Annotated in this window: 54 protein-coding genes and 2 tRNA genes (2 of these 56 cut by a window edge); 33 read left to right on the forward strand and 23 right to left on the reverse strand. The window is 64.4% G+C overall.

Translation table 11 applies throughout. The features are described from left to right. The 3 genes from ACF07D_RS11670 to ACF07D_RS11680 all read left to right on the forward strand — a co-directional run. Window positions 1-404: the end of a hypothetical protein gene (locus ACF07D_RS11670; RefSeq protein WP_391505019.1), read on the forward strand. Its footprint begins 931 nt before the window's first position; 404 of the gene's 1335 nt are visible here — the last part of the coding sequence; its start codon lies off the left edge, out of view; its stop codon occupies window positions 402-404. A 127-nt stretch (window positions 405-531) separates the two neighbouring features. After that, entirely contained in the window at window positions 532-1698 is a 1167-nt protein-coding gene (locus ACF07D_RS11675) for an acyl-CoA dehydrogenase family protein (RefSeq protein WP_391505020.1), read from the forward strand. Window positions 1699-1761: 63 nt separating this feature from the next. Then, the gene (locus tag ACF07D_RS11680) at window positions 1762-3477 is read left to right on the forward strand and encodes an amidase (protein WP_391505021.1); all 1716 of its coding nucleotides are present in this window, start codon (window positions 1762-1764) and stop codon (window positions 3475-3477) included. 89 nt (window positions 3478-3566) lie between these two features. Here the strand turns inward: ACF07D_RS11680 and ACF07D_RS11685 are convergent, their stop codons facing one another. Next, on the reverse strand, window positions 3567-4115 hold the full coding sequence (locus tag ACF07D_RS11685) for a MarR family winged helix-turn-helix transcriptional regulator (protein ID WP_119284658.1): 549 nt from the start codon (window positions 4113-4115) through the stop codon (window positions 3567-3569). A 128-nt stretch (window positions 4116-4243) separates the two neighbouring features. Between ACF07D_RS11685 and ACF07D_RS11690 the strand changes: the two genes are divergently transcribed. From ACF07D_RS11690 to ACF07D_RS11720, 7 genes are all read left to right on the forward strand, one after another. Beyond that, window positions 4244-4315 (forward strand) — tRNA-Gln (locus ACF07D_RS11690). A gap of 95 nt (window positions 4316-4410) precedes the next feature. After that, a complete protein-coding gene (gene glmU, locus ACF07D_RS11695) occupies window positions 4411-5880 on the forward strand; it encodes a bifunctional UDP-N-acetylglucosamine diphosphorylase/glucosamine-1-phosphate N-acetyltransferase GlmU (protein ID WP_119284657.1) in 1470 nt (489 codons plus the stop codon). 28 nt (window positions 5881-5908) lie between these two features. Continuing rightward, the gene (locus ACF07D_RS11700; protein ID WP_119284656.1) at window positions 5909-6886 is read left to right on the forward strand and encodes a ribose-phosphate diphosphokinase; all 978 of its coding nucleotides are present in this window, start codon (window positions 5909-5911) and stop codon (window positions 6884-6886) included. A 17-nt stretch (window positions 6887-6903) separates the two neighbouring features. Beyond that, window positions 6904-7905: a homoserine dehydrogenase gene (locus ACF07D_RS11705; RefSeq protein WP_391505022.1), complete on the forward strand. Its 1002-nt coding sequence runs from the start codon at window positions 6904-6906 to the stop codon at window positions 7903-7905. A 225-nt stretch (window positions 7906-8130) separates the two neighbouring features. Next, window positions 8131-8934 carry an ABC transporter substrate-binding protein gene (locus ACF07D_RS11710; RefSeq protein ID WP_119284654.1) on the forward strand — a complete coding sequence of 268 codons (804 nt, stop codon included), beginning with the start codon at window positions 8131-8133 and terminating at the stop codon, window positions 8932-8934. Window positions 8935-8993: 59 nt separating this feature from the next. Continuing rightward, the gene (locus ACF07D_RS11715) at window positions 8994-9647 is read left to right on the forward strand and encodes an amino acid ABC transporter permease (protein WP_119284653.1); all 654 of its coding nucleotides are present in this window, start codon (window positions 8994-8996) and stop codon (window positions 9645-9647) included. 40 nt (window positions 9648-9687) lie between these two features. Next, window positions 9688-10518, forward strand: coding sequence for an amino acid ABC transporter ATP-binding protein (locus ACF07D_RS11720; protein WP_391505061.1), 831 nt, complete (start codon window positions 9688-9690; stop codon window positions 10516-10518). On the opposite strand, the gene ACF07D_RS11725 is transcribed toward ACF07D_RS11720, so the two are convergent. Further along, a complete protein-coding gene (locus tag ACF07D_RS11725; RefSeq protein WP_119284652.1) occupies window positions 10515-11480 on the reverse strand; it encodes a LysR family transcriptional regulator in 966 nt (321 codons plus the stop codon). The two genes, ACF07D_RS11720 and ACF07D_RS11725, sit on opposite strands and share 4 nt — an antisense overlap. 72 nt (window positions 11481-11552) lie before the next feature. On the opposite strand from ACF07D_RS11725, the gene hisD reads away from it, so the two are divergent. Then, window positions 11553-12875: a histidinol dehydrogenase gene (hisD, locus tag ACF07D_RS11730; protein WP_391505023.1), complete on the forward strand. Its 1323-nt coding sequence runs from the start codon at window positions 11553-11555 to the stop codon at window positions 12873-12875. A 78-nt stretch (window positions 12876-12953) separates the two neighbouring features. Here the strand turns inward: hisD and ACF07D_RS11735 are convergent, their stop codons facing one another. Beyond that, the gene (locus ACF07D_RS11735; protein ID WP_391505024.1) at window positions 12954-14876 is read right to left on the reverse strand and encodes a sensor histidine kinase; all 1923 of its coding nucleotides are present in this window, start codon (window positions 14874-14876) and stop codon (window positions 12954-12956) included. 214 nt (window positions 14877-15090) lie between these two features. Between ACF07D_RS11735 and ACF07D_RS11740 the strand changes: the two genes are divergently transcribed. The 8 genes from ACF07D_RS11740 to mfd all read left to right on the forward strand — a co-directional run bounded on the left by ACF07D_RS11740 (window position 15091) and on the right by mfd (window position 23686). Next, window positions 15091-15774: a response regulator gene (locus ACF07D_RS11740; protein WP_391505025.1), complete on the forward strand. Its 684-nt coding sequence runs from the start codon at window positions 15091-15093 to the stop codon at window positions 15772-15774. Window positions 15775-15853: 79 nt separating this feature from the next. After that, window positions 15854-16324: a MarR family winged helix-turn-helix transcriptional regulator gene (locus ACF07D_RS11745; RefSeq protein ID WP_391505026.1), complete on the forward strand. Its 471-nt coding sequence runs from the start codon at window positions 15854-15856 to the stop codon at window positions 16322-16324. 72 nt (window positions 16325-16396) lie between these two features. Continuing rightward, window positions 16397-17191 (forward strand): SDR family oxidoreductase, encoded by a 795-nt coding sequence (locus ACF07D_RS11750; protein WP_391505027.1) that lies wholly within the window; start codon window positions 16397-16399, stop codon window positions 17189-17191. Window positions 17192-17278: 87 nt separating this feature from the next. After that, window positions 17279-17770 (forward strand): aminoacyl-tRNA deacylase, encoded by a 492-nt coding sequence (locus tag ACF07D_RS11755; RefSeq protein ID WP_391505028.1) that lies wholly within the window; start codon window positions 17279-17281, stop codon window positions 17768-17770. A 9-nt stretch (window positions 17771-17779) separates the two neighbouring features. Then, entirely contained in the window at window positions 17780-18451 is a 672-nt protein-coding gene (locus ACF07D_RS11760) for an SDR family oxidoreductase (protein WP_391505029.1), read from the forward strand. Between the two features lie 184 nt (window positions 18452-18635). Further along, window positions 18636-19229, forward strand: coding sequence for a 50S ribosomal protein L25/general stress protein Ctc (locus ACF07D_RS11765; protein WP_391505030.1), 594 nt, complete (start codon window positions 18636-18638; stop codon window positions 19227-19229). A gap of 165 nt (window positions 19230-19394) precedes the next feature. Then, window positions 19395-19982 carry an aminoacyl-tRNA hydrolase gene (pth, locus tag ACF07D_RS11770; RefSeq protein WP_391505031.1) on the forward strand — a complete coding sequence of 196 codons (588 nt, stop codon included), beginning with the start codon at window positions 19395-19397 and terminating at the stop codon, window positions 19980-19982. Next, window positions 19979-23686 (forward strand): transcription-repair coupling factor, encoded by a 3708-nt coding sequence (mfd, locus tag ACF07D_RS11775; RefSeq protein WP_391505032.1) that lies wholly within the window; start codon window positions 19979-19981, stop codon window positions 23684-23686. Before pth ends, mfd begins: the two co-directional genes overlap by 4 nt. Before the next feature lie 9 nt (window positions 23687-23695). Here the strand turns inward: mfd and ACF07D_RS11780 are convergent, their stop codons facing one another. Continuing rightward, the gene (locus ACF07D_RS11780) at window positions 23696-24175 is read right to left on the reverse strand and encodes a hypothetical protein (protein ID WP_391505033.1); all 480 of its coding nucleotides are present in this window, start codon (window positions 24173-24175) and stop codon (window positions 23696-23698) included. Between the two features lie 109 nt (window positions 24176-24284). Between ACF07D_RS11780 and ACF07D_RS11785 the strand changes: the two genes are divergently transcribed. Further along, a complete protein-coding gene (locus ACF07D_RS11785) occupies window positions 24285-25001 on the forward strand; it encodes a MazG nucleotide pyrophosphohydrolase domain-containing protein (RefSeq protein WP_391505034.1) in 717 nt (238 codons plus the stop codon). Between the two features lie 22 nt (window positions 25002-25023). Here the strand turns inward: ACF07D_RS11785 and ACF07D_RS11790 are convergent, their stop codons facing one another. After that, window positions 25024-25860, reverse strand: a complete 837-nt coding sequence (locus ACF07D_RS11790; RefSeq protein WP_391505035.1) for a LuxR C-terminal-related transcriptional regulator — start codon at window positions 25858-25860, stop codon at window positions 25024-25026. A 159-nt stretch (window positions 25861-26019) separates the two neighbouring features. Here ACF07D_RS11790 and ACF07D_RS11795 point away from each other — a divergent pair, with 159 nt between their 5' ends. Both ACF07D_RS11795 and ACF07D_RS11800 read left to right on the forward strand, forming a co-directional pair. Beyond that, a complete protein-coding gene (locus ACF07D_RS11795; protein ID WP_391505036.1) occupies window positions 26020-26388 on the forward strand; it encodes a DUF485 domain-containing protein in 369 nt (122 codons plus the stop codon). Next, window positions 26385-28028, forward strand: a complete 1644-nt coding sequence (locus tag ACF07D_RS11800; RefSeq protein ID WP_391505037.1) for a cation acetate symporter — start codon at window positions 26385-26387, stop codon at window positions 28026-28028. The genes ACF07D_RS11795 and ACF07D_RS11800 overlap by 4 nt, the downstream gene beginning before the upstream one ends. Before the next feature lie 120 nt (window positions 28029-28148). Here ACF07D_RS11800 and ACF07D_RS11805 read toward each other — a convergent pair whose 3' ends face one another. The 4 genes from ACF07D_RS11805 to ACF07D_RS11820 form a co-directional block, all read right to left on the reverse strand. Then, complete coding sequence (locus ACF07D_RS11805; RefSeq protein WP_391505038.1) at window positions 28149-29786, reverse strand: OPT/YSL family transporter; 1638 nt, start codon at window positions 29784-29786, stop codon at window positions 28149-28151. A gap of 69 nt (window positions 29787-29855) precedes the next feature. Next, window positions 29856-30800, reverse strand: coding sequence for a DUF1177 domain-containing protein (locus ACF07D_RS11810; protein ID WP_119284636.1), 945 nt, complete (start codon window positions 30798-30800; stop codon window positions 29856-29858). Beyond that, window positions 30800-31528: a dipeptidase PepE gene (pepE, locus tag ACF07D_RS11815; protein WP_119284635.1), complete on the reverse strand. Its 729-nt coding sequence runs from the start codon at window positions 31526-31528 to the stop codon at window positions 30800-30802. The genes ACF07D_RS11810 and pepE overlap by 1 nt, the downstream gene beginning before the upstream one ends. After that, window positions 31525-32730, reverse strand: coding sequence for an aminotransferase class V-fold PLP-dependent enzyme (locus ACF07D_RS11820; RefSeq protein ID WP_391505039.1), 1206 nt, complete (start codon window positions 32728-32730; stop codon window positions 31525-31527). The genes pepE and ACF07D_RS11820 overlap by 4 nt, the downstream gene beginning before the upstream one ends. A 107-nt stretch (window positions 32731-32837) precedes the next feature. Here ACF07D_RS11820 and ACF07D_RS11825 point away from each other — a divergent pair, with 107 nt between their 5' ends. The 6 genes from ACF07D_RS11825 (at window position 32838) to ACF07D_RS11850 (ending at window position 38851) form a co-directional block, all read left to right on the forward strand. After that, on the forward strand, window positions 32838-33590 hold the full coding sequence (locus ACF07D_RS11825) for an IclR family transcriptional regulator (protein WP_162921333.1): 753 nt from the start codon (window positions 32838-32840) through the stop codon (window positions 33588-33590). Window positions 33591-33661: 71 nt separating this feature from the next. Continuing rightward, a complete protein-coding gene (gene hisS / locus ACF07D_RS11830; protein WP_391505040.1) occupies window positions 33662-34957 on the forward strand; it encodes a histidine--tRNA ligase in 1296 nt (431 codons plus the stop codon). A gap of 95 nt (window positions 34958-35052) precedes the next feature. Next, complete coding sequence (gene eno / locus ACF07D_RS11835) at window positions 35053-36333, forward strand: phosphopyruvate hydratase (RefSeq protein WP_391505041.1); 1281 nt, start codon at window positions 35053-35055, stop codon at window positions 36331-36333. A gap of 27 nt (window positions 36334-36360) precedes the next feature. Continuing rightward, on the forward strand, window positions 36361-36822 hold the full coding sequence (locus ACF07D_RS11840; protein WP_391505042.1) for a septum formation initiator family protein: 462 nt from the start codon (window positions 36361-36363) through the stop codon (window positions 36820-36822). Then, a complete protein-coding gene (locus ACF07D_RS11845) occupies window positions 36819-37301 on the forward strand; it encodes a DUF501 domain-containing protein (protein WP_119284629.1) in 483 nt (160 codons plus the stop codon). The genes ACF07D_RS11840 and ACF07D_RS11845 overlap by 4 nt, the downstream gene beginning before the upstream one ends. A 209-nt stretch (window positions 37302-37510) precedes the next feature. Next, window positions 37511-38851 carry an NAD(P)/FAD-dependent oxidoreductase gene (locus ACF07D_RS11850; protein WP_119284628.1) on the forward strand — a complete coding sequence of 447 codons (1341 nt, stop codon included), beginning with the start codon at window positions 37511-37513 and terminating at the stop codon, window positions 38849-38851. Between the two features lie 138 nt (window positions 38852-38989). Here ACF07D_RS11850 and ACF07D_RS11855 read toward each other — a convergent pair whose 3' ends face one another. Then, entirely contained in the window at window positions 38990-40459 is a 1470-nt protein-coding gene (locus ACF07D_RS11855; protein WP_255808165.1) for an XRE family transcriptional regulator, read from the reverse strand. A 121-nt stretch (window positions 40460-40580) separates the two neighbouring features. Here ACF07D_RS11855 and ACF07D_RS11860 point away from each other — a divergent pair, with 121 nt between their 5' ends. Further along, window positions 40581-42416 (forward strand): phosphoenolpyruvate carboxykinase (GTP), encoded by a 1836-nt coding sequence (locus ACF07D_RS11860; RefSeq protein WP_119284626.1) that lies wholly within the window; start codon window positions 40581-40583, stop codon window positions 42414-42416. A 102-nt stretch (window positions 42417-42518) separates the two neighbouring features. Here ACF07D_RS11860 and ACF07D_RS11865 read toward each other — a convergent pair whose 3' ends face one another. Genes ACF07D_RS11865 through ACF07D_RS11905 form a run of 9 tightly spaced genes read right to left on the reverse strand, consistent with a single transcriptional unit; the run spans window position 42519 to window position 51090 of the window. After that, complete coding sequence (locus ACF07D_RS11865; RefSeq protein WP_391505043.1) at window positions 42519-43427, reverse strand: alpha/beta fold hydrolase; 909 nt, start codon at window positions 43425-43427, stop codon at window positions 42519-42521. Then, window positions 43424-44191, reverse strand: a complete 768-nt coding sequence (locus tag ACF07D_RS11870) for a 3-hydroxybutyrate dehydrogenase (RefSeq protein ID WP_391505044.1) — start codon at window positions 44189-44191, stop codon at window positions 43424-43426. The genes ACF07D_RS11865 and ACF07D_RS11870 overlap by 4 nt, the downstream gene beginning before the upstream one ends. Then, entirely contained in the window at window positions 44188-44898 is a 711-nt protein-coding gene (locus ACF07D_RS11875) for a TetR/AcrR family transcriptional regulator (protein WP_391505045.1), read from the reverse strand. The genes ACF07D_RS11870 and ACF07D_RS11875 overlap by 4 nt, the downstream gene beginning before the upstream one ends. Next, window positions 44895-46442, reverse strand: coding sequence for a class I adenylate-forming enzyme family protein (locus ACF07D_RS11880; RefSeq protein WP_391505046.1), 1548 nt, complete (start codon window positions 46440-46442; stop codon window positions 44895-44897). Before ACF07D_RS11880 ends, ACF07D_RS11875 begins: the two co-directional genes overlap by 4 nt. Then, the gene (locus ACF07D_RS11885) at window positions 46439-47494 is read right to left on the reverse strand and encodes a branched-chain amino acid ABC transporter permease (RefSeq protein WP_391505062.1); all 1056 of its coding nucleotides are present in this window, start codon (window positions 47492-47494) and stop codon (window positions 46439-46441) included. The genes ACF07D_RS11880 and ACF07D_RS11885 overlap by 4 nt, the downstream gene beginning before the upstream one ends. 32 nt (window positions 47495-47526) lie before the next feature. Next, a complete protein-coding gene (locus ACF07D_RS11890; protein ID WP_119284621.1) occupies window positions 47527-48408 on the reverse strand; it encodes a branched-chain amino acid ABC transporter permease in 882 nt (293 codons plus the stop codon). Continuing rightward, entirely contained in the window at window positions 48405-49121 is a 717-nt protein-coding gene (locus ACF07D_RS11895; protein ID WP_391505047.1) for an ABC transporter ATP-binding protein, read from the reverse strand. Before ACF07D_RS11895 ends, ACF07D_RS11890 begins: the two co-directional genes overlap by 4 nt. Continuing rightward, window positions 49118-49882, reverse strand: coding sequence for an ABC transporter ATP-binding protein (locus tag ACF07D_RS11900; protein ID WP_119284619.1), 765 nt, complete (start codon window positions 49880-49882; stop codon window positions 49118-49120). The genes ACF07D_RS11895 and ACF07D_RS11900 overlap by 4 nt, the downstream gene beginning before the upstream one ends. An 8-nt stretch (window positions 49883-49890) precedes the next feature. After that, window positions 49891-51090 carry a substrate-binding domain-containing protein gene (locus tag ACF07D_RS11905; RefSeq protein ID WP_391505048.1) on the reverse strand — a complete coding sequence of 400 codons (1200 nt, stop codon included), beginning with the start codon at window positions 51088-51090 and terminating at the stop codon, window positions 49891-49893. A 205-nt stretch (window positions 51091-51295) separates the two neighbouring features. Between ACF07D_RS11905 and ACF07D_RS11910 the strand changes: the two genes are divergently transcribed. After that, complete coding sequence (locus ACF07D_RS11910; protein ID WP_391505049.1) at window positions 51296-51682, forward strand: hypothetical protein; 387 nt, start codon at window positions 51296-51298, stop codon at window positions 51680-51682. Between the two features lie 66 nt (window positions 51683-51748). Beyond that, entirely contained in the window at window positions 51749-51961 is a 213-nt protein-coding gene (locus ACF07D_RS11915; protein WP_119284616.1) for a DUF378 domain-containing protein, read from the forward strand. An 86-nt stretch (window positions 51962-52047) separates the two neighbouring features. Here the strand turns inward: ACF07D_RS11915 and ACF07D_RS11920 are convergent. Further along, window positions 52048-52121: transfer RNA gene (locus ACF07D_RS11920), tRNA-Leu, on the reverse strand. Between the two features lie 129 nt (window positions 52122-52250). After that, window positions 52251-53024: an IclR family transcriptional regulator gene (locus ACF07D_RS11925; protein ID WP_119284615.1), complete on the reverse strand. Its 774-nt coding sequence runs from the start codon at window positions 53022-53024 to the stop codon at window positions 52251-52253. 145 nt (window positions 53025-53169) lie between these two features. Here ACF07D_RS11925 and ACF07D_RS11930 point away from each other — a divergent pair, with 145 nt between their 5' ends. Both ACF07D_RS11930 and ACF07D_RS11935 read left to right on the forward strand, forming a co-directional pair. Further along, on the forward strand, window positions 53170-53877 hold the full coding sequence (locus tag ACF07D_RS11930; protein WP_119285029.1) for a CoA transferase subunit A: 708 nt from the start codon (window positions 53170-53172) through the stop codon (window positions 53875-53877). A gap of 2 nt (window positions 53878-53879) precedes the next feature. Continuing rightward, entirely contained in the window at window positions 53880-54518 is a 639-nt protein-coding gene (locus tag ACF07D_RS11935; RefSeq protein ID WP_391505050.1) for a CoA transferase subunit B, read from the forward strand. A 401-nt stretch (window positions 54519-54919) separates the two neighbouring features. Here the strand turns inward: ACF07D_RS11935 and ACF07D_RS11940 are convergent, their stop codons facing one another. Beyond that, on the reverse strand, window positions 54920-55915 hold the full coding sequence (locus tag ACF07D_RS11940; protein ID WP_391505051.1) for a MerR family transcriptional regulator: 996 nt from the start codon (window positions 55913-55915) through the stop codon (window positions 54920-54922). Between the two features lies 1 nt (window position 55916). Then, window positions 55917-56335, reverse strand: the 3' portion of a protein-coding gene (locus ACF07D_RS11945; protein WP_391505052.1) for a HEAT repeat domain-containing protein. 277 nt of this gene lie beyond the right edge of the window; only the last 419 of its 696 coding nucleotides appear in the window; its start codon lies beyond the right edge, outside the window; its stop codon occupies window positions 55917-55919.

Here is a 56335-nt window from a genome sequence, read left to right on the forward strand (position 1 = left end):
CGCTGTTTGGGCAAGTGACGTTGAACATTCACGCGATCCTTGTCGCGCTCACAGTTCTCTCGGCGCTCATTGCTGTCGCCGCGTGGCTGTTTGGTTCTTCACGACAGGCGCGTGCGATCAGAAGCGCAGCCAACAGGGGCTTCGACCGTGCGCGGGCTGGCCTCGACAGGCTGCACCTCAACACCGGCGCCGTCGGCAGTTGGATCGATCGGATCCGCCCAATGATTTGGTCCGTCGCCGTAGCGGCGACAGTACTCGTAGTGTTCTTGAACCGCCCGATTTCGCTTGCGAGCGTGCTCGCAGCGCTTGGCTGGTTCCTCGCGACGCTCCTGCTGGTGGAGTTGTTGCGCAGACCACAGGCTGAAGTGATCGAAAAAGCTGGAGCTACGCAACAAATCTCTTGACGTTGCATCGCAAGGTCATTCATGCTGGGTGTACCGAAAGCCGACGCTGAGGGTTCCCATGTGGGTACGCCCAGCAGGCTCCGCCCATCACAACCTGCGAACGCGACGACGCGAAGGGAACACGCACATGGAACGCGAAATTTACGAAGAGATCCACGATGACTTCCGTGAGATGGTCAAGCAATTCATCAAGCGCTACGTCACCACCGAGAAGATGAACGAGTGGGAAGAGGCAGGTGAGGTCGACCGCGCGACGATGCTCGCGGCGGCTGAACACGGCATTGTCGGTCTCTCGGTTCCCGAAGAGTTCGGCGGAGCCGGCATGCTTGAGGACTACCGTTTCAGGTCAATCGTGCTCGAGGAGCTCACGCTCTCGGGCACCGGCGCCGCGCTCGCAGGCGCAGTCGGAATTCAGGACGACCTCGCGGTTCCGTACATTGCACGCTTCGGCACTGACGAGCAGAAGGCCAAGTGGCTCCCGAAGATGGCGACGTGCGAGGTGCTTGGAGCACTCGCAATGACTGAGCCAGGCGCCGGCAGCGACCTGCGCGGCGTCACAACGACTGCGAAGAAGACTGATGGCGGCTACATCGTCAACGGAGCAAAGACGTTCATCTCGAGCGGCAAGACAGCCGACATCATCGTGACTTTCGTGAAGACCGGCGAGGGCAATCGCCCCGACGCCTTCAGCCTCATCATTATCGAAGACGGCATGGACGGCTTCGACCACGGCCGCAAGCTTCACAAGATGGGTTCGCACGGCCACGACACCGCCGAGCTCAGCTTTGTTGACGTGTTCGTTCCAGACGAGAACCTCATCGGGGGTGTCGAGGGGCACGGATTCGTGCAGCTCATGGAGAACCTCCCGCTCGAGCGCCTCTCGATCGGTGTCGCTGCGACGGCAATCGCTGCTGCGGGGTTCCAGTGGACGCTCGACTACACGAAGAGCCGCGAGGCGTTTGGAAAGCCCGTCGCCGACTTCCAGAACTCGCGCTTCAGCCTCGCTGACATGGCAACAACGGTCGACGTTATGTGGGCATACATCGACCGTGCCATGAAGCTGTTCATGGAGGGCAAGCTCACCGCAGACGAGGCTGCCAAGGTCAAGTTCTGGTGCACCGAGCGCGAGTGGGAGATCCTCGACCAGGGCGTCCAGCTCCACGGTGGCTACGGCTACATCACCGAGTACCCGATCGCGCGCGCATTCCTCGATGCGCGCGTCCACCGAATCTACGGCGGCACCAACGAGGTCATGCGTGAGATCGTTGCGCGCGCAGTGACCGGCCGAAAGTAGCGCTGTCGGCACTGCGCCGAAAGAACGCACAAGACTCGCGCATGTCCCCACTAGCATGGGGGCATGCGCGAGTCTTTTCAACTCATCGAAGCGAGCATCGCAGACGTGCTCGGAGCCTACGAAACAGGGTCGGCCACGCCGACGAGCGTGACCGAAAGCTACCTCGCTCGCATCGAAGCGTACGACCTTGGCGATGACGGACTTCACGCTGTCGTTGTGCCCAACCCAGACGCGCTCGCTCAAGCGGCAGAGTCCGACGCCCGCTGGAAAGCTGGCACGCAGCGCGCGCTCGAGGGCGTGCCATTCACCGTCAAAGATTCGTACATGGTGCGTGGCCTCACTGTCGCCTCAGGCTCACCGGCGTTCGAGCACCTCGTCGCGCAGTGGGATGCATTCTCAGTCGAGAAGCTCCGGGAAGCGGGGGCGGTGCTCATCGGCAAGACAAACATGCCGCCCATGGCCGACGGCGGCATGCAGCGTGGCGTCTACGGACGAGCCGAGTCGCCCTACAACCGCGACTACCTTGCAGCAGCCTACGCCTCAGGGTCTTCGAACGGGTCGGCCGTCGCGACGGCAGCAAACCTTGCAGTCTTCGGCATGGGCGAGGAAACAGTCTCAAGCGGCCGCAGCCCGGCCTCAAACAACGGCCTGTGCGCCTACACCCCCTCCTGGGGCGTGCTGTCAATCCGCGGGAACTGGCCGCTGTTCCCGGCGCGCGACGTCGTCGTTCCGCACACGCGGTCAATGCCAGACATGCTCAGGTTGCTCGACGTGCTCGTGCAGGACGACGAGGTCACCCGCGGGGACTTCTGGCGGGCCCAGAACGCCGTCCCTGTGCCCGCGCCGAGCGAGCATCGGCCAGAGTCATACCTTGCCCTCGCGGAAGCGCCAGAACGCGAGGGGGAGTCGAAAGCCGGGCCCGAACTGCATGCCCAGCCGCTTGCGGGCAAACGTTTCGCGGTGCCGAAGATGTACCTCGGCCTCGATCCTGACTTCCCCATTGCGGTTCGCCCGACAGTGCTCGACCTGTGGGCGGACGCGTGCGCCCGTCTCGAAGCGCTTGGCGCCGAGGTCGTCGAAACTGGTTTCCCCCTCATCGAACGCTACGAGGGCGATCGCCCCGGCCAGGAAAACGTCGGCGAGCTCGGGGTGCTGCCCGACGGCTGGATGGACACCGAGTTCAACCACTTCCTCGCGTACGGCTGGGACGACTTCCTTCGCGCAAACGGCGACCCCGCGATCCCCACGCTCGCGGACGTCGACCCCGATACGATCTTCCCGCAGCCCCCAGGCACGCTGCCCGACCGTTACGAAGAAGTCGAAGACTACGCGAACCGTTACCGCGCGGTCGTCGCGTTCGCGAAGGCTGGCATCCCGGACCCGCGGGAGCGCCCCGACTTCGCTGCCGGTCTGCGCGCGCTCGTTCAGTTGCGCGAGGACCTGTTCGAGTCGTGGCTGCAGACCGAAGGGTTCGACGCCGTCGTGTTCCCGGCAAACGCCGACGTGGGGCGCGAATCGGCCGAGCGTGAGAAGGCAGCTGCGGACCACGCGTGGTCGAACGGCGTCTTCTTCTCGAACGGGAACTACGCACTGCGCCACCTCGGAATTCCCACGGTCACCGTCGCGATGGGAGTCATGGCCGATATTGGCATGCCTGTTGGGCTCACGTTCGCCGGCGCCGCGTATTCAGACCCCGAGCTGCTGCGTCTCGGCACACTTTTCGAGGCGGCCGGCGACGGATCGCTCCGTGTCGCTCCTGAGTCGACGCCAGCCCTCTGAGAGCGCCGCGTGCGTGCCGCGCTATGCGCACCGCACGGGCTCCGTGGGGCAGGCCACTCGTGCTCGCGCCCGGCGCGTGGGGCCGGTTCCTAGACCACCGGGTCGTCGGCTGCCTCAGAGACGGGCTCATAACGGTCAACGCTTCGCGCAAGCTTTCGCAGCAGGACGGCAAGGCGCTCGCGTTCCGGCCTGCTCATTGCGCCGAGGAGGCGCTCCTCTGAATCAGTGAGTCGTGTCATCGCCGCATCGACGAGTGTCTGGCCGAGGGGGGTCATTTCGACAAGCACGCCTCTGCCGTCGTTGGGGTCGGTGAGGCGGCGCACGAGCTCGCGTTCGACGAGCCTGTCGATCCTGTTCGTCATGGTGCCGCTTGAGACCATTGTCTGCTGCACAAGCACTTTCGGGCTTTGTCGGTAGGGTGCGCCACCGCGGCGCAGCACAGCGAGTACATCAAACTCCCATGAGGCGAGCCCTGAACGCTCGAACGCGTGGGAGCGCGCCCGGTCGAGATGTTTCGCGATTCGCGAGAGCCGCGAGAACACGGTGAGTGGTGCGAAATCGAGGTCTGGGCGTGCTGCGCTCCACGACGCGATGATCCCGTCAACCTCGTCGGTCGAGTCTGGCGTGCGGTCTTCCATCTGCTCATTATCTCGGGTTGCTGAAGTTTTTTCCCCGTGAACCCGCCGCAGTTTGCCCCGTTCTGCCCGAGACGTGCGAAAGTAGTCGCGAGGTCTGGCAGACTATATCTGTACCGGCTTCGGTGCGATCCGCCTTGGTGTAATGGCAGCACGACAGCCTTTGGAGCTGTTAAGTCTAGGTTCGAATCCTAGGGGCGGAGCGGTGGCGGCTGGGGCGAACCCACCGCCGCGCGTCGGTATCGGCGCAGTTCCGCGCAGTGCTCACGCACTCGCGAACGAGAAAGGGACACCCGACATGACAGAACGTTCTCTCGCTGTCGTCATTCTGGCCGCTGGCCAGGGCACTCGGATGAAGTCGACGCTTCCCAAGGTGCTGCACCGCATCGGCGGACGCTCACTCATCGAGCATGTGCTCGACACTGCGGCGGCTGTCTCGCCGCAGAAAATCGTCGCCGTCGTTCGGCATGAGCGTGAACGGGTTGCCGAGGCGATCCTGAACCACGCCCCCGACACGATCATTGTTGATCAGGACGAGGTGCCCGGCACTGGCCGCGCGGTCGAGCTCGCGCTTGCGGCGCTCCCCGCTGACTTCGACGGCTCGGTCGTCGTGCTGTCGGGCGACGCTCCGCTTGTCGATGGCCCGTCTATTCGCAGCCTGCTCGATGGCCATTTCGCCGAGCACCGCGACATGACACTGCTGTCCGCGCTACTCGATAACCCGACAGGCCTTGGCCGCATCCTTCGCGACGCGGATGGCGGCATGACTGGCATCGTCGAAGAAAAGGACGCGACGGACGAGCAGCGTAGGATCGGTGAGATCAACGGCGGCATCTACGTCTTCACGCACCGCGCTCTGGCGCAGGCGCTCGGTGAGATCGACACGAACAACGCGCAGGGCGAGAAGTACCTGACTGATGCGGCCGCGCGCATCCTCGCGAGAGGCGGCGGGGTTGAGGCTGTCGCGACGAACGATCCGTGGGTCGTCGCGGGCGTGAACGACCGCGCTCAGCTCGCCGATGCTGGCCGTGAGCTGAACGCTCGCATCATCCGCGAGCATCAGCGAAATGGCGTGACAATCATGGACCCGGCGACGACGTGGATCGACGCTGACGTGTCGATCGAGTCGGATGTCGAGATTCTGCCTGGAACGTTCCTGCATGGCGCGACGTCAATTGCGACAGGAGCCATCATCGGCCCCGACACGACCCTGACTGACTGCGAGGTCGGTGAGGGGGCGCGCGTTCGCCGTTCTGAGGCGACGCTTGCGGCGTTCCACGCGGGTGCAGAGGTTGGCCCGTTCGCGTTCATCCGTCCGGGCACCGAGCTTGGCGAGGGCGGCAAGATCGGGGCGTTCGTCGAGGCGAAGAATGCGCAGATCGGTGAGGGCTCGAAGGTGCCACACCTGAGCTACGTCGGTGATGTCACGATCGGTACCGGCTCGAATATCGGTGCGGGCACGATTGTCGCGAACTATGACGGCGTGAACAAGCATCAGACCGTTGTCGGGGATGCGGTGCGAATCGGTTCGAAGAACGTGCTCATCGCACCGGTTACCATTGAAGACGGAACGTACACCGCGGCGGGAACAATCGTGCGTAAGCCCGTGCCCGCTGGTGCGCTCGCGATGACGGTTGCCCCTCAGCGGAATCTGGAGGGCTGGGTCGCTGCGAACCGCCCCGGAACGAGTTCCGCTGCCGCTGCCGAGCGGGCCGCGAGCCCCGAGGCCGCCTCAGACTCACTCAACGACACATCTCATACAAAGTAATCACTGAAGGGCAAGTGGGAAAGCACTGATGAGCAAAATCGAGATGACCGGGCAGAAGAAGCTCGTTCTCATTACCGGCCGAGCGTATCCTGAGCTCGCCGAACAAGTTGCCGCTGAACTCGGCGCTGAACTCGTTCCCACCGATGCCCGAACCTTTGCGAACGGCGAGCTCTACGCTCGGTTCGATGAGAGTGTCCGCGGATCGGACGCGTTTGTCATTCAGTCGCACACTGACCCGATCAATGAGTGGCTCATGGAGCAGCTCATCATGGTCGATGCCCTGAAGCGCGCCTCGGCGAAGCGCATCACAGTTGTGGCGCCGTTCTACCCGTACTCGCGCCAGGACAAGAAGGGCCGCGGCCGCGAGCCCATCTCGGCGCGCCTCATCGCAGACCTGTTTAAGACGGCTGGGGCCAACCGCATCATGTCGGTCGACCTGCACGCACCGCAGATTCAGGGCTTCTTCGACGGCCCACTCGATCACCTGTTTGCGATGCCTGTGCTGCTCGAGCACTTCGAGAAGAACCTGAACCGTGACGACCTGACGGTCGTGTCGCCCGACATGGGGCGCGTTCGCGTCGCGGACGTCTGGAGCGACCGCCTCGGTGCTCCGCTTGCGATCATCCACAAGCGTCGCGACCCGTCTGTCGCGAACCAGGCCTCGGTGCACGGCATCGTCGGCGACGTGAAGGATCGCTGGTGCCTCATGGTCGACGACATGATCGACACCGGCGGCACTATCTCGAAGGCTGCCGAGGCGCTCAAGCAGGCCGGCGCCCGCGGGGTGACGATTGCCGCGACGCATGCTATTTTCTCGGGTAAGGCGATTGAGCACCTGTCGCGTGACTTCATCGATCAGGTCGTCGTCATGGATACCCTGCCGGTTCCCGAAGAGAAGCGCTTTGAGAAGCTCACGGTGCTGCCGATCGCCCCGCTGCTTGCGAAGGCGATTCACGAGGTCTTCGAAGATGGATCGGTGACGTCGATGTTTGAGGGCGCCGCCTAGTCAGGCGCGGCGTAGCCATGCGCGTCGTACGAGTGGCGCTCACCGGGTGCGGCGGGATCGGGTCCCGCGTCGCGGTGGCGCTGCTCGATCGGCGCGCTCGCTTGTCTGCACGCTGGGGTGTCGACGTGCGACTTGTCGCGGTGTGCGGGAGCGCGTCTGGGATCGTGCGTGACAGTGGTCTCACCGCGGCAGACATCGCCGAACGGGACGGGTGGGCGCCGCGGCTTGTCGGCGCGACCTTTCTTGAACAGGCAAACCCCGACGTCGTGATTGACGCCGGGCCGAACGATTACGTGTCGGGTGGGCCGGGGCTCGACCACCTCGACTGGGCGACGCGGCGTGGCATCCACGCGATCATGGTGTCGAAGAGCGCGCTCGCGCTGCACGGGGCGAGGCTTTTCGAGACCGCGCAGGCAAGCGGAAGCCGAGTGCACGCGAGCGGGGCGAGTTCGGCGGCGCTGCCCGCCGTTGATTTTCTGCGACACAATCTCGCGGGTGCAGAAATCACACGCGTCGAGGCGGCGCTCACTGGAACGAGCTCGTTCGTGCTCGACGAGGTTGTGAGATCAGGATCGACGCTCGAGGCCGCAATCGCCGATGCGGTAGCGCGCGGGATCGCGGAGCCCGACCCCGCATTCGACCTTGACGGCCGGGATACGGCTGCCAAGCTTGTCGTCATCGCCGGTATTGCGCTCGGTGTGTGGCTGCCGCTTGAGAGCGTGGAGCGTGAGAGCGTGTTCGAAGTGTCCGACCACCAGGTGCGCGCCTGGCGGCAGACAGGCGCCAAGGCCGCGCTTGTTGGAGTCCTCGAGCGCGTGGGAACTGGCTATGCTGCTCGGGTCGAGCTGCGATCCTACGACCAAACGCACCCCTACTCGGCGGCGAGGGGAAGCACGAAGGCTCTGATGGTGACGGCCGAAGGTTTCGGCGAGTACACGCTCGTCGGTGGCGCATCGACGCCGCAGGCGACTGTTGCCGCAGTGCTCAAGGATTTCGAGCACCTTCTCGCCGAGCTCTAGTATCGGGCGTCAGGCTTCCGACTGCGCGATGCCGCGTGATGCAGTGCGGTGCCGCGTGCTGCGATCGCCCGAGAAACTTGGGCCCCAACGCGAAGCTATAGTGAAGAGCTATGTGGAATATAGATTCCACAGTTCTTGTGCAATACTCCGAGATTCCGAAGACTGTGTAATCGGAGGCAGCAACGCTGCAGTCTCACAAGCCTGGAATAAGGAAGAGTCACACCCATGACTATGAAGAAGAAGTTTTCTCTCATTGCCGCTCTCGCGGTGAGTGCGCTCGCACTGAGTGCCTGCAGCTCGGCGGCTCCTGAAGCAGAGGGCGGCGATGCCGAGCGCACCGTGAAGATCGTGACATCAAACGATGCCCCCTTCTCGTTCGTTGACGAAGCGACGGGTGAACTGACGGGGATCGACGGTGAGATGCTCGGTGCGATGGCAGAAGAGCTCAATTGGAAGATCGAAGTCGTCGTCACCGACTTTGCGACGATGCCGCAGACCGTGCTCTCGAAGAAGGCTGATTTCATTGCCGACGGCCTGTACGTGACCGACTCGCGTAAGGAGACGCTCGCGTTCTCGGACACATGGTACTACCAGGGCGAGGGAATGCTTGTTCCCGCGAACTCGACGTTCGCGTCACGCGATGATGCGCGCGGCAAGACTGTAGGCGTGATGACTGGGACCACGCACCTCGAGATCGCCCAGGAGCTGACCGACGAGGCGAACATCAAGCAGTACGACTCGCAGGCAAACCTCATCCAGGCGATCGCGAACGGTCAGGTTGACGCAGGCTTCACCGACCAGGCAGTGGTGGCGTGGAGTCTGGTGCAGAACCCGAACGACAAGGTGAAGCTCGTTTCGCCCTACGATCCGTACTTCCCGGGAACCATCGCGGCCGCCTTCCGACAGGACGCAGACAGCGACGCAATGCGTGAAGAGCTCAACGGTGCGCTCGCGAACCTCAAGGCTTCGCCGAAGTACCTCGAGATCTTGCAGAAGTACGGCCTCGGCGAAGACAACATCGCGGAGTAACGAACGCGTCGATAGTGGAGCACTGCACGTGCTCCACTATCTCCGTTTGAGGAGAAGTCTTGGAATTCATTGAAAATGTGATCGGTGTGATGCCGAAGCTCATCAAGGGCGTGCCTGTCGTCGCGCAGCTCGCGCTCGGGGCGATGATCCTTGCCCTGGTGCTTGGCCTGCTCATCGCCCTTGCCCGCCTCTCATCGAGCCGCATTCTGCGCGGTATCGCTGTGGTCTATGTCGAAGTGCTCCGCGGCACCCCGCTGCTCGTGCAGCTCGTCTACATTTACTTCGTGCTCCCAGTCGTTGGTGTGCAGCTCGACCCAATCGCAGCCGGCATTATCGGTCTCGGGCTGAACTATGCCGCGTACCTGTCCGAGGTCTACCGGACCTCGATTCTTGCAATCGACAGCGGTCAAACCGAGGCTGCGCTGTCGCTCGGGTACACACCCACGAAGGCGCTCTGGCGTATCGTGATCCCGCAGTCATTCAAGGTTGCGCTTGGTCCGATCGGCAACTACTTCATTGCAATGGTCAAGGACACGGCACTGACTTCCGTCATCGCAGTCTCTGAGATCTTGAAGACCGCAAATACGCTGAATTCCCAGACATTCCAGACAGTCGAGATTTACACCGCAGCAGCGGTCCTGTACCTTGCGTTGTCGCTGCCGCTCTCGCGGCTCGTGATCGTACTTGAGAAGAAGGTGAGAAGCCGTGCCTAACCCAGTCATTCAGATTCAGGATGTGCATAAGAGCTTCCTTATCGGGGAGAAGCCAAGCTTCTGGAAGCGGCTCATCGGAGGCAAGGACACCCGTAGAACCCTTGAGGTTCTCAAGGGCGTTGATCTTGACGTGTTGCCCGGCGAGACCGTCGTGTTGATCGGATCGAGCGGCTCAGGGAAGTCAACACTGCTGCGCTGCATCAACAAGCTTGAGGTGATCGACAGCGGCAAGATTCTCGTGAACGATCACCTGGTGGGGTACCGCGAGAGCGCCGGGGGGCTTGTCGCGGAGTCGGCGAGAGAGACTGCTCGCAAGCGCACGGACATCGGAATGGTGTTCCAGCACTTCAACCTTTTCATGAACAAGACGGCGCTTGAGAACGTCATGGCGCCGCTCATGCACGTGAAGAAGCTGTCACAGCAGCAGGCGCGTGCCCTCGCCGAGCCGGCGCTTGCGAGGGTCGGCCTGGCTGACCGCATGGCGAACTACCCGTCCAGGCTTTCGGGCGGCCAGAAACAGCGCGTTGCGATCGCACGTGCGATGGCCATGGAACCAAACGTCATGCTGTTCGACGAGCCGACCTCGGCGCTCGACCCAGAGCTCGTCGGCGAAGTTCTCGCAGTCATCAAGAACATCGCTGCGTCGGGGACAACAATGGTTATCGTGACCCACGAAATGCAGTTCGCTCGCGAGATCGGCGACCGCATCGTGGTGATGGACGGTGGCCAGATCGTCGAGCAGGGCCCTCCCGAGGACGTCTTTGGGGACCCGCAGCACTCGCGCACGCGGGCGCTGCTTCGCCGCTCGGGAATCTTGGACACGCCTGAGACCGAGGCTGTCACAGTCTTCCCGGAGGTCGACGAAGACTAAGCGCGAGGGTTCTCGCTATTACGGCCGTTCTGCGCTGGATTCGTCCGGCCAGGACGGCCGTTGCCGTACGCGCGCTCCTTGAGGATGTCGTTCACGATGTCAATGAGTTCGCGAATCGCGGGGGAGTACACGCTGTTCCGGCGACGGATCACTGCGATCGTGTCGTAGAGTGGCGTCTCAAACGGGGCCACGTGGATCTCTGGTGGAAAGCTGACGTTCTGAGTCACGGCTCGCGACACCATTGTGTCACCGAGGCCGCGCTTGACGAGTTCGAGTGCGGCCTCCAGGTATTCCACCTCGAAGCGTGGCTGGAGGCGCAGACCGCGCTCCTGCGCGCGCTCGCTGAGCTGTCGCCGCGTGGGGTCATTCCAGCTGTAGCTTGCGTCGTACAGCACGACAGGGTGCGCGACGATCTGATCGATGCTCACTGCCGTCGCCACTCGCTCAGGATGAATTGAGGCCCAGAGGACCTCGTCCTGCACAAGCGGGAACACCTCAAGCTCTTCGTCAGGCACCGGGAGGACCACGATGCCCGCCTCGAGTTGACCGTTTCGAACGCCCTCGACGACTTCGAAGGAGTTCTGGCCGAAGAGGCGAAGGTTGACGTTCGGGCGGCGCCTATGAAACCTCTCGACCATGTCGGGGAGGAAGTAGAAGTTTGCGTTGCGCAGCACCCCGAGCGAGATTGATCCGCGCTGTATTCCCCGAAGCTCGATGAGTGCCTCGTCAGCGAGCTCGGACGTCTCGACAATCTGGCGCGCCCAGCCCAGCAGCTCGTTGCCCGCCGCTGTCAGCGCGAGCCTGCGACCAGTGCGTATGAAGAGCGGCAACTCGTGGTGCTCCTCAAGTTTTCTGATGAGCGCCGAGATCGTCGGCTGCGAAACGCCGAGGCGGCTCGCTGCACTTGTGAAGGAGCCATGCTCGGCGGCGTACACAAATGCCCGAAGCTGAGTGATTGTCATAGCCTAACCCTATGTGATCTCTAGTTCACTGCCCCGTTGTATTGTTGCTCTCGCGTTTTTACGATCAGAGCTATGAAGTTCACCACCCCAATTCTGACAAAGTACGACGGCCGGTTCACCCGGCTGAAGACCCCACTCGACGTTCCCGCGGCGCAGCGCGATCCCCAGGTCGTTGAGACAGTGTCCGCGATGCTCCTCGATATCGAGAAGCGAGGCCTCGACGCTGTTCGCGACTACGCCCGCAAGCTTGACCGCTGGGATGGTAGCGACTTCGAGATCTCTCGGGAGACAATCGCGAGCAGTGGAGATCGCATCGCCCCTGACCTGCGTGCTGCAATCGAGCTCGGAGCTGAGCGGACCCAGGCGTTCGCTCGCCGCCAGCGCGAGGGGCACGTTGACTTCGACGTCGAGCTCGCGCCAGGCCTGCACACCGGAGTGCGCTACATTCCCGTTGGCCGCGTTGGCGCATACATGCCCGCAGGGCGATTCCCGCTCACAGCGAGCGCCTTCATGACTGTCGGCGTTGCCAAAGCAGCCGGCGTGCCCCACGTTGTTGCGTGCACCCCGCCGCAGCCCAACGGGCAAGCAAACGACGCCGTGCTCTACACGGCGCACGTGTCGGGTGCGGACCGGGTCTTCATGCTCGGGGGAGTTCAGGCGCTCGCCGCGATGGCGTTTGGGCTGATCGACGAACTGCCGGCAGACATGCTCGTTGGCGCAGGCAATGCATTTGTCGCCGAGGCGAAGCGTCAACTCTTTGGCAGGGTCGCGATTGACCTGCTTGCTGGCCCATCTGAGGTTGCGGTGATCTCCGATGAGACTGCCGACCCAGAGATCGTGGCAGCCGACCTGCTTGGTCAGGCAGAGCACGGCCCGAACTCCCCGGCCGCCCTTGTTACCACCGATGAGGCTCACGGCCTGGCGGTCATGGAGGCGGTCGAACGCCAGCTGCAGACACTGTCGACAGCCGAGATCTGTGGCCCAGCATGGCGCGACTACGGTTCGGTCACTGTTGCAGAGAGCCGCGAAGTTGCTGCGGCGCTCATGGACGATCTGGCCCCGGAGCACCTTGAGGTCATCACCGGTGACGACGAGTGGTATCACGAGAACCTTCGCAACTACGGTTCGATCTTCGTTGGCGAGTGGAGCACGGTTGCCTATTCCGACAAGGGGATGGCGGGCACGAACCACACGCTGCCGACCGCTGGCGGCGCGAAGCACAGCGCGGGACTCTCGGTGTCGCGCTACCTCAAGCCGCTGACGTACCAGCGCGTCGAGCGGGAGGCAACGCCGACTGTTGCGCCTGCGACGATCACCATCTCGGCGTCTGAGGGGATGACGGCCCATGAGGCCACAGCGCAGATGCGGCTCGACCGCTTCAACGGCGTCGCCTAGGCGGCCTGCCCCCTGCAACACGCGAGTGCCCCGCACCCCCGAGAGTCGGTGGGTGCGGGGCGCTCGCGTTTCGCAGGCTTAGCGTGGCAACGTCGCGTGGACCGCGAATCCTTCGCCCGCGCCGGTTTCGCCTGTTGGGCCAGCAGTGACTGTGCCGCCGAGCGCCGCTACACGCTCGCGCAGACCGGCGAGGCCGAGGCCTGACCCGGGCGCGGGCGGCGCTTCGACGGGCGCGTGACTGTTCTCGACGGCGACAGTGATCTCGTCGTCACCAAGTGTGACTGTCACGTCGATCGCCGCGCCGGGGGCGTGACGCATGGCGTTCGCGAGGCTTTCTTGGACGACCCGATAGACGGTCAGGCCCGTCGCGGAGAGCACGGGTTCGGTGGTGACGCCGCCGCTTTGGGTGAACGTGATCTCCGCGCCCGAGTTGCGGCTGCCTTCGATGAGTGCTGGCAGGTCTGAGAGCGTCGGCTGCGGCGCGAGCGGGGCCGTGCCGTCGCTGTCGCGGAGGGTTGCGAGGAGCCCCCGCATCTCCGAGAGCGCCTGACGTGAGGACTGCGCGATTGCCGCAAACTCTGCCTCTGCCTCGTCGCCGAGCCCGGGAATGCGGTACTTTGCCGTGTTTGCTTGGATACTCACGACAGACATGCTGTGTGCGACAACGTCGTGGAGTTCCCGGGCGACGAGGTTGCGCTCCGAGAGTTCGCGCTGTTTCGCGTCGAGTTCTGCGCTGTGCTGGCGTTCGGCGCGGAGCGCCCCGCGGTTTTCAAGGATTCCCTGCAGCACGATTCCGCCGAGCCCGAGGCCGAGCGCCACAGAACTGCTGATGACGAGGCTGGTGATCGCGCCTGCTGTGAAGCCCGTACCTGACATCGCTACGGCCGCGATAACTGCGAGTTGGGGCAGCGCGAGTGCCGCTAGTACCCAGCGCCAATCGTGACGCAGCCCGATGATGAACGCCAGGAGGGCCTGCACGATGAGCGCTGGCACGGGCCACGGCCACGGTGTCTCGACTGGCTCCGCGGTGATGAGCGCCATTGCGGCCGGCGCGATGGTGCCGAGGGCAATCGCGATGGCAGGGAGGCGCAGCGCGAGCGCCACGGCTGTTGCTTCTGCTGTTGCGAGCACCATGGCGATCGCGGGATGTACATCGTAGAGCGTGGCGAGGAGTGGCCAGGAGACGGCGATCGTCGCGACTGCCGCAAATCCGATTAGGATCCAGGACCAGCCTGTGAACGATGTGAATGCGAGCTGAGAAGTCGAGGCCCCGTCTGCTGCCGGGGTTCTCGTAGCCCCATTGCCCGGTGTCGAGGGGGTGGTTCCGCCGAGCCCTGCCCGGGTCAGCGAGATGTCGAACGTGGCGAGTGCGCGCATGACGACGGGGGTCAGCGCGAGGGCGATAACGCCGAAGAGTGTGTACGTCAGGCTCTCGGCTGCGCGGGAGTAGGCGGCCTCGAGGGTGAGGGCATCGCCGAAGATGGCACGGAGCATGTTGCCCGGAAAGACGCTGTCGTTTTCGGGGAGGAAGCGGGCCCAAATGGCCCATGTCGTTCCGCCGAGAGCTGCAGCGAGCCATGCGACACCGACGGAGAAAGTGATGGCGCGCACAGGGAACGCGACAAGCGTCTCGAATGCGAGGTCGAGCCAGCGACGGCCGTCAGCCATGATGCGCATGAACCCGCCGAGGCCGGGGCTAGGCGCCCGGTACGCGGGCGCGGGGACTGCCGCACCCCACCAGGCGGCCCGCGTCCGTGACAGTTCAGCGAACTTCGTCGCGAGGAGGAGCGTCGCTGGCAGGAGCAGGGCCCCCAGCCAGATGACGAGGGTAGCGATGCCGACCGATGCGAGCGGGACAAGGAGCGAGAAGGCGAAGAGTGAGATGAAGAAACCCGGAAGGACGTAGCCGATATCGCGCATCACGAGGGCCGGGTTGTAGAGGCCCGACCAGGCGCAAGCACGCGCTCGGTGTGGCGCCGCTTGAGTTGTTGTCTTCACCATGGTTCAATCCCTGTCTCTCGTCCGGCCAGCGGCCGGTGAGGCCAATCCGCCGGCATTGGTGGTGCCGGTGATGCCAACTGTAGAGGGCGCGCTTGCTGGAGCGCGTCACCCTGGCGAGTGAATTCGATCGCCTGAGGGGTCACCCGCGAGAGTGAAGTTGGGGGTTCCTCTGTTCTGCGCGGCCGTAGGGTGCGCTCGAGCATAGGATCGACACATGCCCATTTCCGAATCCGATCGCTCGTCAATCCGTGTCGCGATTGTCGATGACCAGGCCATGGTGCGTCAGGGCTTTGGTGCGCTGCTTGGCGCGCAGCCCGACATCACTGTCGTTGGGGACGCGGCTGACGGTGACGAGGTCACCGAACTTGTTCGCCGGACGCGACCCGACGTGATCTTGATGGACATTCGCATGCCGCGAATGAATGGACTTGACGCGACGCGTGCGGTTCTCACTGCGCCTGGCAACGTGCACCCGCGCGTCATCATGCTGACGACGTTTGATGCCGACGAGTATGTGTTCTCGGCGCTTCGGGCGGGAGCGAGTGGGTTCCTATTGAAGGACGCAAGCGCCGAGGATCTCATTGGGGCGGTGAGGATCGTTGCCGCCGGTGAGGCGCTCCTCTCGCCGTCAGTGACTCGTCGGCTCATCGCGGACTACGCTGCGCGCCCCGAACGAAAGCCGTCGGCGAGCCTATCTCAGGTGACCGAGCGTGAGCTCGACGTGATGCGACTGGTTGCGGCCGGGAATACGAATGCCGAGATCGCGGGGCACCTGTTTCTCTCGGAGCAGACCGTGAAGACGCACGTCTCGCGCTTGCTGAGCAAACTCGGTCTTCGCGACCGAACCCAGCTCGTGATCGCAGCGTACGAGTCGGGGCTCGTCACGGCTGGAGGGTGAATCCGCTGTGAAATTACGCCCTGAGCGCTAGACCGGGGCAAGTAGTTGCCAATGGCAACTAAAAGAGTAGGCTGGGCATATGCCAGTGAACCCTTCTGAGAACGCCGCTGCAGAACTCCTCGCGGCGATCGTCGGCCTGGTGTCGAACTGGACGGCCGCGGTCACGCACGGCAGCATCGCCGCCGAGGTCGGTGTCGACATCGCCGAGGGCGACGTGCGCGCCCTGTACCTCATCGGGACACACGGCGCGGACACGAGCACGGGCGTGAGGCCCGCTGAGCTCGCGGACGAGCTGCGATTGAGCAGGCCTACGATGAGCAAGGCGCTCGCGCGGCTCACCGTAGCCGGGCTCGTCGAGAAGTCCCAAAGCGCGACCGACGCCAGATCGATAACGCTCTCACTCACACGCGAGGGTGAGGCCGCCTACGCAAGGCTCGTCGAGGCTGGCGTACGCATCGTCGAGGAGGCGACCGCGCAGCTGACGCCCGCAGAGATTCGCACAGTGACTGGCGTCGCAACGAGGCTGCTTCGGCCGGAAACCCACGGCTAGAAGCTGGCGGCTGCATCGCCGCCACAGCGCCGCTCCGATCGGGGCTGCGCATGCAACCGAAGGAGAAACACAATGACCCGCACGTACGTAGTGACTGGTTCGGCCTCAGGCATTGGAGCCACAACCGCGAAGACCTTGCGCGACAGGGGAGACCGTGTGATCGGCATCGACCTGAAAAACGCAGAGGTTGAAGCGGACCTGTCGAGCCGCGAAGGCCGAATCGACGCGGCCGCGCGTGCGACCGAGCTCGCCGGCGGCGTGATCGACGGCGTTATCGCCTGCGCAGGCATCTCGGCGCCGATCTCGAAGACAATCTCGATCAACTACTTCGGTGTGACCGAGCTCCTCGAGGCCCTTCAGCCGGCGCTCGCCGCAGCTGAAGCGCCCCGCGCTGCTGTCGTCTCGTCGATGGCATCGCTGCAGCCCAACTCGAAGGAGATGGTCGAGGCCGCGCTCTCAGGCGACGAGGCCAAGACCCTCGCCGTCGCCGACGCAGTCGTCGCACAGGGCCCAGAGGTTGGCTACCTCGTCTACCCGTCGTCCAAGCGGGCGATCGCTCGCTGGGTGCGCCGCGAGGCAGTCACCCCGACGTGGGCCGGCGCAGGCATCGCCCTCAACGCCGTCGCGCCGGGCACAGTCATCACCCCCATGACCGAGGAACTCCTCGCGACGGTAGAGGGGCGCGCTATGGTCGACTCCGCCGTACCGATGCCGCTCAACTCGCATCAGCCTGCGCAGTCGATCGCTGACGTGCTGGTGTGGCTGACCGACGAGCAAAACACCCACATGGCCGGTCAGGTCATCTACTGCGACGGTGGCGCAGATGCGACGCTCCGCGGCGACGACATTTGGTCGTGGAACGACTAGCCCGCGGCATCCTGATCCGGTGAAATAGTTTCTTCCCCGGGAGCGTTTCACCGACTGGGAAACGCTCCCGGAAGAAACGAGGCGGCAATGACACACGCGGCGGGAACTGAGACAGACGTGCCTTCCGAGGTGTACAGGGCCGCGTCCGACGCGGAAGCGCGTGGCCTTGCAGTCGAGTTCGTGGTGCGTGACGGCACCGGCCGACCGACGCGCGCAGACTTCGGCGGCGCGCAGATCGTGAAGAGCGTCGTCGTGCAGCGCGGGGAGGGATTCGTCTTCGTACTCACCCCGCTCGACGGCCAGTTCAGCTGGGCGAAACTGCGAGCCCACCTCGGCGTGAACCGGCTCTCACTGCCTGACGCCGACGCGGCCTACACCGCAACCGGGTACAAGCGCGGCACCATCACGCCGCTCGGGTCGAACACAGCTTGGCCGGTCATCATTGACGAAAGCCTGAGCGGTCAGACAGTTGTCGTTGGCGCTGGCAGCCCGGGAATTGGTGCGCTCGTAAGCGCTGACGAGCTCGCCCAGGCGTATGGTGCCGACATCGTGCAGCTGACTGGCGCCGCAACTGAATAGGAGTGCAACGTGAACGAGTCCTCTCCAACCGTCGTTGGCATGATCGGCGGTCACGGCCAGATCGCGCTGAGAACGACCAGGCTGCTGAGCGCGGTGGGGCACCGAGTGTTGAGCGTCATTCGAAACCCCGACCACGCCGCCGACGTCGAACTCGCGGGCGGTGAGCCAGTGATGCTTGACCTTGAACGAACGAATGGTGACGAGCTCGCGCGTGCGCTCGGCGCCGCAGGCACGCTGGTGTTCGCCGCCGGCGCTGGGCCCGGTTCAGGGCCAGAGCGCAAGGAGACCGTCGACCATCAGGGGGCGCTCACAACGATGACCGCGGCAGCGCAGCTCGGTGCGCGGGTCGTGCAGATCTCCTACATCGGGGTCGCCACCGCGCCGCCGGAGTCGATGGGCGTCGACTTTGCCGCCTACCAGCGGGCGAAGTACGCAGCAGATCTTGCGCTCGAAGCGAGCGGGCTTGACTGGGTCATCGTGCGGCCAGGAACGCTGACGAACGACGCGGGGGCAGGTCGAGTGACTGTCGGTGCGCGACTCGATCGCGGTCCGGTGAGCCGCGACAACGTCGCTCGGGTGCTCGCCGAAATCGTCGCACGCCCTAAGCTCAGGGGCCTAACCGTTGACATCCTCGACGGTGATACTGAGATCGAGCGGGCTGTCGCGAACCTCGGGTCGTAGCAGAGGTTCAAGTCGTGTAAGATTAGTGGCTGTACTTCGGCGAGGGGCGCGCGAGCGCCCGTTATCGACGCGGAACGAACTCCCCACATCGGGGCATCGCTGCGTCGCACGTTACAAGTGCGAGAAACCACGCCGGTGGGGATACCCACCCGACACGGGGCGAGAGCCCGCAAGGAGAATCATTATGAGCGTAGAGAACAAGCTCGACGCAGCTGCACGCGACAACTTTGGCAAGGGCGCGGCCCGCAAGCTCCGTGCTGCTGGCAAGACCCCCGTAGTCGTCTACGGTCACGGCACCGATCCCAAGCACATCACCGTTGAGACGCACCCGCTGAGCCTGATCGTGCGCCAGGCTAACGCGCTCATCGAACTCGACATCGAGGGCAAGAAGGAGCTCGTGCTCGTCAAGGACGTGCAGAAGGATCCCGTACGCCAGATCATCGAGCACGTCGACATGCTTATCGTGAAGAAGGGCGAGAAGGTCGAGGTCGAGGTTCCGATCCACGTGACCGGCACCTCGTTCTCGGGCACCACCTCGCTGCAGGATCTCAACACGGTCCGGCTGCTCGTCCCCGCAACTTCGATCCCCGACTCGGTCGAGGTCAGCATCGAAGGCGCCGAAGAGGGCACCCAGGTTCTCGCGGGCGACCTCGAGCTTCCCAAGGGCGCTGAGCTCCTCGACGACACTGAGCACCTCGTTGTGCAGGTCGTTGTTCCCCGCGGCGCAGCTGCGGACGAGGAGGACGCTGAGGGCGCCGAAGAGGCAGCCGCAGAGTAACTCTCGCACGCTTCACACAACCCGCCGGGCGGTGCCGCACCGCCCGGCGGGTTTTGTGTGTCCAAGCAAACAGTTCAGCCGAGAGCAATTTCGCACTCCCGGCCGCCCAACGCCGCATAGGCTTAGAGGGTGTTTGGCCTGCGAAAGAAAAAGGACGTTGAGACCGTGGCGAGTGATAGTTGGCTGGTCGTCGGCCTCGGAAACCCCGGGCCGAAGTACGAGGCGACACGGCACAATGTTGGCCAGATGGCGCTCGACGTGCTCGTTGCGCGCATGGGGTCGAAGTTTTCTCCTCACAAGACAAACTCGCGGGTCGCCGAAGGCCGGCTCGTGCCTGGTGGGCCGAAGCTTATTCTTGCGAAGTCGAACGGGTTCATGAACACATCTGGCGGTCCCGTATCGGCGCTTGCGAAGTACTTCGGTATCGATGCCGAACGCGTCATCGTGCTCCACGATGAGCTCGACCTGCCGTTCGACTCGCTGAAACTCAAGCAGGGCGGTGGCCACGGCGGCCACAACGGACTCCGCGACATTGCGAAGGCGCTCGGCACACCAGAATTTCTGCGGGTGAGGATCGGGATCGGGCGCCCGCCAGGGCAGCAAGACCCGGCGGACTTTGTGCTGAAGCCGTTCGCGTCCGGCGAGCGTGACACGCTCGCCGTGCTGCTTGAAGACGCTGCTGACGCCACGGAGATGCTCGTCACTGACGGGCTCACCGCCACCCAACAGCGATTCCACGGGGGCGCACGATGAGTCTCCGAGGGCTTGACGGGCTGCTCGAGGGCGCGCCGTCGTTTGCGCGCGCGCTCGATGCTGCTGGTCTCGACGCAGAATTCTCGGTCGCAGATGGACTCCGGGCGCCGCTGATCGCCGGCCTCATCCGTCGGCGTCGTGCCTCAGGCGACCGCGGCGCATACCTCTTGATCGCCGCGACGAGCCGTGAGGCGGACTCAGTCCGGCAAGCAGTCGCATCCCTCATCCCGGAGGCGAGGACTGCCGAGTTTCCGGCCTGGGAAACGCTGCCGCACGAACGATTGAGTCCAAGCGCGGAGACCGTTGGACGCCGAGCTGAGGCACTCCGCATGCTCCGGGACTACCGCGATAACCCCGAGCAGTCCGAGGCCGGCCCGCTTGTCATGGTCGCCTCCGTCCGCGCTGCGCTGCAGCCCGTGTCGCCACACGCCGCGCTCGCCGAGCCTGTCGTGTTGCGCGCTGGCGAGGAACCGCGGATCGGCGGCGAAGGCGCGGGCCTTGACGCGCTCGCTCGAAAGCTTGTTGACTTTGCGTACACTCGCGTCGACATGGTGACGCGGCGAGGCGAGTTCGCCGTGCGTGGCGGGATCCTCGACGTCTTCCCGCCAGCGGCCGAGCAAGCGATGCGCGTCGACTTCTTCGGCGACGAGGTCGATCAGATCCGCAGATTCTCGGTGTCAGACCAGCGAAGCGCCGGCGACCCCGTAGAGCTTCTCGAGCTGTGGCCAGCGCGCGAGCTGCTCCTCACCGACGAGGTTCGCGCCCGCGCAGCCGACCTGCTGCCGAAGTTCCCGGCGCTTTCGACGATGCTCGAGAAGATGTCTGAGGGGATCTCGGTTGAGGGCATGGAGAGCCTGCTGCCGCAGCTCGTACCCGGGCTCGCGCCACTGACCTCGTTGCTGCCCGATGGCGGCGCCGTGCTCGTGGTGTCGCCAGAACGCGTCGCGGGTCGCGCCGTGAGCCTCGCCGACACCAACCGAGAGTTTCTCGAGGCCGCCTGGCACGCTGCGACCGTCGGGGCGGAGACGCCGGTGCCGACGGGCGACAGCGGCATGCTGACTGTCGCTGAGCTTCGTCGTGCCTCGCACGACCGCCCCTGGTGGAGCATGACCGGGTTCGTGCGCGACGCCGATGACGCGGGCGGCGGAGAGCCGCCTGCGAGCGACGAGTCACGCGGGCTCACCGTGATCGACGGAGTCGACGATGCGATCATCACTGTTGCTGGTGGACCCGTGCGTCGGTCAGCGACAGACAACGACGCGACTGCTCAAGCGCTCGTGCACCTGAGCCGCAGGCTCGCCGAAGGCTGGCGCGCGATCGTCACCGCGCAGGGGGCGGGGCTTGTCGAGCGCGCCCGCGACCTCCTCACCGAGACTGGTGCGGCCGCACGTATCGTCGACGAGCTCCCGTCGGCGCTCGAAGCCGGAGTCATCTACCTCGTCACAGGTATTGCCTGGCAGGGGTTCGAGAGCGAAGAAGCGAAACTGCTGCTTGAAACCGAGGCAGAGTTCTTCGGGCGAACTGTTACCTCCCAGGGGCAGAGCGGCCAGAAGCTCGCGCGGCGGCGCGGCAAGAACGTTGTAGATCCGCTGAAACTTGTTGCTGGCGACCACGTCGTGCACGAGACGCACGGCATTGGCCAGTTCGTCGAGCTTACCCGGCGTATGGTGCCCACGGGTATCGGGAGGGACGCAGGCAAAGCCCTACGCGAATACCTTGTCATCGAGTACGCCTCGACGAAGCGCGGCATGCCCAAGGACAAGCTCTACGTGCCGACGGACCAGCTTGACCAGCTGTCGCGGTACGTTGGTGGCGAGGCTCCAGCACTTTCGAAAATGGGCGGCAGTGACTGGTCGAACGCGAAGAAGAAGGCCCGCAAGGCTGTCCGCGACATCGCTGTTGAACTCGTCAAGCTGTACTCAGCCCGCATGGCGTCGCCTGGCCACGCATTCTCAATTGATACGCCATGGCAGCGCGAACTCGAAGAGGCATTCCCGTACGCCGAGACGCTCGACCAGCTCACCACGATCGACGAGGTGAAGCGTGACATGGAGCGTCCGGTACCGATGGACAGGCTGCTTGCTGGCGACGTCGGGTTTGGCAAGACCGAGGTCGCGGTTCGTGCAGCATTCAAAGCAGTGCAAGACGGCAAGCAGGTCGCGATGCTCGTGCCAACAACGCTCCTCGCGAACCAGCACTTCGAGACGTTCCAGAACCGCTTCGCAGGGTTTCCCGTGCAGCTCCGCGCGCTCAGCCGGTTCCAGACCGACAAAGAGGCGAAGGAGACCATCGAGGGGCTCGCAGCGGGAACTGTCGACGTCGTCATTGGCACTCATCGACTGCTCGCCGACGGCGTGATCTATAAGGATCTCGGCCTCCTCATCATCGACGAGGAGCAGCGCTTCGGCGTCGAGCACAAGGACAAACTCAAGGCGCTGAAAACTGGCGTCGACATCCTCGCGATGAGCGCGACTCCGATCCCGCGCACCCTCGAGATGGCGGTCACGGGCATTCGAGAGATGTCGACGCTCGCGACTCCGCCGGAAGATCGACACCCGATCCTCACCTTCGTTGGGCCACGCAGCGATCGGCAGATTTCGGCGGCGATTCGCCGCGAGCTGCTCCGCGAGGGGCAGGTGTTCTTCGTGCACAACCGGGTGAGCTCGATTGGCCGAACTGCCGCAAAGATTGCCGAGCTCGTGCCCGAGGCGCGCGTCGCAGTCGCCCACGGAAAGCTCTCCGAGCATCAGCTCGAGCAAGTCGTGCAGGACTTCTGGGAGCGAAAGTTCGATGTGCTCGTGTCGACGACGATCATCGAGACGGGGCTCGACATCGCGAACGCGAACACGATCATCATCGATCAGGCAGACAAGTACGGGCTCAGCCAGCTCCACCAGCTGCGCGGTCGCGTCGGCCGCAGCCGCGAGCGGGCATACGCCTACTTCCTGTACGACCCAGACAAGCCCCTCACCGAGCACGCGAATGAGCGACTCGAGACCCTCGCCGCGAACAACGAGCTCGGCTCGGGTATGCAGGTCGCGCTGAAGGACCTCGAGTTGCGCGGCGCGGGCAACCTGCTCGGGGGCGAGCAGTCGGGCCACATCGCGGGCGTTGGGTTCGACCTATACCTGCGTATGATCGGCGAAGCAGTGAACACGTTCAAGGGCGAGGACGTCCAGACGAACACTGAGCTCATTCTTGAGCTTCCAGTGGACGCACACATTCCCGAGGACTATGTCGAGAGTGAGCGGCTCAGACTTGAGGCCTATCAGAAGTTCTCTGCCGCTTCACACCCGCAGGCGCCAGCTGAGAACGTCGAGCTGGTGCTCGAAGAACTCACCGACCGCTACGGTGAGCCGCCCGCGGAAGTGCAGCGCCTCGCCGCGGTCTCGGCGCTGCGGCGACGTGCATCGATCCTTGGACTTACGAAGGTTGTCGCGCTCGGGCCGACGCTGAAGCTCGAACCAGTCACGCTGCTCGACTCCAGGCGGATGCGCATGACTCGCATGTACCCGGGAGGCAAGTACACAGAATCCACGAAAACGCTACAGATCCCGCTCCCGGGAGGCACTGCAAGCGCGCGGAGCCCACTCGCGGGCGTCGGGCAGCGCGCAACTCCAGACGACGGCGACATCGTGAAGTGGACATCGACCGTGGTTGCGACGCTGCTGGAACCCGATCCTGATCCGGCAGCGACCCGCTAGCGACAGTGCTTACGGGGCGGTGCAGAGCTCCTTGAGCGCTGCACCGCTGTCGCGAAGCTCCTGGAGCTGGGCTGTGAACTCCTGAACCCAGCCGGCGCCCTCGAGCACGTTCTGCGGCGCGGGAATCTCAGCGAACCCAGTGAAACCGGCCTGCACATCGGTGAGCGCCGCGAGCAGTTCCGGGTCGGTCACGCCGTCGGTGAGTGTTGCAACATCGTCCTGAAACGGCGTGAGCAGTTTCGAGAGGTCGGGGATGTCGCCGGCAAGCGCCGACTCCTGCACCGTGCCGAGCTCTGCGAGTACGTCATCGACGAGCGTCGAAACCTTGTCGGCGCTCACCCCACAGCCCTCGGGGCCGATCCGGTTCGGTGCCCCCGCGCTTGGAGACGTACCTGGGAGCGCAGCCGAGAACGTGACGCACCCAGAGAGGGCGAGGGCGAGCGCCGTGGCACCGGCGGCAGCGAGAAGCTTCGGAGTCACAGTGTTCATACCGAGAGCCTAACGGCGGTGCCGGGAGCGCACCTGAGATTCAGCGCGAGGGTGGCGAAGCGCCGCACTCTCTGCGGAACCTTTGTGGCGCAGCCGTTAGGCTCGTCGTATGGATGCTGGCGCTGACAGACCCAAACCCACCCCCACAAACGACGCAGTGCAGGAGGTGCTTGACACGGTGCGCCGCCTCGTTGCCGAGGGCGGGTGCGCCTGGCACGCAGTTCAGACTCACGAGACGCTCGTCCCATTTCTCATCGAGGAGACATTCGAGTTCATCGACGCCGTTGAACGCGATCTCGAAGCTGACGAGGTACGCGGCGAACTCGGCGACGTGCTCTACCAAGTGCTCTTCCACGCGGCAATCGCGGAGCGCGACGGTGAAGGCTACAACCTCGAATCTGTCGCCCGGACGCTCAACGAGAAACTCATCGCTCGCCACCCTCACGTGTTCGGTGACCGCGGCTACATGACAGTCGAAGAACTCAACGCTGAGTGGGAGCGCCTGAAGGAGGACGCTGCTGGGGAAGAGCGCGGGTCGCGCGCCCCACTCGACGGCGTGCCAGCGGGCATGCCGACCCTCGCACGTGCAGCGAAAGTTGTTGAACGGCTCAAGCGGGCGGGCCTCGTTGACCCGGCTGCGGCAGAGCGCTCCGCAGAGGACCCGCTGTCGGCGGCGATCGGTCCGCAGGAGGCCGCGATGGCAGAGGTCGGCATTGGTGACGCAATGCTCGCGCTCGTGATCAGGGCGAACGCGGCGGGCGTGGACCCCGATCGCGCACTCAGGCTCGCCAGCGACAGGCTAGCGGCGCGTGTGACCGCAGACTGACGTGCCAAGCAGCCAGTGACAGCTACGGAATAAGCCCGTACCCCCGAGCGGCAGTGACCGCCGCGTGCCGCGTGGGCGCTTCGAGCTTGCCCATCGCCGTCTTGAGATAGCTCTTCACCGTGCTCTCAGCGATTCCAAGGGCCTGCCCGATACTCGCGTTCGTACCGCCGAGCGCAGCCTGGCAGAGCACGTCAATCTCGCGCGACGTGAGATGTATTTCGGGCGCTGCAGTGTGCGGCTTGCCAATCCCTGCGAGCTTTTGCTCGATCGCGGCGAGGCGCTCGCGCGCGACGGGATCAGTCGTCTCAGCCGCGATCCTGCGAATCTCAGCGTGGCTGCTTCGTAGCTCTTCGAGCACGCTCCCAGGCAGCTCCGTCGGGTCTGTCGGGAAGCGTAGCTGGGTTTGCGCGCGATCCTCAGCGCTAATGACCCGGGCAAGCTCCTCGCTCACACCGGCGGCCGCCTGCATGAACGTCGCGTCGGGTGAGGAATCGCCCCGAGTGCCGCCGTACAACACGGCGCGCGTGACGCCGTCGACGATGACAGGTACGGCGACGAGCATCACGATTCGCTCGGCGCCGATCTCGAGGTCGTAGTCATGGCTGATCGTCTGCGACGACATGTAGTCGCGCGTGAACCGTGGGCGAAGTTCGATCATCGCCTTGCCGCCGAGGCCGCGCCAGTTCGCAACGCGAAGACCCTGCAAGCTGTCACCCTCAGTGCCTGAGAGGGCAGACACTGTCGTCACACCATCGGCCTCATACCCTCCGAAGGCGAGAGTAAAACCGGTTGCTCGGGAGAACTCCGTCACGGCGTCCTGGAGGATACGCTGCTTCGTCACGGTTACAGGTGGCACCATTGGCACTCCCAACTTTCGGGGGTACTACATGCTTACCATGATTTCTAGCATCGGTGACAGACCGCAGCGTCGCGGTTGATCAGGAGAGTCACGCTGGCCACATGTGGCGGCAGGGTCGCACTGCTCCTGATTCCAACGAGACAGGGCAAGGAGGCCCAGATGTCCGAAGATATCCCCGCACAGGCGGAGACACACGCTCCTCCAATTGATTACGAAAAGTTTCAAGCAAGCCCAGAATTTCAAGAATTGAAGCGCAGGCTGCGAAGCTTCATCTTCCCGCTCACAGCCGCATTCCTCGCGTGGTTCTTGCTCTACGTGATGCTCGGCGCGTTCGCCCATGATTTTATGGCGCAGCCGTTCCTCGGCTTGAACGTCGCAATCTGGTTGGGGCTGCTGCAATTCGTTTCAACCTTCGCGATCACCACCGCATACGTGATGTTCGCAAACAAGCGCATCGACCCGCGCACCGAAGCGCTGCGCGCTGAACTCGAAGACCTCGCCCGCGATGCCGAAGGAGCCGCACAATGAACGGACTCGCCACAGTAGGGCCGGTCGCGGCCCAACTCTTCAAGTTTGAAACCTCGGCAGCTCAGAACCCGATCCTCAACATCTCGATCTTCGGCGCCTTCGTCGCGGTGACGATGGTGATCGTGATTCGGGCGAGCCGTAACACGAAAACCGCAGCAGACTTCTACGCAGGCGGCCGCTCATTCACTGGGCGTCAGAACGGGCTCGCGATCGCTGGCGACTACCTTTCGGCGGCGTCGTTTCTCGGCATCTGTGGTGCGATCGCGATCAACGGGTACGACGGGTTTCTCTACTCGATCGGCTTCCTTGTTGCGTGGCTCGTCGCACTGCTACTCGTCGCCGAGCTCATGCGCAACACGGCGAAGTTCACGATGGCCGACGTGCTGTCGTTCAGGCTGAAGCAGCGCCCGGTACGTATGGCGGCAGCCCTCACGACACTTGCAGTGACGTTCTTCTATCTGCTCGCGCAGATGGCGGGTGCCGGCGGCCTCGTGTCGCTGCTACTCGGCATCGACGACAAGATCGGCCAGTCAGTCGTTGTCGCAGTCGTCGGCATCGTGATGATCCTGTACGTGCTCATCGGCGGCATGAAGGGCACTACCTGGGTGCAGATCATCAAAGCCGCGCTCCTGATCCTCGGCGCAGGTGCCATGACGATCTGGGTGCTTGCGCTCAAGGGATTCAACTTCGGTGCGGTACTCGAAGCCGCCGTGAACAACCCCGAGAACACGAACGGCGACGCGATCCTCGCCCCGGGAATCCAGTACGGCGCGATGCCGCTCGACTTCGTGTCGCTCGCACTCGCGCTCGTCCTCGGAACGGCGGGCCTGCCGCACGTGCTCATGCGGTTCTACACGGTGCCGACGGCGCGTGAGGCGCGCCGATCGGTCGTGTGGGCGATCTGGCTCATCGGTATCTTCTACCTGTTCACTCTCGTGCTCGGCTACGGCGCTGCAGCATTCGTTGGCCCGGAGACGATCAAGTCAGCGCCCGGCGGCGTCAACTCGGCGGCCCCACTGCTTGCCGCAGAACTCGGCGGCCCGCTGCTGCTCGGATTCATCTCGGCTGTCGCATTCGCGACGATTCTCGCTGTCGTCGCTGGCCTCACCATCACCGCATCGGCATCGTTCGCGCACGACATTTACTCGAGCGTGATCAAGAAGGGAAACGTCACCGCGAAACAGGAAGTAAAGGTTGCACGGATCACGACCCTCGTGATCGGCGTCGTCGCCATTGCGGGAGGCATCGGGGTGCAGGGCCAGAACGTCGCGTTCCTCGTGGCGCTCGCGTTCGCAGTTGCCGCGTCGGCAAACCTCCCAACGATCCTGTTCTCGTTGTTCTGGAAGCGGTTCACAACCCGTGGCGCGGTCTGGTCGATGATTGGCGGGCTTGTCACGGCGATCGGCCTGATCATCCTGTCACCAGTGATGTCGGGGTCGCCGACGTCGATGCTCGGCGAGAACATTGATTTCGCGATCTTCCCGCTCGCGAACCCAGGAATCGTGTCGATCCCCGTCGGATTCTTCCTCGCATGGCTTGGCACTGTCACCGACAAGACTGTCGAGTCGAAGAAGCTCGCCGCTGAGATGGAGGTGCGTGCACTTACAGGCTACGGCGCAGAGCCGCCAGTGAACCACTAGGCTCGGCGGTCACTGACAGTTCACTCGCGGTCACCCGTGCTGTCAGTGGCCGGCCGCAGACAAGAGGGGCCCCGTCACAGTGTGTCGGGGCCCCTCCTCGCTGCATGATCCGAACGGGTGCTAGAACTTGATGACCTTGCCCACGTTCATGATTGAGTCGGCGGCGATAACACCGGCACCCACGAGGGAGAGCTCCTGCTCGCCCTTCTCGCCTCGGTACTTCGTCCACACGATTCGGGTGACGAGCGCAACGAGTACGAGCCAGCCTGCGTTCGGGGTCGCAACGAGGAGGCCAGTCGCGAAGAGCACACCCATCTGCCGCTTCGAACCGCCAAAGAACTGAATGAGGGCTCCAGGAATCGCCCATAGCGCCATTGTGACCATGATCTTCGGATCAGTGAGGCCAGCCATGATTGTGTCGGCGAAGACCTGTGACGACGGGGGCAGCTTGCCCTCGGAGAACAGTCCCTCCCACGACACTGCGACGACGCCGATGGCAACGGCAATCGCGACGATGGAGGCCTTGAGCTGTTCCCGACGGCCCGCGAGCTCCGAGGCTTTCCACGGCTTCAGCTCGCGACGCAAGATCCAGCCGGTCTTGTAGTCGTAACCCATGTCAGCAAAAGCGGGGCCGGTGGCTGAGCAATAGGCGACGAGCATCACGAGGGGCACGGTTGGAAGCCCGAGGACGAGACCGAAAATCAGGAAGATGAGCGTGACTGCGAACGCCGGGAACCAGCCTGCATGCATTGCAGCGAGGCCCACTATGAGCTCGTGAACAATTGCCGCGATGCCAGCGAAGAGCACGAACCCGATGAGGCCCCAGATGGTGAGGTCGTTCATCGCGCCGCCGATGAGTGCGATGAGCAGGGCACCGAGCACGAAGAGCACGTAGCCGAGCCCGAGCGACCGGCCGAGCTTCGTGCCGTCGATCGTGTACTGCAGCGTCTCATCCTCAGCAACCGCCTGGATGCGTGCGGTCTCGGTAAGCTTTGCCTTCTTCGTACGCGACCCGACGATGAGCCACACGACCTGCAGCAGCGCGACGACGCCCGCTCCGATCATGACGCCGTGGGCGACGTACATCTCGCCGAGGTTTACGTTCCAGAGCGCCGGAGCGTACTGCGAGAGCAGGAGGCCGATGCCGAACATCAGGAGTGCCCAGAAATTCCCAATGAGCGCGACGCCCGCGGCTGCCATCGGGAGCGAGAAGAGTGAGCCAACGACGCCAACGGCAGCGCCGCCAACGAGCACGAGTGCACGCTTGCCGCCCTCGGCGCCAGCCTTGATTGTCTCGGCGGCCGCAACTCCGGGAGGCCACGGCGCCGACGCTGGCATGAACCGCGAGCCGAACGCACGGTACAGGATAAAGACGTCGATCAGGATCCCGAGCGCGCAGCCGATGAGCATGGGCCACACGAGCTCCGGCATCCCGAGCGCGTAGGGGATCGCGATGGGCGCGAGCAGTCCGTTCGCGGCCGCAAAGGTTGCACTGGAGATCGCCGATTGCACGATGTTTTGCCGGTGTGGGTCTCGGAACTTGCTCAGCCCAAGGAACGAGAAGCGGCCGATGAGCATCGCGATGACTGCGCCAATAACACTCGTGTTCGCCGAGATGCCGAGGGTAGTGATGAGGTGGACGCCGATGACGGCGCCGAGCAAGCTGAGGAGCGCCGAGACGAGGAGAGTGCCGAGCTCGAATGCTCTGGGATGCGCCGCGGCAACGTCGCCGAGCTGCGCACCTGTGCGTGATTTCATGATCTGTCTTTTCTCATTAGGGGGATTCTCCCATCGCGCGTCAGGTGCGGCGCGCGATGGGAGGCAGGGTTACTGCTGGAAGGAGGCAAGTTCGCCGTACTGGGCAGTGAGTGCGGCATGCTCCTCGCTGTCGTAGAACGCGATCTCACCGCGGGTATAGCTCTTCGCGACTTCGACGGCGAACCTCGTCGCGTCGAGCAACGCTCCCTCGTAGCTCGCGCCTGTTGAGGATCCCGGGACTACAGCGCGCGCGGTGAGCGCGACGCCGACGACGGGGGCAGCTGTCGCGATCGTCGGCTGCATGATCGAGTTGAAGTGACGGTACCCGTTGCCGTACGGCGTGATGTCTTGCTGCGCAAGCGGGAACGTGCGGGCCGGCTCGCCGGTCGCGTACTCGAGCACTGTGATGAGGTCGGGGGAGACGGGAAGGAGGTAGCCCGCCTTAGCGGTCGGCGAGATGGCCACGCCGCGGTGGTTAATGAGCCTGTTGCCCTTTGACGTGTCGAACGAGAGGATCGCGTCCATCCGGTCGTCAACCTCGAATTCGTTCATCCGCTCGGATGAGACCGGTGTGCCCATGAAGTCGACGGGTTCGCGCGGAGTGATACTCACGTGCGTCGCGATGTGCGTTGTCACGATGATGTCGCCCCGCAGCGTCGCCCCTGCCGCCACGAGACGGAGCAACCTGAGGGCCGCCGCGATCGCGACGATCGAGCCGTCGGCGTCTGAGACGTAGCCGATACGCTCGGGCTGGGCCTGCTGGGCGCCGAGCCTGCCAATAAGGCCCAGAGTCGGGGCCTGGCCGCCCGCGATCTTGCCCTGCTCCCCGGGAATGACCACCCTCACGAAGTCGCACAGTTGGCTCGTGTCTTCCGGTGCCTCGTACGGCACGCTCGTGACGGTGATCTCGCATCCTGGCGCACCAGCGCTGCGGAGGAGATCGACGATCCGCTCGCCCGAGAGTCGGGGATCGTCCATCTGGTCAGAGACCTCAAGGATTTCGCGAAGTGACATTACGCCACCGGGCCCGAGATCTCGGCGAGCTCGAACGACGAGCCCGCGGCGATCGTGCGCGCCGGCGCATCCTGCGCAAACACGAGGGCGTCGCTGTCGCCGAGGATCGTGCCTGTCGAACCGGTGACGTGGAGCGCGCTGCCCTCGATGAGGCCGAGCACCTCCTCGCCCGGGTTGATCGCGGTGAACTCTGCGAGGCGCTCTTCGCGGCTCTCGCCGTTGTGGCCCGCGGGCTTGCCTGGAATGAAGTGTGGGTTGATCTGGAACGGCACGAGCCCGATCGCATTGAACGACGGCGGCTCCACAATCGGCATGTCGTTCGTCGTGCGGATCGACGGAGTCGCGACGTTGGTGCCTGCGCTCCAGCCGATGTAGCGCGCACCGTGCTGAGTGACGCGCTCGCGGATTTCAGACACGATTCCGGCACCATAGAGCCTGTTCAGTAGCGCGAAACTGTTGCCACCGCCGACTGCGATGACGTCGGCTTCGCGAACTGCATGCACGGGGTCGTCAAACCTGTGGATCGCGGTGAGCTCAGCGTCGACCGCGGCGAACGGGGGAGCGGCGAGATCCTCGTAGGCGTCGTACGAGAATGAGACGGCCGCGAACGGAACGAACAGGACCTTGCGGCTTGTCCCCTCAAGGATCGTGGTGAGCTGGCTCGCGGCGTGCTCGAGATAGCCGAGGCTGCCCATGCGGGAGCTGCTCATGAGAAGTGCGTTGGTCATGCGGTGATTCCTCTCTCGGATTCAATCGCCCTGGCGAGGGCGTCGATCTCTGCTGTCGTGTTGAAGTAGTGGAGCGACACGCGCGCCATCCGCTCGACGCCGTACGCTGCGAGGATCGGGGTTGCCATGAAGTGGCCGGCTTCGATGATGATGCCGCGCGCCTCGAGGGCGAGGGTGAGCTTTGTTGGGTCGGCGCCGTCTATGTTGAAAGGCAGGATCCCCAGGCGATCCTCATCTCGCTCAGGGCCATAGATCTGGGTGCCCGCGATCGCGCGAAGACGAGCCGCGGCGTACGCGGTGAGCTCGCGGACGCGGGCGTGGATACGCTCGATCCCGAGCCCCGTAGCGGTCTCAACTGCGGCGCCGAGCGCGAGGATCGCGGGGATGTTTGGCGAGCCTGCCTCGAACTTCCGTGCGGTGGCGGGGAACTGGACACTGCCCGTGTCGTCAAAGCTCGCGTTCCACCAGCCGGCGAGTGCGGGCGTCATACCCTCGATGTGGTGCTGTCTGACAACGAGCACCCCGGAGCCCTCGATCGCGCGGAGCCCCTTGCGGGTGCACGCCGAGATGAAGTCGCACGGCCAGATGTCGAGACCGACGGGCATCATGCCGAGCGCCTGCGCCGCGTTTACATGGGTGAGCACGCCGCGTGCTCTGGCGACCTCGCAGATCTCGCGGACCGGCTGGACCGCGCCCGTTACGTTTGACATCGCCGCGAACGTGATGAGTCTCGTGCGGTCAGTGATCGCCGCGCGCACGACCTCGGGGTCGAGAAGTCCGGTGATGCCTCCCTCGACTGTCACGATTTTTGCGCCGGTCTCCTGAGCGACCATGCGCCAGATGGCGATGTTTGAGAGCATCTCGGTGTCTGGGACGAGTATCTCGTCGCCCTCGTTCCAGCTCAGGCCGCGAGCGACGAGGCTGATTGACTCGGTTCCGTTGCGGGTGAATGCAACCTCATCAGGGGTCGCGCCAACGAAGCCCGCGACATCCGCACGGATCTCGTCGAGTTGACTGTAGACACGAGCGCGCAGACTCGGAAGGTAGGGGCCGGTCTTGGCGGTCTGCTCAAGGTAGTTGGTTGCGGCTTCCACCGCGCCGATCACCGGGGGAGCCGCTGCGGCCGTGTCAAAGTACATGTACTTGCCGTCGAGCTCCGTGCCCGCGCGATTCGCATCCTGGTGCGCCTGCCAGTCCGTCATTGGAACGCCTCTTTCCTGTGTCGCGCCTCTCCCGGAGACGCTCACTTAGAATTCGCCATCGGAACGAGCCCGGCAAGGGATATGCCGCTATGCGGGATAATCGGTGCATGGCTGAAACACTCGACAGCGTCGAACGGGCGCTCACCGCGCTACTCCTTTTCGACGCGGACAGGCGAGAGATCGGAGTCACTGAACTCGCCGGCCTGCTCGGCTGCTCGACGTCGAGCGCCCAGCGCACGATTCACACACTGACGAAGATGCAGTTCCTGCGCAGAGACGATCACCGCCGCGTCTACAGGCTTGGAACTGGCGTGCTGCATCTCTCGCGCGCCTGGCAGAGCACAGCCTCGCTTGCGAGCATCGCAAGGCCAGCAGTGACACTGCTCGCCGAAACGACAGGTCTCACAGCGACCTTCGCAATCGCGGATCACGCGCACATGCGCGCGGTCATCTCAGTAGATGGGCCAGAGGGGCCGCTGCGCGACTACCCGATGGCAGGCGAACTGTTCCCGGCTCACGTCGGCGCAATCTCGAAGGCATACTTCGCGCATCTCCCTCGCGCAAAACGTGACCATTACACAAGCCAACGACCACTCGCTCGCTACACCGCGGAAACGAGCATGAACCCCCAAGAGCTCGAGGGAGAGTTCGCTCGAATTCGGGGCCTCGGCTACTGCGTCACCCGCGGGGAGTATGACGAGCAGGTCTCGGCGCTCGCGATGCCCGTGAAGCTCGGCAATGACCCGCTCGGGTCGGTCTCGGTGTCGACGCGCGAGACCCTGCCAGCGACGGCAGTGCTTGTCGACCATGTCGCTCGGGCCGCGCGGTCCATCGGGCAGCTTCTCGCCAAACGCAACTAGCGTGCGTGCGCGCTCGCTTCCCGCGCCCCCGACGGTCCGGTGTTGCTCTCCGACATGGAAGAATGGGACCCATGGCTAACCCAGTGAACCCGCCGCGCGGCATGCGCGACTTTCTGCCAGCCGACAAAGCCCGCCGGGAGCACGCCCTCGGCATCATCCGCGGCGTCTACCGCTCGCACGGCTTTGACGAGATCGAGACACCCGTTGTCGAAGACCACGCGCGACTCCACTCGGGGCTTGGCGGCGACAACGAAAAGCTGAGTTTCTCGATCCTGAAACGTGGGATCAAGCCCGAGGCGCTCGCCGCAGCGGCCGAGGCGGGCGACCCAGAACAGCTCGCTGACCTCGGGCTGCGCTTCGACCTCACCGTGCCGCTCGCGCGCTTCTACGCCTCGCATAGAGCAGAGCTGCCGCCGGTGTTCAGATCGATCCAGATCGCCCCCGTGTGGCGTGCAGAGCGCCCACAGAAGGGGCGCTATCGCCAGTTCGTTCAGGCAGACATCGACATCATCGGAGAGTCGGGGGTGATTGCCGAGATTGAGCTCATCACTGCGACGTCACAGGTGCTCGCGCAGCTCGGGCTCAAGGACTGTGTGATTCGAGTGAACGACAGACGGATCCTCTTCGGCCTGCTCGACCACTGCGGTTTCGCTCCTGAGGAGCAGGCTGGGGCGCTCATCACCGTCGACAAGCTCGACAAGATCGGCGTCGAAGGCGTCACAGCTGAGCTTGCTGAGACGAACGAAGCTGCGGCCGAGGCGATGCGCGGAATCCTCGCGGGCGTCGACGAGGCGCTCGCCGCGGGCATCCCTGTCACACGCGAGGCGATCGCGGCGGTGCTGCCTACTGGAGCCGCGGAGGACGGCGTTGCGAGCCTCGTCACTCTCGGTGAGGCGCTTGCAGGGGGACTCCCCGAAGGCGTCGAGATTCGTTTCGATCCGACCCTCGTGCGCGGCATGGGGTATTACACGGGCACAATCTTCGAGATCGCGCATCCTGGATCCGGGTCGTCGGTTGGCGGCGGTGGCCGCTACGACGGCATGATCGGTCGTTTCCTTGGACAGGACGTGCCGGCCGTCGGTTTCTCTATCGGGTTCGAACGCGTTGTCGACCTCATCGAGCTCGACGCGAACGCGGGGCCGGCAGCGGTCGCGCTCGTCGCAGACCAAGAAACACCGCTCGACGATCTCATGGTGCTCAAGCGCGCCCTCGTTACCGACGGGTTGCGCGTGCGACTCGAGAAGCGCCAGAAGAACATGAAGACGCTGCTTGCACGACTCGAGGCCGAGGGCTTCACCCGATTCGCCAACGTGCGCCCGGGCGATCGCGACGCGGCGTCCCTGTCGTGGCGCGAACTCGGCGAGTAATGGCCTGATCTCCAGGGGTCGCGGGCCCCTCACCCTCTACACTGAGAAGAGGCGCGGAACACGCGTCTCATGACTTCCACCACAAGGAGCAGACTGTGGCATTTATCGACGCGGTGATCGCACGCGAGATTCTTGATTCGCGCGGAAACCCGACCGTTGAGGTCGAGATCGGCCTGACCGACGACTCGGTCGGGCGCGCGGCAGTGCCCTCGGGCGCCTCGACCGGCGCATTCGAAGCGTACGAACTGCGCGACGGTGACAAGGATCGTTACTTCGGCAAGGGCGTGCTGAAGGCAGTCGACGCTGTGTTTGACGAGCTTGCGCCCGCGATCGAGGGGTTCGCCGCAGACGATCAGCGCATCATTGACACTGTGCTGCGCGAGATCGACGGTACCGACAACAAGTCCCGGCTCGGAGCGAACTCGATCCTCGGCGTCAGCCTCGCCGTCGCGCACGCCGCTGCTGCGTCAGCTGAGCTGCCGCTCTACCGTTACCTCGGCGGCCCGACGGCATGCACGCTTCCAGTGCCGCTCATGAACATCATCAACGGCGGCGCGCACGCCGACACCGATGTCGACATCCAGGAGTTCATGGCGGTGCCGCTTGGCGCCGAGAGCTTCTCTGAGGGCCTCCGGTGGGGCGTCGAGGTGTACCACGCGCTCAAGTCGCTGCTCAACGAGAAGGGGCTCTCGACGGGTCTCGGCGATGAGGGCGGCTTCGCTCCGAACCTCGAGAACAACGCGGCTGCGCTCGACCTGATTGTCGAGGCGATCAAGCGTGCCGGCCTCGAGCCAGGCAAGGACGTTGCCGTGGCCCTCGACGTCGCTTCGTCGGAGTTCTACGAGAACGGTGTCTACAAGTTCGAAGGGAAGGATCGCACGGCCGCCGAGATGGCCGACTACTACGCGGACCTGCTCGACAGGTACCCGCTCGTCTCGATTGAGGATCCCCTTGACGAGGCAGACTGGGACGGCTGGCAGGAACTCACCGACCGCGTCGGTGAGCGTGTCCAGCTTGTTGGTGACGACCTGTTCGTGACGAACCCCGAGCGCCTCGCCGACGGCATCGCCAAGGGTGTCGCGAACTCGCTGCTCGTCAAGGTCAACCAGATCGGCACGCTGACTGAGACGTTTGACGCAGTGCAGCTCGCGCAGCGTTCGGGCTACACGGCAGTCATGTCGCACCGTTCCGGCGAGACCGAAGACGTCACGATTGCCGATCTCGCAGTCGCTACCGACTGCGGCCAGATCAAGACGGGCGCGCCCGCACGCTCGGACCGCGTCGCGAAGTACAACCAGCTTCTTCGCATCGAGGAAGAGCTCGGCGATGCGGCTCGCTACGCAGGCCGCGGCGCGTTCCCGCGTTTCCAGGCGTAATTTCTCGTCTAATCCGGGGAGCACACGGTGAAGAACTGGGGCGCAGACATTGCGGCGTGGGTCGCAAGTCTGCGCTTCAGCGTCTTCACCGTTGTCGTTGTTGTCTCGGTGATTGCTGGGGCGCTGATCCTCAGCCCAAATATTTCGACGTACGTGCAGCAGCAACGCGAGATCGCGCAGCTGCGAGAGAGCGTGCGGCAGCACCGCGAAGCCGTGGAAGCGATCGATGCCGAGCGCACACGCTGGAAGGATCCGTCGTACGTGCGGGCCCAAGCCCGTGACAGGCTGTCGTACGTGCTTCCAGGCGAGACGCAGCTCAGTATCATTTCCGATGTCGTGCTGCCCGTCGAGTCAGACGAAGAAACGAGCGCCGACCTCACGCAGGTCGAGCGGAACTGGGCGAAGGATCTTCTTGGCTCGGTTATCGCCTCGGGTACCGCGGTGCCCGACACCCCATCTGAAGAAGAAGCCGCAAGGAGTAGCAAGTGAGCCGGCCCCCATTCCCCGAACCGACAGCAGCAGACATCGCGGCGGTGAGTGAACAGCTTGGACGCGAGGCTCGTGGCGTTGTCGGTATCGCTGCCCGCGCCGCTGACGGGAGCCCGACCGTCGTGGCGACATCGCCGCGCCTGCCAGACGGCTCGCCGTTCCCAACCTTCTACTACCTGTCGCATCCCGAGGTCGTGGCCGCCGCGTCGCGGCTCGAGGCCGCCGGCATGATGGTTGAGTTCAACGAGATGCTCGCCGATGACGAAGAGTTGCGTGCCGCCTACGAGCGGGCTCACATGCAGTACATTGCGGATCGCGATGCGATCGGCGAGGTCCCGGAGCTTGCAGGGATCAGCGCTGGCGGAATGCCGACCCGGGTCAAGTGCCTGCACGCGCTGATCGGTCACTCGCTCGCAGCCGGGCCCGGGGTGAACCCGATTGGCGACTTGGCGCTTGAGCGTTCAGGCTGGAGCGCCTAGCCGCGCATTTGATGCGGAATTCTCGCCCAGGTAGCGAATAATCATCGGTTTGATTGCGCCGTCTCGCTGTTTGTGACGATCTGCAGCAAATTTGCAGGTAAAGTGGTTCGGGTTGGGTGAATCTTACCCAGCTGGCTTCCCGCGCAAACAAGCGGGCGCACCTTGCAGCCTGCATTTTGTGCAAATTTGATCATCAAGGAGATCGCTTCGTGGCGAAGAAGATTCTGATCGTTGGCGGCGGCTACGCCGGCTTCTACACCGCATGGAAGCTCGAGAAGCTTCTTCGTGCTGGCGAAGCTGAGGTCACCATCGTTGACCCGCTTCCGTACATGGCATACCTGCCGTTCCTTCCCGAGGTTGCTGCCGGCTCGATCGAGCCCCGCCACGCGGTTGTGGCGCGTCGCCGTCACCTCAAGAAGACCGTGAACGTCGCGGGCAAGGTGACAGGCATCTCGCACGCTACCAAGACCGCAACGATCACGCCGAACACCGGCGAGGCGTACGACTTCGAGTACGACCAGATCGTCATCACCACCGGTTCGGTCTCGCGCACGTTCCCGATTCCGGGCATCGCTGACCGCGCCATCGGCATGAAGACGATCGAAGAAGCAGTCGCGATCCGCGACCGCATGGTTGGTAACTTCGAGCGCGCCGCGTCGCTGCCGAAGGACTCGGCTGAGCGCGCCCGCCTGCTCACCGTCACCGTCGTTGGTGGTGGCTTCGCTGGCATCGAGTCGGTGGCCGAGCTGCGCTCGTTCGCGACCGCGCTGCTTCGCCGCTACCCTGAGATCACGTTCGACGAGACGAAGTTCCACCTCGTTGAGGCCATGGGCCGCATCATGCCCGAGGTCACCGAGGGCCTCGCTGACTGGGTTGTCAAGGACCAGACCCGTCGCGGCGTGAACATCCACCTCGACACGCAGCTTTCCTCTGCAGAGGGCGGCAACATCGAGCTGTCGACCGGCGAGAAGTACGAGTCTGACCTCATCGTCTGGACAGCTGGTGTTATGCCCCGTCCGTTCCTCCGCGGAACCGACCTCCCGATTGGTGCACGTGGCCACGTCGTCGGTACGCCGTCGCTGCGCGTCGCGACCGAAGAGGGCGAGATCGTCGAGGGCGCCTGGACCGCGGGCGACACCTCGCAGGTTCCCGACATTTCCTCGACCCCCGGCCCTGGCGGCTTCTGCGTTCCCAACGCACAGCACGCCGTGCGCCAGGGCCGTCTGCTCGCGAAGAACATCGTCGCGTCGCTGCGCGGCGAGGGCGTCGTCGAGTACAACCACAAGAACCAGGGCGCGGTTGCTGGCCTTGGCATGAACACCGGCGTGTTCCGCTCGGGCAACTTCACGCTCAAGGGCTACATTGCGTGGCTGGCGCACCGTTTCTACCACGGCCTTGCGATTCCCACATGGGAGCGCAAGTGGCGCGTGTTCGGCGGCTGGGTTGGGCACTTCTTCCTCGGTCGTGACATCGTCAACATCGAGGCTGTGACCGAGCCGCGTGCGATCTTCGAAGAGTTCGCGTCGCGCCCACGTCCCGCCGCGGACTAGCCTGAGACGCTACTGGGTAGCAAACTACGCGAAAGGCCACGAACCCCTCGGGGTTTGTGGCCTTTCGCGTTGTAGGAGGCCGGAACTTCTCCGGCAGTCACGTCCTGCGATGTCGTCGAGCGCGGCTGCGCGAGGCCCCTAGATCTCGGGTGCGTGCTTCGACAAGAACTCGTACATCGATGTGTCATCGACGCCTGGGAACGTGCCGGTTGGCAGGGGCGTCAGCACGTGCTGGTGCATGCGCGCGCTGGGCCACGCTTTGCCCTCCCAGCGCTCTCGGAGCGTCGGGGAAGCCGTGCGGCAGCATGCGGTGTCGGGGCATGTTGAGCGCTTGCGTACCTGCGTGTCGCGGCCGCGGAACCAGCGGGCGTCGTCGAACTGGACGCCACAGGCGATTGCGAACGGGCCCTGCTCTGCGTCGCCTGTCTGTACGCTTGTCCAGTAGGTGCCGTTCGGGGTGTCGGTGAACTGGTAGAACTCGCTCGTGCGGTTCTGGCGATGAAACGCGGTGCGCCCGCCCCACTTCGCACACAAAAGCTCACCCTCAATTGCACCGCCCTCGTCGGTGGGGAAGGGCTTGCCGTCGTTTTCGTACCCGCGTACGAGAGCGCCGGCGCCGTCGGTGCGGTAGTGATGCACCCGGAGGTCGAGGTGCCGCGTCGCAAGGTTGGTGAACCTGTGCGCTGCCGCCTCGTGCGTGACGCCGAACGCGTCGCGAAAGTCTTCGATTGCGAGATTGCGGTTGCGTTTGGCTTGCTGCAGGTAGTCAACGGCGCGCGCCTCGGGGAGGAGGCAGGCTGCGGCAAAGTAGTTGATTTGGAGTCGCTGCTCGAGGAACTGCGCGTAGCTCTTGGGCTCGGAGTGCCCGAGCACGCGGTGTCCCATCGCTTGGAGGGCGAGCGAGCGCAGGCCGTGGCCGCCAGGGATCGACGTGGGCGGCAGGTAGATGCGCCCGTTCTCGAGGTCGGTGATGCTTCGGGTGTTGGGGGGAAGATCGTCGACGAAGATGAGGGTGAAGCCGAGCATCTCAGCAAGCATCGCGACGTCGCGGTGGGTGACGGCGCCGACAGTGTGTCCGATTCGGCGCATCAGGTCTGACGCGATGAGCTCGATGTCGGGCAGATAATTGTCGCGCGCCTGCATTTGCAATCGAATCATGGTGTTCGCTCGCCGCGCCTCTTCCGAGGTTGTCTCTGCGGCGCGGGTTCTCCTGGCCAGCTCTCGATGGAGGCCGATGAGTGCCTCGAGGGTGTCGTCGCTCAGTGAGCGCGGGGTCCGGATCCGGGGGAGCCCGAGCTGCTCGTAGCCAAGCGTGCTTTGGGCCCGTTCGAGCTCGATCTCGAGCTCGCTGCGCTTGTCTGGCGCCTCCTCGCTGAGGAGTTCGCCAGGATCGATCGCGAGCTCGCGCGCGATTGCTTGGATGAGTGTGAGCTTTGGCTCTCGCTTGCCGTTTTCGACCAGTGAGAGCTGGCTGGGGACGACGCCGACGCGGCTGCCGAGCTGCTCGAGGGTGAGGCCTGCCTGGTTGCGGTAGTGCCTGAGGCGCTTGCCGAGGACGAGGCGGTCGACTGTGGCTGCGCTCAACGAAGGAGTGAGTTGTGGGCTCATAAGTTGACTATATGTCAAAAAGCTGAAAATTTGACAGCCGTTTTGGTGAATGAGAGGTTACGAGGCCCACGAGAATAGAAATACAGCCCGGTTCGACGAAACCCCAAGGAGACTCGACGGTATGAGTAACGCTACTCTCGCTTCGATCACTGATCTCGTTCGCGAGACCGCCACGACCGACAACGCAGAGGTTCTGCAGTGGGTCACTGAGGTTGCGGAGCTCACGCAGCCTGACTCGATTCTCTGGTGCGACGGTTCGCAGGACGAATGGAACCGCATCACCAGCGAGATGGTTGAGGCGGGATCGCTGATTCCGCTCGACAAGAACCTCCGCCCGGGAAGCTTCCTCGCCCGTTCGCACCCCGCCGATGTCGCCCGCGTTGAAGACCGCACCTTCATCTGCTCGGAGAACGAGGCAGACGCAGGGCCCACGAACAACTGGGTTGCTCCCGACGCTATGCGCGCAGAGCTCATGCCCCTCTTTGCAGGCTCCATGCGCGGCCGCACGATGTACGTCGTGCCGTTCTCCATGGGCCCCGTTGGTGGCGCCATCACGCAGCTCGGTATCGAGATCACCGACTCGCCATACGCTGTGCTCAACATGCGCATCATGACCCGTATGGGCCAGCAGGCTCTCGACGGCATTACCCCCGGTAGCGAGTGGGTGCGCACGGTGCACTCGGTCGGCGCGCCCCTCGTGGACGGCGCTGAGGATTCAGCGTGGCCGTGCAACGATACGAAGTACATCACCCACTTCCCTGACACGCTCGAGGTCTGGTCGTACGGCTCAGGCTACGGCGGCAACGCGCTGCTCTCGAAGAAGTGCTTCGCGCTTCGCATTGCGAGCGTCATGGGCAAGAACGAGGGCTGGCTCGCCGAGCACATGCTCCTCTTGAAGCTGACGAACACCGAGACCGGCAAGGACTACCACCTCTCGGCTGCGTTCCCCTCCGCCTGTGGCAAGACCAACCTCGCGATGCTCCAGCCGACGATTCCCGGCTGGAAGGTCGAGACGATCGGTGACGACATCGCCTGGCTCCGCCCGGGTAAGGACGGCCGCCTGTACGCGATCAACCCCGAGGCTGGCTTCTTCGGTGTCGCTCCAGGCACCGGCGAGTCGACGAACCCCGTCGCAATGGAAACCCTCTGGGGAAACACGATCTTCACGAACGTTGCGCTCACCGACAACGGCGACGTGTGGTGGGAGGGCATGACCGATTCGGTCCCCGAGCACCTCATCGACTGGCAGGGTAACGACTGGACACCCGAGTCCGGCCGCCCCGCAGCGCACCCGAACTCGCGCTTCACCGTGCCGATCCAGCAGACCCCGTCGCTCGCGCGTGACTGGTACGAGCAAGACGGCGTCCCGCTTGACGCGATCCTGTTCGGCGGCCGCCGCGCGACAAACGTGCCGCTCGTCGCGCAGTCGCGCTCGTGGAACCACGGCGTCTTTGTCGGTGCGACGATCTCGTCGGAGAAGACCGCCGCGCAGGAGGGCACCGTCGGTGAGCTCCGCCGCGACCCCTTCGCGATGCTTCCGTTCTGCGGCTACAACATGGCCGACTACTGGGGCCACTGGCTCGAGATGGGGGAACAGCTCGGCGAGAACGCGCCGAAGATGTTCCAGGTCAACTGGTTCCGCAAGGACGAAGACGGCAAGTTCATGTGGCCTGGCTTCGGCGACAACTCCCGTGTCATTGACTGGGTGATTCGCCGCGTTGAGGGCGAGCACACAGGCGTCGAGACCGCGGTGGGAACCATCCCCGCACCGGGCGAGCTGAACCTGACAGGTATCGAAGATGTCGAGAAGGATCTCGACAAGATCTTCGCGATCGACCCGACCTCATGGCTCGCAGAGGCAGACCTCACTGAGGAGTACTTCGCCCAGTTTGGTGATCGCCTTCCCGCTGAGCTGACTGCCGAGCTCAACGCACTGCGCGAGCGCCTCGGGAAGTAGCACCCCGCCCGTAGCAGGCCAACGCAACGCGAGAGGGCGGTGTGACAGGGATAGCTCCCGTCACACCGCCCTCTCGTCGTATGTGCCCGGCCATTCACGCGCTCAGCGCGCGGAGAGTTCGCCGTGCAGGATCGGGGCGAGCGCCCGCGCCCCCCGCTCGCTCATGACAACCGTGTAGTGGTTGAGGTCTTCGAGTTCGACGTGCCTCACGTGAGGTAGCGCGCTGAGCAGTGTAGCGAGGTGGGCAGGCGGGTAGAGCCCAGGTGGCTCGTCGAGGAGCCCACGTGGCACGGTGATGAGCTCGACAGGGCCAGAAAACGCAGGCAGTGCCGCGAGGGCGTCGGCGAGCGTCGAGCCCGTGTTCATGTCGACGGTGTCGTCGGTCGTCGTCGCGAGACTTGTCGCGGGTCGAAGCCCGTCGCCAGCCGGTACGAGGTCGTAGGCGAAATACGCCTCGAGTTCGCCGCTCCAGTCGCGTGCGAACGCCGGGTGTGCCCGCCAGAAGTCGAGGTATGCGGGAACGTCGGCGAATCGCCGCGAGAGGCGGTCAGCCGTCGGCCCGAGGATCGCCTGGACGAGCGCCTCGGCGCTGACCCCTGCTGGAGTATCGAGCGGGAGACCGCCGTCGATGAGCACGAGGCGAGAGACCCGCTCGGGCGCGAGATGGGCAAGGGTGACCGCGACGAACGCCCCCATCGAATGCCCGAACACCGGTACCGAGCGCTCCCCGAAGTTGTCGAGCACGGCGACGAGGTCAGCTGCATGCGCGCGCATTCCCGCGGGCCCGTCGACGGTGTTGCTCGCTCCGCGCCCGCGCAGGTCGGGGGCGATGATCCTGACCCCTGGGAGCTCCCCAACGACAAATGGCCAGGCGAGATGAGACGCAGTGACGCCGTGAATGGCGAGCACTGTGGGCGCGCCGTCCGCGGGAGACACCGGATCCCAGACGCCGACCCTCAGCAGCCCACCGCTGACAGCAACGTCGACGGTGCGGTAGCTGTGCGACTTCATCGAGCGCTCCAGCCGCCATCCATGGTGTAGGAGGCCCCCGTCACCATGCCAGACATGTCTGAAGCGAGCCAGCCGACGAGCGAGGCGACCTCCGCCGGTTCGACGAGCCGCTTCACAGAGCTCTCGGTGAGCATGATCCGCTCGACGACCTCGCTCTCGGGGATACCGTGCGCCTTCGCCTGATCGGCGATCTGCCGTTCAACGAGCGGAGTGCGCACATACCCCGGATTGACGCAGTTGCTCGTCACGCCGTGCGGTCCGCCCTCGAGCGCGGTCACCTTCGACAGCCCCTCAAGGCCATGCTTAGCCGCGACGTACGCAGACTTGAACGCGCTCGCCCGCAGGCCGTGCACACTCGACAGATTGATGATGCGGCCCCACCCGCGACTGTACATTCCAGGAAGCGCGGCGCGGATGAGCAGGAAGGGGGCCTCGAGCATGAGCCGCTGGATGAATCGAAAGGCCTCCGGGTCGAACTCCTCAATCGGGCTCACGCGTTGCACGCCAGCGTTATTCACGATGATGTCAACGTCGAGCTCGAGTTCGTCGAGCGCTCTAGTATCGGCGAGATCCACGACCCAGGACTCGGCCGAGCCGCCGGCCGCCACGATGCGCGCGACAGCGTTGTCTGCTGCGTCTGCCGTGATGTCGGCGATGGTGATGCGTGCGCCGCGCGCCGCGAACTCGTGTGCGCACGCGAGCCCGATGCCCGAGCCGCCTCCCGTGATGAGGGCGCTGCGGCCCGCGAGATCCTGATCTGTCATGACTGTGACCCTTCCTGTGTGTGTGACCCGCCAAGCGCGCCATTGATGAATTGCATCATGCTGTCGAGGACATGCGGTGCGATGCGATCTGGCGCCGTCCCGTCGGCGTCGCGCTCCCACAGGATGTAACGCATACCGATGAGCTCGCCAAGGCCCATGAGCGCCCACGCGGCAATCTCAGGGTCGAGAGTCGGATCGATGTCGCCCGCCGACTGCGCCGCTTGTAGGCCTGCCGTGTACCCCGCGACAATGCGCTCGTAGTGCAACCTCATCGTCTCCGGCGATACAAACTCGGCCTCCCTGACAACCCGATACAGTGCCGGGTGCTTCGCGGTAAACCTGAAGAACCCTTCGAACCCGCCGCGCTCAGCCTCGATGCGGTTCGCTGCGCCAGCCATCGACTCAGTCATTGACTGCCGAACGCGGTCGTTCAGGTCGATCACGAGCGCCTCGAAGATGCTCTGCTTACTGTCGAAGTACAGGTAGAACGTACCGAGAGCGACCCCAGCGCGCTCGGTGACCTTCACGATCGATGCCTCGTGATAGCCAAGCTCCGCGAACACGTCTTCCGCGGCCTCGAGGATGCGACGCCTGGTCGCGAGGCCGCGTTTCGTGAGCGGGCGACCGGTCGCTGGTGAGACTGGATCACTGGCGTCAACCGGGATCTGGTCACCGGTGGGGGATGCTGATTCGGTGGGGGAGATCATGCGATGCCTGTCTTGTCGTGCGCGGCTAAGGCGGTGCGGGCTCTGTCCGCAAGCGCCCCGCGGGCGACCTTTTCGATTGTGGAACGGGGCAGCTCGTCGACGAACTCGACGTGAGCCGGGAGCTTAAACGGGGCGAGGACTGTGCGGGCATGGGCGAGCAGTTCGTCGCGCGACAGCGGCGAAGCTGTCACGACGAATGCGTAGCCTCGCTCGCCCCACACCGCATCAGCGACGCCAACAACGGCGGCGTCAATCACGAGAGGGTGGGTACAGAGCGCCGCCTCAACCTCGGCGGGGGCGACGTTCTCGCCGCCCGAAACGTAGATGTTCTTGACCCTGTCGACGACCCTGTGGATTCCGCCGGTGTCACGCGAGACAATGTCGCCGGTGCGCAGCCAGCTGCCTGCCATCGCCCGCTCGGTTGCAGCGTCGTCGTCGAGGTAACCAGTGAACAAGCTCGGACCACGCACCCACAGTTCGCCGGTAGCGGCACCAGTGAGTGGTAACCCGCTCGCAGTATCGACGATGGCTGTCTCAACAGTGGGGTAGGGGCGCCCGACGGCTCCGGGGAACTCCGCAAGCTCGGCAGACTGCAACTGCAGCACGTTCGGGCCGGCCTCCGTGAGCCCGTACCCCTGGGTGAGGGGCAGTCCGAGCCTTGCGGCTTCGACGGCGAGCTCCTCGGGAATTGTGGAACCGCCGACGAGCACGCGCGAGAGCGACCCCAGATCGGCCCCGTCGATACCGGGCTGCGCAAACAGCATCTGATACTGGGTCGGCACCCCCATCATCGTCGTGACCTTCCGGTCGCGGATGAGCTGCAGGACGCGGCCTGGTTGAAAGGAGCGCTCGAGCACCACTGTCGCGCCGACCCACCATGCGAGCAACGGCTGCACGTTCCAGGCTGCGACATGATGCTGCGGCAGAATCGACAGCACAACGTCTGCAGAGCTCATTGGCATTGCGCGCGAGAGCGCGAGGTTCGTCCAGAAGCAGGACCGGTGAGTGAGCACGACACCCTTCGGCGCCGCCTCGCTGCCCGACGTGAAGACAACAAGCAGCGGGTCACTCGCCGAGGCGTCCCTACGCTCCCGCAGGCGAACCGCCGGCGGCGCCCACTGCTCGATCCCAGCCGGGCCCGGCTCCGCGCACGGGGGAGCGACGCCGCCCGACTCTCGAAGCGCCGTGAGCGCCTGCTCGCCGAGCCCTGCGTACTCGTCTTCCACGAGGAGCAGGTCTGCGCGAGAGCGTCCGATGAGCTCACCAAGCTCACCAGCGGTGAGACGCCACGAGAGCGGGATGAACGCGATGCCGAGGATAGCGCAGGCGAAGAACGCGACGACGTGGTCTGTCGAGTTTCCCGACACCGTCGCGATTCGCCCGCCTGCGCCGTACCCGGCCTCGCCGAGGCGGGATGCGAGCGCACGGGCGCGCTCGTTGAGTGCCCGGTACGAGGTGAGCACGCCGCGGTCGTCAATCGCGATATGTGACCCGTCGATCGCGGCGCGATCCGCCAGCCAACTGCCGATTGTGTAGTCGCTCATGCGCGGCTCTTCCGTGTGCGTTTCTTCCATGCTGTATCAAGCGTGCCAGCGATTCCGCCGGGAAGGAACATGACGACGAGAATGAACAGCGTACCGAGCAGGAAGAGCGGCTCAGAGAGCGGGATCCTGAGCACGTCAGGTAGCCCCTGGATCACCTCGGCCTTGGCAAGCACAGTGAGGCGCTGATCAAGGATCGTGTAGATGAAGCCGCCCACGATTGCGCCCCACCGGTAGCCGACGCCACCGAGTACCACCATCACGAGCACTGTAATTGTGAGGTCAGCAGAGACCGCCCGCGGCACCGTCCCTGACTGGAGCAGCATGTAGCCGACGCCAGCGAGGCTCGCGAGGACCGCAGCGATGACGAAGATTGTGAGCTTCGCGGCGTACGGGCTGAGGCCAAGCACCTTCACCCGCTCGGGGTTCTCGCGAGACGCACGCGCCAGATGCCCGAGACGGCTGCGGTCGACCCAGAGCGCAACAAGGTAGACGAACACCAAGATCGCCAGGATCACCCAGTACAGGTTTCGCGTATTCACGACCCCGACGAGCCAGTCTGGCACCTGGGCTGTCGCGAGGCTGAGCCCCTCCTCCCCGCCAGTCACCTGAGCGTTGCGGCGAACGAGCACTGATCCTGCCTGCGCGAATGCGAGCGTCACCATCGCGAACGGGATACCCGAAACGCGGTTCGCGACCGAGCCGGTGATGAGTGCGATGACGAGGCCGCCGATGAGCGCGAGGAGGACTGCCGGTACGAGCGGCAGCTCGAACTGCGCGAGTGCAATCCCGAGGAGATACGCGCCGCCGCCGAATGACAGCGCGTGCCCAAACGACAGCATGCCAGCGGTACCGAGCAGCATGTTGTACGAGAGCGCGAGCGCGGCGAACACCATGCACAGAGACAGCAGCGCGAGACTGCCAGGCATGTACGTCGGCGTCGGCAGGATCCCAGGAATCTGGAGGTTGAGGAGCGGGAGCGCAGCCGCGACCGCGACGAGCGCCACGGAGGCGGCGACGGGAAGGATCGACCGGCGAGACGCGCCAGTTTGCATCGACTGTTCCGGCTGCATCGTGGGGGTTGACATTACTGCGCCACCTTTCGTCCCATGAGACCGCGAGGCCGCACGAGCAGCACCACGGCGAGCAAAATAACGACGATGAAATCGCCGGTGCCGCCCAAATAGAAGTTTGCGAATTGCTGCAACACCGCCACCAGAACCGACGCGACTGCCGCACCCGCGAGCGACCCGAGGCCACCGACGACAGTCACGATGAACGCGAAGATGAGCAGCGTCTGGCCGAGATGCGCCGACACGAACGTCATGTAGTGCATCGCGAGAACGCCGCCGATGCCGGCTGCGGCGCCGCCAATCGCGAAGACGAGCGTGAACGCCCTGCGGACGTCGATACCGAGCGCCGTAACCATTGCTCGGTTCTCGACGCCCGCGCGAATGATCATGCCGTAGCGAGTCTTCTTGAGGAACAGGATGAGCGCGGTCAGTACGAGGCCTGCGGTGAGAATCAGAATCCAGTACACGTTCGGGATCTTCGCGCCGAGCACGAACGTTGTCTGCTTGAGCCAGGCAGGGCCCGCGACGGTGATCGGGTCGGAACCCCAGATGCCCTCAAAGAGCGCGACGGCTGCGAAGGAGAGACCGACAGTCACAAGCACCTGCTCGATGTGACGTTCATAGAGTGGCCGAATGAGCAGCAGCTCGGTGAGCGTCGCGAAGACGGCGCCCACGAGGGCTCCAACCAGCACGGACACCACGAGCGCGAACCAGCTGTCCGTGCCGAGCGCCTGCGCCGTTCGCCAGCCGATGAAGGCAGCGAGCGTGAGGAAGGCACCGTGCGCGAAGTTGAGCACGTGCATGAGCCCATAGATGAGGCTCAGCCCCGAAGCGACGAGGAAGTAGAGGGCGCCGAGGCCGACGCCGGTGATGAGGGTGAGAACGAGTGCGCTCACAGTTGGATCCCTCCCTCTACGTGGACGCCGAGCAGCTGCGTGGTGAGCTGCTCGTCGTCGAGAATGTCGGCTGCCTTGCCCGCGTAGACGACGCGGCCTGAAGAGATCACGATCGCGTCGTCGGCGAGCTGCCTGACGACCTCGAGGTTCTGCTCGACGAGGAGCACGGGGACTGTTGTCGCGGCCTCCGCGAGTGCATCTGAGACCTCCTGCACGATCTTGGGGGCGAGGCCCTTTGTCGGTTCGTCAACGAGTAACAACTTGTTGTCATTGATGAGGGCGCGGGCGACCGAGACCATCTGTTGCTGGCCTCCCGAGAGGGTTCCCGCCGCCTGATCGCGGCGCGCGACAAGGTCGGGGAAAAGCTCGGCGACGAACTCGCGCCGCGGGTTCGGGCCGCGCTCTGCGAGCGCGAGGTTCTCGGCGACGCTCAAAGAGCCGAACACCTCGCGATCCTCGGGGACATAGCCGATCCCGCGCTGCACAAGCTTGTGGGTTGGCATGGCGTCGATTCGCTCGCCCGCGAGACGGACCTCACCCGAGCGGGTGATGAGCCCCATGATGCCGCGCAGCGTCGACGTCTTGCCGGCGCCGTTGCGCCCAAGCACCGCGGTGATTCCAGTCGAAGGTACTTCGAAAGAGACATCTTCGACAACCTGCTGCCCTGCGATTGAACATTCGAGGTTGGCGACTGTCAGGATTGGCGCGCTCATACTGCACGTCCGAGATATGCGCTCTGCACGGTGGGATTCTCCATGATGTTCTGGGGAGTGTCGTAGGCGATGATGTTGCCGAAATACATGACGGCGACGCGGTCGACGAATCCGAGGAGCACGTCGATGTGGTGTTCGACCATCAGCACAGTGCACTGTTTTTCGGCCTGCATGTCCCTGATGTTTTTCACGAGCCCCGCGACGTCGCCGGAGGCAACGCCCGCCATGGGCTCATCGAGCAATACGACACTCGAGTCAGTGACGAGCAGCACGGCAATCTCGAGCTTGCGCTTGTCGCCGTGCGAGATATCGCCTGCGAGCGTCGCCGCCTGGTGAGTGAGCCCGACTGTCGCAAGCGTGTCAAAGGCGAGCTGCGTGGCCTCGTCGCTGCGTTTGGGGAAGCGAAGCAGCGACATGCTGCCGCCTGCCGTCGCCTGGGCGGCGAGCCTGACGTTCTCAAGCACGCTGAGGCCCGGGAAGTAGCTGGAGGTCTGGAATGTGCGACCCAGCCCCGCCCGCGCGCGGGCGGCGACGGAGCTCTTCGTGATTGTCTCGCCGTGGAGCGACACAGTGCCGCTCGTCGGGGGAATGAGACCTGACACGACATTAAAGAGCGTCGTCTTGCCAGCACCGTTCGGGCCGATGACACCGACGATAGATCCCTGTGGGACATCGAGGTCAACGCTGTCGAGGATGGTAGCGCCGCCGATCTTCAGGCCAAGGCCCGAGACAGTGAGGGCGGACGGGGGCTGGGTGTGCACGTGTGTTCCTACTTCGCTTCTGCGGGGGCGACGTCGTCTGCGGCGACTGTGGCGACAAGCTCTGGGACGAAGCTGCCGTCCTGTGCGACGAGCTTCACCTGGTACATCTCTTGGATGAGGGCGTGGTCGCTCCCGCGAACGGTTGTCTTGCCCTTCGGGCCATCGAACGAGAAGTCGTTCAGCGAGTCGATCATGGCGTCGACGTCGCCCTTGCCTTCCTTGACTGCCTGCACGACCATGAGTGCGGCATTGAAACCGTCAGGAGTGAACAGGTCTGGCGTGCCACCAGCTTCTTCGACAGCCTTCACCATCGCGGCGTTCACCTCGTTATCTGGAGCGCCTGCGAAGTAGTGGTTCAAGAAGCTGATCTTTTCTGAGGCCTCTCCGTATGCCCCAAATGTTGCGGCGTCGCCGAGTCCCGTAACGACGGGCATTGCATCAAATACGCCCTGCTGGCTCATCGCCTGCCACATCGCGCCCGTCGTCGCCCCTGCCCACGCGACGAACACAAGGTCCGCCTTCGTGTCGAGCACCTGGGTTGCGAACGGCGTGAACTCGGTGACGTCTTCGGCGACGAGCACGGGAGTGATCGAGGCTCCCTTCGCGCCCAGGATGGCCTCGACCGCGGTGACGTTGCCCTGGCCGAACGCGTTGTTCTGGGCGAGCACCGCGACTGTCTTGCCGCTGATGTCGTCGAGGAAGGTGCCAGCCGTCGCGACGTCTTGCGCGCTCTGGCGGCCAGACCTGAACGTGTAGTCGTTGATGCCTGTGATTGCGTCGGCTGCTGCCGGGCCCGAGATGAAGAGCACCTTGTTCTGTGCGGCTTGCTCGGCGACGACAGCGGCGACGCCTGATGAAGCGCTGCCCGCAAGCAGGTTGACTCCCTGCCCGATGAGATCCTTCGCCGCCGTGACAGCCTTGTCTGGGTCACCTGCGTCGTCGACGTATGTGATGTCGAGCTTGGTGCCAGCGACCTCACCCGTGCCGTCTGTTGCGTAGTCGAGGCCGGCCTTGAAGCCGTCGAGGTACTGGGCTCCGTAGCCGGCGAGAGGGCCGGTTTCGCTCGTGATGATGCCGACGGTGACCGAGGCGGGGCCCTCGGAATCGCCGCTTGCCTCAGGGGCCGAAGCTGCCGGCGCGCACGCCGACAGGACAAGTGCAGTTGAGGCCACGAGGGCGCCAAACGCGAGTTTCTTTCCGATGCGCATGCGCGTACCTTTCGTCCTTGGAAGGTTGGTTTATGAAACCTGATTCAGGTTGCAAGTCCCAAAGGTAGATCACAAGTGGCGGGGGAGTCAAGGGGGTTGATGTGAAGTTGTCTAGCGACTTAGTTTTATTGCCCTGGTGGTTTATGGCTGGATGCCAGGGGCTGTGCTGTCGGTGGAATTGATGTGCCTGTGAAGCAGGGGAGAAATGATGATGATTGCTGAGCTCTCGCGCGACCAGTTGTCCGAGTTTGCCGGCTTGCTCGTTACGTTGCTCATCTTCTTCAGCATTGACGCGAAGTTCAGGTTCCGCAGGCGTGATTCGTCGCAGAAGGCGCTGTTTCGCATCTCGAGCATCGTCGGTGGACTTGCGGCGGTCACGGCTCTCGCGGTGGTGTGGGTGGAATTGTTCTTGCCAGAGGACAACGAGATGATCCACGTGCTCGTGTACTTCGTTCCGGCCTCGCTCGCGATCGTCGCTGCTTTTGTGCTCTCGGTGGAGGTCATCTTCATGCGCAAGTCGGGAAGAGAGGGCAGTGACGGGGGCAGGGAGAGTAGGGAGCCGGAGCTAGGCCCTCGACAAGTAGCTAGCTAGGCATGTAATATCTTCGGCAAGCGTTTTGGGGTATCGCCCGAGGCGTGTTCAACGAGAGGAAGCATCATGAATATCGTGCTCAACATCGCGAAAGTTCTGATCATCGTCGGGGGATTGAACTGGGGGCTCGTCGGGCTCTTCGACTTCAACCTCGTTGATGCGATCTTTGGCGTTGGTTCTGTCCTGTCCAAGGTCGTCTACATCCTCGTCGGGCTGTCGGCGCTCATCGCGATCCTGGATTTCGTGCCGCGCGACCGCAGTGCACGCGCACAGGTCTGACAGGCTCCTGCCTGCACCCGTTCGGTGTGACCGTCGCCGAACGACAACGGAGCCCCCGGCATCTCGCCGGGGGCTCCGTGCATTCGTCCCCCCACAGGGATTCGAACCCTGACTGAAAAGATTTTAAGTCTTCTGCCTCTGCCAGTTGGGCTATAGGGGGTGCTGTAATCCTCCCACACTGGGACGATGCACCGCGCCGCAATCGGTGCCGCAGCCGCAGCCGGGGCCGCGCCGTGGTCAGGGCCGTGCGTTGGGTGGCGGCGGCGCCCGCCAATTCAGACACCAGCCCTCAGTCGCGTGCGAGCCGCTCCGTGAGCCGGTGCGCGTGGTCGAGCAGGAGGCGACCGAGCTCGGGCTGCCGCTCCGGAGCGAATCTGTGCTCTGTGCCGGTGAGGCTCAGGGCCCAGGCCGGCTGACCGCTTGCTGTAAATACTGCTGCCCCCATGCCCCAGCTGCCAGGCACGATGAGCGCCGGGTTCACGGCATAGCCAGTGTTGCGCGTTGCGGCGATCCGGCCGCGGAGCGCGTCTGGCGCATGGGATGCACCGTACTCGACAGTGAGGTCGGTGTCCGAGAGGTAACGTTCCGCGGCGGACGCAGGCAGGTAAGACAGGATCGCCAGGCCCGCGGAGGCCACTCCGAGTGGGAATCGCTTCCCCTCGTGGAGCACGAAGGAGCGGATCGGGAAGCTGCCATCCTGCCGAACGAGGCACACTGTCTCGTTGCCTCGCCTGACCGAGAAGAACGCGCTCTCGCCTGTTGCGGCGGCGAGCGCTGAGACGTGTTCTCGTGCGATTTCGGTGACGTCGTAGCGTTCGGCTGCGACGGTTCCCATGAGAAACAGCTCCGGCCCGAGGAGCCAGTTGCCGGTTCGGGTGTCGCGATCGACGAAACCCTGTTCTGCGAGGGCAGAGAGCAGCCTGTGCGCGGTTGGGCGTGAGATTGACGTGGCAGTAGCGAGCGCGGTGGTACCGATTCCGTCGGGCATCGTTGTGCTGAGCTCGCGCAGCAGCGCCGCCACGCGGCCGACGACTTGTGCGCCCGGTAGCGGGGTTCTGTCCATATTGTGAACGATAGCACGCGATGCACTCAGGGTATGAGCAGTTCAAATCACGCGTCAGCGTGGTGGTTGCGTTGCGACGAAACAATCTTCTACGCTCGCTGCAAGGCGGTCCGCGTGACCGCATTGTGAACGAAAGGTGGCAAAGGTGGCATCAAAGACCTGGAGCACCGCCGCGGAAGCAATCGCAGACGTTGCGCGCGACGGAATGACAATCGCTGTCGGAGGGTTCGGGTTGTCTGGCATCCCGCACAACCTCATCGTCGCGTTGCGAGATACCGGCGTGAAAGACCTCACGATCGTCTCGAACAATATGGGCGTCGACGGCAAGGGCCTCGGGCTGCTCCTTGAGAACAGGCAGGTATCGAAAGTGCTCGGGTCGTACGTCGGCGAGAACAAACTCTTCGCCGAGCAGTACTTGAGCGGTGCGCTCGAGGTCGAGTTCGTGCCCCAGGGCACCCTCGCCGAGCGCCTCCGTGCGGGCGGCTCAGGCATCCCTGCGTTCTATACGCCGACAGGCGTCGGGACCCCTATCGCCGAGGGCAAAGAGGAAGCCGAGTTCGACGGCAAACGCGCCATTCTTGAGCGCGGTATCGTTGCCGACCTCGCGCTCGTGCGCGCTCACACGGGAGACAGTGAAGGAAACCTGCGGTACCGGTTCACTGCAAAGAACTTCAACCCGCTTGTCGCAATGTCGGGGCGGGTGACACTCGCGGAGGTCGAACACCTGAGTGAGGAATACCTTGATCCTGAGCGCATCGACACTCAGGGCGTCTTCGTGCAGCGGCTTGTCGTCGCAGAAGACCCCGTGAAAGACATCGAACAGCGAACCGTGCGCACCCGAGAGGCGGCATAACCATGTGGACTCGTGATGAGATGGCCGCGATCGCCGCGGCAGAGCTTGAAGACGGCCAGTACGTGAACCTTGGCATCGGCATTCCGACGCTTGTTGCAAATCATCTGCCCGCCGGTGTCAGCGTCATGCTTCAGAGCGAGAACGGCATCCTGGGCATGGGGCCGTTCCCCTACGAGGGGGAGGAAGACGCAGACCTCATCAATGCGGGCAAGCAGACTGTGACGCTTGTCCCCGGGGCCTCGATCTTCGACTCTGCGACCTCGTTCGGCATGATTCGTGGGGGACACGTGCAGACCGCGATCCTTGGCGCTCTGCAAGTTGCAGGCAACGGCGACCTCGCGAACTGGACGATCCCGGGCAAGCTCGTGAAAGGTATGGGCGGGGCGATGGACCTCGTCGCTGGGACTCCGCGGGTGATCGTGATTACCGAGCACGTCGCGAAGGACGGCTCACCAAAGATCGTCACTGAGTGCGACCTACCGCTCACGGGCGTCGGCGTCGTCGATCGCATCATCTCCGACCTTGCAGTCTTTGACATCGCCGATGGGGCACTGACCCTCAGGCGGATCGCCCCCGGGCACACCGAGGCGGAAGTGCGCGAGAAGACAGGCGCGGAGTTCGCGGTCGACCTCGAGGGCTAGGACCCGTCGCGCTCACGACCTCCTCTGCCTCAACCCCACTGCCCCGATCTCACGGCCTCAACTTCACTGCCCCAACTCTTGGAATCTGCAGTATCTATGTAGGTTTTTGGGGGTCTGGGGGATTGGGTGCGTCGATCCCATGGATACGGCGGGTGGCGCCTGGCTCGGGGGCTGCAAGGGTCAACCTCAACTCTTGGAATCTGCAGTATCTATGTAGGTTTCGAGAGTCTGGGGCATTGGGTGCGTCGATCCCATGGATACGGCCGGTGCCGCTTGGCTCGGGGGCCAGCAGGCGTCAACCTCAACGCCTGGAATCTGCAGTAACTATGTAGGTTTTTGGGGGTCTGGGGCATTGGGTGCGTCGATCCCATGGATACGGCCGGCGGCGAGCAGCCCGACTATCACTCCCGCCCCAGCAAGTATGTGGCGATCCGGGCGACAGCGCGATCCTTATCTGCCGCGAGCCCAGTGAGGATTGCGGTGGCCGCCGTCGACTCGAACTCCCCGAGCGCCTGCGTGAGCCTGCCGCGGGCGGCGCTCGTCGTGTCCGCGGCGTCAAGCGCAGCGGTGAGATCAGCAAGAATCTCTGTCTCGCGGTGTTGGGCGCGCGCGATCACGGCGAGGGCCTCCGCCGCCTCGACGTCGCGCGGGCCGTGCGTCACGAGCGCCATGAGCTCGGGAACCGCCGCCGCATGTCCGCGCGCTCCCGCCGCGAGGGCCGCATGCTGGCGGACTCGAGCAACTGGGTCAGTGAGGAGTTCAAGCAGCAACTCCGTCGCTGCATCGCCGGGAAAGTCGGCGACCGCTGTGAGTGCGCGGAGACGCCTGTCAGGATCCGGGTCGCCAAGCGCCTGCCGCAACTGCTCGGGGCCGCCCCCTGACTGCGCGATCGCCCACCTCAGTGCACCGGCAGCGTTCGTGGTTTCCTCTGAGAGGAGCGCCTCGACGAGATGGGCAGCCGATGTCGCCGGAGAGCTGGCGCCAAGTTCGAGCGCCGCGCGCTGCCGTTCGCCTGCGATGGGGGATTCGAGGCCGCGTGCGAGTCGAACTGCAGTGAGCGCGGCTTCCCAATCGCCAGGCGACACTGAGGCGAGCGTGCGTAGTCTGGCGAGCAGCGCCGTGTCTCTATCGATGCGCTCCTGCGCCTGCGCGGCCAGGTCTGCGATCAGGGCGTCTGGGGTCGTTGTCGCGTCTGCGAGCGCGTCGGCGACTTGGCTGAGGCTCATGCCGAGTGCTCGGAGGCCTTCGATCTGCGTGAGTCGCATGAGATCTGTCGCACTGTAATCCCGGTATCCGTTTTGGGTGCGAGCGGCTGGGGTGACGAGCCCCAGCCGCTCGTAGTGCCTGAGCATTCGGGCGCTGACACCCGAGCGCTCGGAGGCTTCGCCGATGCGCATGCTAGTTCCCCGAGGTGGCTGAGAACGCCCGGGCGAAGCGGGCTGCGTCGGCGGGGTCGAACGCGAACGCTGCGTCAGGATCAGCGATGAGTCGTTCGGTCGCACCCGCGTGGGAAGCAACTCCCACGTCGCCTCCCCGAAGCGCAGCTGCAGCGGCGACCGGCCCGGCCGCAGCCTCGCCGAGTGTCGCGAGCGCCCGGCTGAGGCTGCGCATCGTGTCAACGTCGCCGCGGCCAAGCTCGCGAGCGAGTTCAACGGCGAGGGCGTGGTGCGCGCTCTCCGGGGCCACTGCTGCCGCTGCACGCCACGCCGTGCGGGCGATCTCATCGTCCGGCGAGTGAAGGTGCGCATGCGTGATCGCAGGCCAGGCTCGTTCGTCGCCGAGCTTTGAGACTGTGTGCAGCGCCTGCGCCACGGCGC

It is taken from the genome of Leucobacter sp. NPDC015123 (assembly GCF_043080205.1).
Lineage (GTDB): Bacteria > Actinomycetota > Actinomycetes > Actinomycetales > Microbacteriaceae > Leucobacter > Leucobacter aridicollis_A.

Bases quoted from the DNA above. Each gene is read 5' to 3' on its own strand.
- ACF07D_RS11675 (WP_391505020.1), top strand. From the start codon at position 532: ATGGAACGCGAAATTTACGAAGAGATCCACGATGACTTCCGTGAGATG.
- ACF07D_RS11680 (WP_391505021.1), top strand. From the start codon at position 1,762: ATGCGCGAGTCTTTTCAACTCATCGAAGCGAGCATCGCAGACGTGCTC.
- ACF07D_RS11685 (WP_119284658.1), bottom strand. From the start codon at position 4,115: ATGGAAGACCGCACGCCAGACTCGACCGACGAGGTTGACGGGATCATC.
- glmU (WP_119284657.1), top strand. From the start codon at position 4,411: ATGACAGAACGTTCTCTCGCTGTCGTCATTCTGGCCGCTGGCCAGGGC.
- ACF07D_RS11700 (WP_119284656.1), top strand. From the start codon at position 5,909: ATGAGCAAAATCGAGATGACCGGGCAGAAGAAGCTCGTTCTCATTACC.
- ACF07D_RS11705 (WP_391505022.1), top strand. From the start codon at position 6,904: ATGCGCGTCGTACGAGTGGCGCTCACCGGGTGCGGCGGGATCGGGTCC.
- ACF07D_RS11710 (WP_119284654.1), top strand. From the start codon at position 8,131: ATGACTATGAAGAAGAAGTTTTCTCTCATTGCCGCTCTCGCGGTGAGT.
- ACF07D_RS11725 (WP_119284652.1), bottom strand. From the start codon at position 11,480: ATGACAATCACTCAGCTTCGGGCATTTGTGTACGCCGCCGAGCATGGC.
- hisD (WP_391505023.1), top strand. From the start codon at position 11,553: ATGAAGTTCACCACCCCAATTCTGACAAAGTACGACGGCCGGTTCACC.
- ACF07D_RS11735 (WP_391505024.1), bottom strand. From the start codon at position 14,876: ATGGTGAAGACAACAACTCAAGCGGCGCCACACCGAGCGCGTGCTTGC.
- ACF07D_RS11740 (WP_391505025.1), top strand. From the start codon at position 15,091: ATGCCCATTTCCGAATCCGATCGCTCGTCAATCCGTGTCGCGATTGTC.
- ACF07D_RS11745 (WP_391505026.1), top strand. From the start codon at position 15,854: ATGCCAGTGAACCCTTCTGAGAACGCCGCTGCAGAACTCCTCGCGGCG.
- ACF07D_RS11750 (WP_391505027.1), top strand. From the start codon at position 16,397: ATGACCCGCACGTACGTAGTGACTGGTTCGGCCTCAGGCATTGGAGCC.
- ACF07D_RS11755 (WP_391505028.1), top strand. From the start codon at position 17,279: ATGACACACGCGGCGGGAACTGAGACAGACGTGCCTTCCGAGGTGTAC.
- ACF07D_RS11765 (WP_391505030.1), top strand. From the start codon at position 18,636: ATGAGCGTAGAGAACAAGCTCGACGCAGCTGCACGCGACAACTTTGGC.
- mfd (WP_391505032.1), top strand. From the start codon at position 19,979: ATGAGTCTCCGAGGGCTTGACGGGCTGCTCGAGGGCGCGCCGTCGTTT.
- ACF07D_RS11780 (WP_391505033.1), bottom strand. From the start codon at position 24,175: ATGAACACTGTGACTCCGAAGCTTCTCGCTGCCGCCGGTGCCACGGCG.
- ACF07D_RS11785 (WP_391505034.1), top strand. From the start codon at position 24,285: ATGGATGCTGGCGCTGACAGACCCAAACCCACCCCCACAAACGACGCA.
- ACF07D_RS11790 (WP_391505035.1), bottom strand. From the start codon at position 25,860: ATGGTGCCACCTGTAACCGTGACGAAGCAGCGTATCCTCCAGGACGCC.
- ACF07D_RS11795 (WP_391505036.1), top strand. From the start codon at position 26,020: ATGTCCGAAGATATCCCCGCACAGGCGGAGACACACGCTCCTCCAATT.
- ACF07D_RS11800 (WP_391505037.1), top strand. From the start codon at position 26,385: ATGAACGGACTCGCCACAGTAGGGCCGGTCGCGGCCCAACTCTTCAAG.
- ACF07D_RS11805 (WP_391505038.1), bottom strand. From the start codon at position 29,786: ATGAAATCACGCACAGGTGCGCAGCTCGGCGACGTTGCCGCGGCGCAT.
- ACF07D_RS11810 (WP_119284636.1), bottom strand. From the start codon at position 30,800: ATGTCACTTCGCGAAATCCTTGAGGTCTCTGACCAGATGGACGATCCC.
- pepE (WP_119284635.1), bottom strand. From the start codon at position 31,528: ATGACCAACGCACTTCTCATGAGCAGCTCCCGCATGGGCAGCCTCGGC.
- ACF07D_RS11820 (WP_391505039.1), bottom strand. From the start codon at position 32,730: ATGACGGACTGGCAGGCGCACCAGGATGCGAATCGCGCGGGCACGGAG.
- ACF07D_RS11825 (WP_162921333.1), top strand. From the start codon at position 32,838: ATGGCTGAAACACTCGACAGCGTCGAACGGGCGCTCACCGCGCTACTC.
- hisS (WP_391505040.1), top strand. From the start codon at position 33,662: ATGGCTAACCCAGTGAACCCGCCGCGCGGCATGCGCGACTTTCTGCCA.
- ACF07D_RS11855 (WP_255808165.1), bottom strand. From the start codon at position 40,459: ATGAGCCCACAACTCACTCCTTCGTTGAGCGCAGCCACAGTCGACCGC.
- ACF07D_RS11860 (WP_119284626.1), top strand. From the start codon at position 40,581: ATGAGTAACGCTACTCTCGCTTCGATCACTGATCTCGTTCGCGAGACC.
- ACF07D_RS11865 (WP_391505043.1), bottom strand. From the start codon at position 43,427: ATGAAGTCGCACAGCTACCGCACCGTCGACGTTGCTGTCAGCGGTGGG.
- ACF07D_RS11870 (WP_391505044.1), bottom strand. From the start codon at position 44,191: ATGACAGATCAGGATCTCGCGGGCCGCAGCGCCCTCATCACGGGAGGC.
- ACF07D_RS11875 (WP_391505045.1), bottom strand. From the start codon at position 44,898: ATGATCTCCCCCACCGAATCAGCATCCCCCACCGGTGACCAGATCCCG.
- ACF07D_RS11880 (WP_391505046.1), bottom strand. From the start codon at position 46,442: ATGAGCGACTACACAATCGGCAGTTGGCTGGCGGATCGCGCCGCGATC.
- ACF07D_RS11885 (WP_391505062.1), bottom strand. From the start codon at position 47,494: ATGCAAACTGGCGCGTCTCGCCGGTCGATCCTTCCCGTCGCCGCCTCC.
- ACF07D_RS11895 (WP_391505047.1), bottom strand. From the start codon at position 49,121: ATGAGCGCGCCAATCCTGACAGTCGCCAACCTCGAATGTTCAATCGCA.
- ACF07D_RS11905 (WP_391505048.1), bottom strand. From the start codon at position 51,090: ATGCGCATCGGAAAGAAACTCGCGTTTGGCGCCCTCGTGGCCTCAACT.
- ACF07D_RS11910 (WP_391505049.1), top strand. From the start codon at position 51,296: ATGATGATGATTGCTGAGCTCTCGCGCGACCAGTTGTCCGAGTTTGCC.
- ACF07D_RS11915 (WP_119284616.1), top strand. From the start codon at position 51,749: ATGAATATCGTGCTCAACATCGCGAAAGTTCTGATCATCGTCGGGGGA.
- ACF07D_RS11925 (WP_119284615.1), bottom strand. From the start codon at position 53,024: ATGGACAGAACCCCGCTACCGGGCGCACAAGTCGTCGGCCGCGTGGCG.
- ACF07D_RS11935 (WP_391505050.1), top strand. From the start codon at position 53,880: ATGTGGACTCGTGATGAGATGGCCGCGATCGCCGCGGCAGAGCTTGAA.
- ACF07D_RS11940 (WP_391505051.1), bottom strand. From the start codon at position 55,915: ATGCGCATCGGCGAAGCCTCCGAGCGCTCGGGTGTCAGCGCCCGAATG.